Raw genomic sequence first — 55105 nt, 5'->3', positions numbered from 1 at the left:
CCGTCGACGGCCTTGGCGACGATGGCTGGACGGAATTGCGCGACTGGTTCGGCGCGGCCTCGCCGAAGGTGCGCGGCTTCTATCTGGCCACCGCGCCGGACCTGTTTGGCGCGCTCGCGGCCAAACTCGCCGCCCACGGCCTTGTCACACCGGAGGCGCGCATCATCGTCGAGAAGCCGATCGGCACCGACGGCGCGTCCGCCGAGGAAATCAACGACGCGCTCGGCGCGGTGTTCGCCGAACGCCAGATCTTCCGCATCGACCACTACCTCGGCAAGGAGACGGTGCAGAACCTCTTGGCGCTGCGCTTTGCCAACATCCTGCTCGAACCGCTGTGGAACGCGCATTATGTCGACCATGTGCAGATCACCGTCGCCGAGGCGCTTGGCGTCGGCGGCCGCGGCGCCTATTACGACCACTCCGGCGCGCTGCGCGACATGGTGCAGAACCACCTGCTGCAGCTGCTCTGCCTCGTGGCGATGGAGCCACCCGCATCGCTCGATGCCGACGCGGTGCGCGACGAGAAACTCAAGGTGCTGCGCGCGCTGGTGCCGATCGATTCCGGCAATGCCGCCGCGCTCACCGTGCGCGGCCAGTACCGTGCCGGCGCCAGCAATGGCGACACCGTCCCCGGCTACGTCGACGACAGTGGCGTCGCGGAGAGCCGCACCGAAACCTTCGTGGCGCTCAAGGCCCATGTGTCGAGCTGGCGCTGGAGCGGCGTGCCATTCTATCTGCGCACCGGCAAGCGCCTGCACGAACAGCGCTCGGAGATCGTGGTGGTGTTCCGCCCGGTGCCGCATCTGCTGTTCAAGGGCGTCGGCGGCCATGTCGTCGACAACCGCCTGACCATTCGCCTGCAGCCCGACGAAGGCATCAAGCTGTGGCTGACCATCAAGGAGCCCGGCCCCGGCGGCATGCGGCTGAAGCAGGTGCCGCTCGACATGAGTTTTGCGCAGGCCTTCAACGCCCGCGCGCCGGAGGCCTATGAGCGCCTTCTCATGGATGTCATTCGCGGCAACGCCACGCTGTTCATGCGCCGCGACGAGGTGCGCGCGGCCTGGGCTTGGATCGACCCGATCCGCGAGGCGTGGGCGCAGGCCCCCGAACCGCCGCGCCCCTATGTCTCCGGTAGCTGGGGACCGGCAGGCTCGGTCGCGCTGATCGAGCGCGACGGCCGCACCTGGAACGAAGAGTTCGCGTAGGATCGCCAGCGAGTCGCGCCCGCCCAGCGCGGCGCGAAGGAGGCATCATGACGGTCTCGTCGTCATCACCTGCGGCCATCAGCCGGCGCGCGACACTTGCCGCGGCGCTGACGTCGATCGGCGGTCTTGCCATCGCGCGACCTGCGCTGGCGAACAACAACTTCATTCCCAATGTCGTGATCAAGCGCGACCTGTATCTCGCAATCAACGATTTCACCTGCAGCGACATCGCCCTCGCCGCGGTTGCGGCTGAGATCACCCACGGCCTTCGCAGCAGGCTCGCCATTCCGCCGATCAGCCTCCTCGACCTGTCCGACGAAAAGGTCGGGATCGAGGATCTGCCGCGCTTCGCCACGCTGCGCGCACGCCGCGCCGACGTGCTGCTGATCGGACATGTGGGCGATCATCCCAGGGGAATGAAGGTCCAGTTTCGTGTCTGGACGCTCTACAACGAGAGGAAGCTCGCGGGATTGCAGTACCTCGGCGCGCGCGACGCCGGCGGTGCGATCGCCGACGGGATCACGGTCGAGACCTACGATCGTCTTCGGGACGCCGGCGCGCTCAAGGCCAATTAGCCTGCCGCACGCCTGCCCGGCCTTGGCAGCCGTGGCCATGGTCGTGCTAGAATGCCTGACAGCGGTCGACGGGGATTGACGTAGCTGCGATGACCTTTCTGACTTCCTTGCTGGCTGCGGTCCCTGCCCAATTGGCGACCTCGCTGGCGTGGCAGGCGTTCGCGGCGTTGTTCGCGCTGTTCCTGGCGCTGGTCGTTGCCGAGTTGATCAGGCACCGGCGGATCGACCGCTATCTCGACGCATCCTTCGCGACCGACGTGCTCTACACCGTCCTCATCATCGGGGGTGTCTACGCCTGGGTGCAACAACCGCTGGTCAATCTCGTGGACGGCGCCCTGCGCCAGCACGCGCCGTTTCTCTATCTCGACCTGTTGCGGGGCGCGCCGGAGCCGCTGCAGCTCGTTCTGTTCCTGATCGCGGTCGACTTCTGCCGCTACTGGAAGCACCGCTGGCTGCACGCCGTACCCTGGCTGCAGGCCGTACACAGCATCCATCATGGCGCCGAGAATCTCACGTTTCTCACGACCTATCGCATGCATTTCGTCGAATACATCCTCGACGGCCTGATCACGCTCCTGCCCGTGGTGCTGCTCGGCATTCCGCCGGCGATGTGGCTGCCGGTCTATCTCGGCCTGATCGTGCTGAGCGCCCTGCACCACTCCGACACAGACATCAGCTTCGGCTGGCTCAACCGCATCTTCGTCTGTCCGCGCTTCCATGCCACGCACCACTCTGCGGACCGCACGGAATTCGACAGCAACTATGCCGCCATGTTCAGCGTCTGGGATGTGCTGTTCGGAACCGCAAATTTCAGGCCGACACGCCCGCAGCGCTACGGGCTGCCGCAACTGCAGATGCCGCGCTCGTTCCTCGGTCAACTGATCTTTCCGGCGCGGCTGATCGCGCGGCGATGGAAGCGCCGCAGGGAGCCCCAGGCGACCACGGCGACCTGACTCGCACCTCTGGCATTCACCCCGCGTCGCCGATATCGGCGGCATCGATCGCCCCCCCGGGCCGACGATCCAGCGTCCCTGCCACCCAGCGCGCCACCGGCGGGCCGATCACCAGCAGCAGCAGCATGCGGATGGTCTGCAGCGCCATGACGAACGGCGTGTCGACCTTGGTCGACGCCGCAATGATCGCGGCGGCATCGACGCCGCCGGGGCTTGTCGCAAGGTAAGCGGTCAGCGGATCGACATGCAGCAGCACCACCAGCAACCAGGCCAGCCCACCGCAGAACGCCATCAGCAGCACCGTGGCGCCGACGCTCGGCACCAGCATGCGCGCCGCGGCCGCGAGCACGTCGCGGGTGAAGCGCAGGCCCGTCATCCACCCGATCACGGCATAGCTCGCGATCAGCACCACCGGCGGCAACTCGATGCGGATCACGCCGCAAACGCTCGCCACCGCGGCGAACACCAGCGGGCCAAGCAGCACGCCTGCCGGAATGCGCACCAGATGCCCGACGAGGCCCCCCACAAGCGCGATCGCCACGGTCGCGGCAAACTGCGGCCAGTCCACCGGCACGAACACGCCGCCGACAAAACGGCTGCCCCCACCATGAACGAACAGCAGCGCCACCACCGACGCTGCGGCCGCCACCAGCACGACACGCAGATACTGCATGAAGGCGACCAGGCGGAAATCGGCGCCGTGGGCCTCGGCCATCACCATCATCACCGAGGCCGCGCCGGGCAGCATGCCCCACACGGCGGTGCCGCCGGGCGCGACGTGCAGCCGGCTCATGGCCCAGCCGATGGCCGTGCTCGCGGCGACAGACAGCGCCACGACGCCGACGAACACCGGCCAGTGTCCGGCGAGCCCCGTGATCACCGTCGGCGTGATCGAGCGCGCAACGAGACAGCCGATCACGGCCTGCGCCATGACGACCGGCGGACGCGGCAGCTTCACCACCCCACCCGCGACCTGCACCAGGATAGCGGCGACCAGCGGCCCGAGCATGAGCGCCGCGGGAAGGCCCGCCCATGTCAGCACGGCTGCGAGCAGCCCGGACGCCGCAAGCAGCGCGGCCCATCGCGCAGCGGTCGGCAGACGCTGCAGCGGCAGCCGCGCGGTCATGCCTGCAGCACGATGTCGCCCGCCGTGACGACGCGGCCGAGCGAGGGGAAGATGTGCTCGAACGCAAAGGCATGCATCGCCGCCGAGCGGCTGGCGCAGGCATCCTCGGCCAGCACAACGCCATAGCCGTGCTCATGCGCGGCGCGCGCGGTGGACTCGACGCCGATGTTGGTCGCGATACCGCCGATCACCACCGTGGTGATGCCGCGGCGGCGGAGCTGAAGGTCGAGTTCGGTGCCGTAGAACGCACCCCACTGGCGCTTGGTGATGCGGATGTCCGAGGGCGCGGCGAGGCCGTCGGCGAGATCCGCCCAGCCTTTGGGAAAGCCACCGGCGGGCATTTGCGGCGGACGGTCGACCGGTGCCTTCGGTGCGTCACCGAAATCGGGCGAGAATGCCACATTGACCAGCACCACCGGCGCCTTCGCGGCCCGGAAGCGCTGTGCCAGCGCCTGCCCTTTGGCGAGCACGGCAGCGCTGGGGTGCGGCTCTGTCGGCATCGCGAGGATGCCTTTCTGGAGGTCGATGAGGATCAGGGCGGTGGTGGCGGCGGGCAGAGTAAGCATAGGCGCGTCCTTTTGCCGTGGGAGCCAGCCGGCCGCCCGCCATTGCCGGCGCGGCGGAAGACGGCTAGAAAGTTGAGGATACCCTCAAACAATCTATTTGAGCATGTCCTCAACTTTGTCAAGCCCGCCCCGCAAACCGCTGCCGCCGCAGCGCGCCGTCGGCCGTCAGCGTGTCGCCGAGATCCTCGAGGCCGCTGCCGCCGTGTTCCAGGAGCGCGGCTTCGAGGCGGCGACCATGGCCGAGATCGCCGCACGGGCGGACGCCAAGATCGGCTCGCTCTATCGCTTTTTCCCGAGCAAGGACGACGTCGCTGACGCGCTGATGCAACAGTATGCCGAGGTTCTGGCGGGCGAGTACGAGGCGATGCGCGTCCGCGCCACCACCGCCACGCCCGAAGCGCTCGCCGATGAACTGATCGACCTGCTGGTGCGGCTTTATCCGCGCACCCGCGCGATCGCCGCCCTGCTCGACTCCCGCACCGACTGGACCGAGATCCGCCTGCGTTTCCGCAGCATGACACTCGCCGGCATCAAGACCGCGCTGGCCGCCTGCGCGCCCGCGCTCGACGACGCCGCCCTCGACGACATCGCCGCCGTGGTGCTCAACAACATGAAGACCATGGTCGGCATGACCATGAAGGACGCCCCCACCAGCCCCGGCGCGCCGGAGCAACTGCGGCTGATGAACCGCCTCTATCTCGCGGCGCGACTGACGCCGGGGCGGTGGTGATTGCAGAACACGATAGTGACCGACGCATGCGCGCCGTGTCGAGAAACGGCGAATTAATCGGGCACGGCTTGCATTCTCGTTTTAGATCGGTAATTTGATAGAACAAAACAAGAACAAATGGAGAGAGGATCTTAGTCCTAGTAGCCAACTATTGATTATATTAAGGGAATTCGGGCCGCACTCACCAATCATGCTGCTGGCGATATAGGTAAATTCTGTCGCGCCGGAGAGGTCTACTGATGTCTCGCAAAATCATCGATACAGTTATTCTCGACCTCGACAACACGTTGTTCGACTGGTTCGCGGTTTGGTACGCATCATTCAAGCCAATCTACGATGAGATCGTCAAAGTTAGCGGACAATCCTTGGACGAGGTCGACGCATCAATCCGTAAAGTTCACCAAGCACGCCGAACCTCTGAGTACACATTTCTCATTGAGGAAGTTGATGTGCTGGCGAAAGCACGGGCCGCTGGCAATATTCGCGACCAGTTGCGAGACGCGCTCGAACTTGCCCGACGTGACCGCGATCAGAAGCTAAAACTATACCCGAGCGTATTCCCCAGCCTTTGGGAGCTCAAAAAGAAAGGTACGAAAATTGTCGCCTATACAGAGTCGATGGGCTTCTACAGTGCCTATCGTCTGAAGCGATTTGGTCTCGATGGCGTAATCGACGTTCTTTTCAGTCCGATGGACCACGAAATACCCAATGGCGTTTCCATAGAGAAATTGCGGCGACACCCTGATGAATTTTACCAACTTCAGGTAACGGAAGTTAGGCACACGCCACCTGGCGAGTTGAAACCCAACCCACGCGTCCTGCTTGATATAATCAAGGAGATCGGCGCGAAGACCGAACGATGCGTTTATGTCGGCGATAGCCTTTTCAAAGACGTTGCTATGGCCCGCGACGTAGGGCTTCTTGACGTGCATGCACAGTACGGAGAAAGCCAGCGGCGCCCCGAATACGGGCTACTGCAGCGTGTTTCACACTGGACAGAAGCGGATGTGCAGCGTGAAAGCGCTATCACGTCCAAAGGACTCGACTTTACGCCCAGCATTGTCCTGAAGGACGCCTTCGCGGAGATCTTCATTCATTGTGATTTTGTCAAATTCGACAACCCAACACTCCCGATTAGCGCAGAACAAGAAAGCAAGAATGCTATAGAGATCTGGAAAAAGTGCACTGATGTGCACCAGCACTTCAATGACCTCGAAATGCGCACACGCAACTTCGCGATAACTGTTGTTGGCGCGCTGCTTGCCGCTATTAGCTTCACCTACCAGCAAGGCTTACAAGCAAATATTTTTGGAGTGACCTTTCCAGCAGGCGCCGGCTTCGTCGCCGCCGCACTATTTGCATGGTTCGGCTTCTTCTTGATGGATCGGTATTGGTATCACATCCTTCTCAAGGGGGCAGTTGATCATTCCGCGAAAATCGAAGCGCGTTATGCAAACACCATCCCGGAAATTGGCCTCGGAAAAACTATCTCAGAAGCGAGCCAGAACGTTAGAATATTGGGCTTCAAAATGAACTCCACCCGGAGACTTATAGCTTTTTATAGCGGGGGAGCGATACTCTTGGTTGTCCTGTTCTTGCTGCTCTTTCTTACTAAAACTGCATCACCGACGGCCAATAGTACTTCCTCTACGCCACCTGTTTCCGAAAAAAAATATATTCAGGGCTCGCTCTCTGCCCACTCTCGCCCGTGAATGTATCTCCCGCATGCCGCACCGATGGCCGATTTCACGAGCAACAGCACTCAAACGCCGAGCCACTCCAGGCCGCCGGGCAATCCGCCGACGGCGAAGTCGATCTGCAGCACGCGGCGATGGGTCGGCGCGACGGCGGCCTCCGAGGCGTGGAGGATGGGCGTCGCATACAGCCAGATGTCACCGGGTGCAGCGAGGCACGCCACCGTGCCGCAACGCCCGACGACATCGCGAATGTCGTCCTCGGCGATCCGCCCGAGCGTGTGGGAACCGGGCGCGATCAACAGCGGCGCATTGCTCGCGGGCACCGCATCGAGATGCACGCGCAGGGTCACCATGCCGGCCAGCACCGCGAACGGCGGCTCGACATGGGTCATGCCGCCCTTGACGCTCCAGGTGACGAAGCCCTCGACCGCGACGCGCTGCTGCACGGCGATGGTGCGGTCCTGATGCCAGCCCAGCGCCCAGTTGGTCGCCGGCGTCTTGTCGAACAGGATCGCGCGTACCGGATGGCCCCCATGGCCCAACGCCGACGCAGCGCAACGACCGATTGGCCCCGTCGCGGCCAGAAAGGGCGCGAGCCCATCAACGCCGCGCAGCCTGAGGCCGGCGTGATCCGCCGGCAGATGCGACAGTACCGCTTGCAACTGCCGCAGCTCACCCGTAGTCAGCGCGGCATCAAAGAGCTGCGCGCCATCGTCGGCAAAGGTCAGGCTGGCAGGCTGCACGCTTGAATCACAGAGCATCGTCACCTCGATCCACGAATCTGGAACGTGGAGCGTACCAGATCGCAAATCCTCACGAAGGACACCCCCACCGTTCCCGGTGCGCCGGAGCAACTGCGGCTGATGAACCGGCTCCACCTCGCCGCGCGGCTGACGCCGGGGGCGTCGACCTGCTGCACGCGGCCATACCACCACCAGCGGTGACAAAGGCCACGCTCCCCGCGCAGCAGCTGGAATAGTATCAGTTTGCAACTATCCGAGAATGGTACTACTCTGCAACTCTTGAAAGCGCCCCGCATGTTGGCCGGGCTGCGGTTCCTCGGCGGAGGCGTCGATGTATCACTTCTTTCTGAAACGCAGACTGCAGAGCGTGCTGTCGCGCCTCAACGCCGGCGACTATCGCTTCATCACCTGCCAGTTTCATCCCGATGCCGAGCACTGGTTCTCCGGCAGCCATGCGATGTCGGGCCGCCGCATCACCACCGCCAGCCGGGAGGCATGGTACCGCCGGCTGGCCGCGGTGTTTCCGGGGCTCAAATTCGACATCCGCAAGCTGATCGTCAGCGGAACGCCCTGGAAGAGCCTCGCGGCGGTCGAATGGGTGGACGAACTCTATGACAGGAAGGGCAACGCGCTGCCCAACGAAGGCGTGTTCGTCATCACCATCCGCTGGGGCAAGGTCACCGAGTTTCACGTCTACTGCGACACCGCCAGGATCGAGAAGAACCTTGCGATCCTCGCCACGCAGGGCGTCTCCGAAGCTGCCGCGGCGCCGATCGTCGGCTGACCGCGAGGCCCGCGCTCAATCGCTGTCCGCAACGTCCCGCGCCTTGAAGAAGGCCCGCGTCCGCTTGTCGGCGCCGGGCCCCGGCGCGAAGCGCACGCCGGCGCTGTCGAGCGAGGCTCCGGACGGGCTGCGTACGCCGAGCGGCTTGATCGCGCGGCCCGCGGTGTCGGTCACGACGACCGGCGGCTTGCCGTCGCTCTGCCATGCATCGCCCCATTGCATCAGGGCGACCAATGCCGGAAGCAACGCCCTGCCCTTGGCGGTCAGCACGTACAGCGGCCGCGCCTCCGTGCCCTGTCGCGCGAGAATATCCGCCTCGATCAGCCTCGCGAGGCGGGACGACAGGATGTTGCGCGCGATGCCGAGACTGTGCTGAAAGTCGCTGAAGCGCTTCACGCCGAACATGGCGTCACGGACGATCAGCAGGGTCCACCAGTCGCCCACCGCACCGAGGGCGCGGGCGAGCGAGCAGTTCAATCGCGACAGATCGGTCTTTCCGGGCATGCCAGGCGAGGTCCCGCTCGATAAGTTTCAAAATGAAACTTTGCGACCGGCCGGCGGAAACGTCAAGCGGCGGCTTGGCGTCGACCACTCGCGCAAGCCGAGCGGCGCACGCGTCAGCCCGGGATCGCCCGCACCGCGGCGCCGACCGACACCACCGTCATCAGCGCCGGCAGTGCCCAGCGGAATTCGCGCCGCAGCGCGATGCACAGCGCAAAGTAGCGCGAATGCGGCCGCCGGCATCCCGTCGAGATGATGGCGTCGAACAGCAGCACGGCCACGAGATAGAGATAGCCGAGCGAGATGATCTGCGCGACCGGGGTGTTCAGCGAGATCGCCCCCGGAAAGCTCGCCTCGAACGTGAAGCTGAGCGCCGCCAGCGCCAGCAGCGAGGAAAAGATCTGGGTGCCCTTGTCCTTCTCCGTCAGCCCGGGGGCCCACAGCACGAAGATCGACGCCGCCAGCACGGCCATGATCGGAATGAAGATGCGCAGCAGGTAGCGCTCCGACTGGCGGGTCAGCGTGATCGTGGCGTTGAGCCGCGAATAGGAGCGCGCATTCCAGCCCATCGCCTCCTCGTTGGAGAAGCGCAGGCGCAGCGGCTTCCAGTCGACCACCGCCAGCGCCTGCTCGATGCCGGACAGCTGGCGGTCGGTTTCGGTCGCGATCAGGATCGCATCCTGCTTGGCATAGCGCGGCAGCGAGAATTCCAGCGTCAGGTCCTGGGTGTCGAACGGAAACGCGTCCATGTTCATGCGGAAGCGGAAATTGCTCTCGTAGCGTTCGATGAACACGACGTCGCCATTGGCATAGGTCGAGACCGCCGCGGTGCGCGATTCCCGCTCGCCGATCTGGTTGTCGACGCTCAGCGCCGGGATCCAGATCGTCTTGAGATAGCCATCGGCATCCTGGCCGACGCGATCGACCCGCCCGGTACCGCGCGCGACCGCATCGAAACGCAGGCGCGGGTCGTTCCAGCGCTGGGTGACCTCGACATAGAAGCGCCCCTGCCCGGCGACCTCGGCGATGCGCAGCACATTGAGCACGCGGAGCGCGACCCGAACCCGGATCGGCAGCTCGACACCATCGGGCAGCGGCACCATGGCGTCCGGAGTGCCCTTGTCGGCGGCCGACGCCCCGGACAGGGTGGCGAGGAGCAGCGCCAGCAGCAACAGCACGCGCGCCATCAGGCGTCTCCGCGCCGCGCCATGACGTTCTGGAACAGCACTGCAAACACGACGTAGGCGATGATTGCCCCGCACAGGGCCACCACCCACAGCTCGGTCCGTGTCCGCGCACCGCCGCGCATGTCATCCTTGAGCGCGATGGTCATTCCGACGAGGCGGCCGCTGAAATCCACCAGAGGTTCGATCGCCATATTGTAGGCGCGCCCGTCGACGCGGGCCTGGCTGATCTGCAGATCACGGGTCGGCGGCACACGGCTGGTCTTGAGGAGACCGGCGAACAATTCGTCATCGGTCGAGACCGCGAGCGCGAGATCGCCGAACCGCGGCATCTTGTCGTCGATCGCCACGCCGCTGAGCGACGGCACGATCACGACCGCCAGGTTCGCATTGGTCGACGCCTTCACGAGGTCGAGGATCGGCCGGATGTCGAGACCGACCTCCATCGTTCCGGCGAACGTATCGCCCGCATTCACCACGGCGATGCCGCGGACGCCGATGCCGGCGATGCCGATTTCGACGCCGGTCTGCGCCCGCCGCGTCCGGTTCGCTGCCACCACCATGGAGCGGAACGCGGAGATGTCGTCGTTGAACGTCTCCGGCTTGTGCATGCGCAGCAGGTAGCGGATATCCCTGTTGTGATAGCCGAAGATCTGGATGCCGGCCTGACGCTTCAGGTAGTCGTACGCACTCGCCGACAGTTGCTGCAGGCTGGCGCGATCGCCCGCGGCCAGCGCGGCGCCGATGTCGCCACGGCGCGCCGTCGTCTCGGCGAGCGCGAGGGCGAACTTGCCGGCCTGGTCGAAGGCGCTGTCCAGCATGCCGGTGATCAGCTTCATCTGCGCCACGCGGTCGCGGCCGTCGGAAGCGCTCAGGGACGCCTGCAGCAGCCAGATCATGCCGGCCAGGGTGACGGCGATGACCAGCGCCACCGCGAAGGCAATCCGGGCCGGAACGCCGCGAAACACCCGCCGCCGGACCCGACCGGCGTCGGTCGACTGGCCGGGAGCGGGATGATCCGAGACGGCATCGGAGGTCGGCATGACGTGAAAGGACATGGCGTGACAGTTCGTCCCCGCGGACGCAGCAGCCCGCGTCCGGCCTTCAGCTTGGTTGCATTCAGAGCGCGCGTTGCACGTGCCCAACCGCAACGACGGGAGTCAAGCGGCGCGGCCCGATGGCGCAGAAGTCGCCTTGACTATCCGTCTCAGCCCGCCGGGGCGGCCTTCGAACCGCAACGGCTCTCCGCCTCGTCGGAGGCGGAGAGCCGTGGTCGTGGCGGCTAGCTGCGGCTTATTGCGACGCCTTCACGAAGTCCGGATATTTCAGCTTGCCTTCCGCGATCGCCTTCGGCCACACCGCGACCTGCTTGCCGCCCTGCCACTGGAACACCATGCCGGTGACGGCGCCGGGGCCGGATTTGATGGCATGGGTGAACGGGTCGCTGCGGCCGTAGAACTGGATGCGGCCGATGGTGCCGACATAGTCGGTCTTCTCCATCTCGGCGACGATCTTGTCGGCATCGGTCGAGCCGGCCCGCTGGATCGCTTCGGCGATGATGTAGACCTCGTCATAGGCGGTGTAGCCGGTATAGGCCGGCGGCGTGCCGAACCTGGCCTTGTAGGCCTGGGCGAACGGCCTGGTCTTCGGCGTCACCGCGACGTCCGGCGTCGCCACCGCGAGCGACGGCACGCCTTCGGCCGCGCCGTTGGTGTCGCCCCAGAAGGTCGGGCTCAGCGCCTGCGCGCTGATGCCGAACATCGGGATCGGCACCTGCTGGTTCTTCCACTGCACCGTGGGCTGGACGCCGACATGGGAGATGCCGGTGAGGATCACATCAGGCTTCTGCGCTTCCAGCTTGTTGAAGATCGGCGTGAAGTCGGTGGTGTCCGGCGAGAACCGCACATGGTCGACAACCTTGAGCCCGGCCTTCGGCAGGCAGTCCTCGTAGCCGGCATCGAGCGGCTTGGTCCAGGCGGCATCCTCGCTCATGATCGCCGCCGTCTTCAGCTTCATGCCGCCGACCAGCAGATCCCCAGCGGCATCGCACACCAGTTGCGCCTGCGCCGCCGAGGTCAGGTAGCCATGAAAGGTGTACTTGTTCTTGTCGTAGTCGTCGTGCACCGGCCTGGAGATCTCGTTGCTGGCGGCGCCGGGGGTGATCAGCGGCGTCTTCAGGCGCGACGCCCATGGTTCGAGCGCGAGCACGACCTCGCTGATGTAGCTGGCGATGACCGCGCTGACCTTGTCCTGGTTGACCGCACGCTGGAACGCGCGGACGGAATCCGCCGATGAACTCTTGTTGTCGTAGGTGATGATCTCGATCTTGCGGCCGTTGACGCCACCCTTCGCATTGATCTCGTCGGCGGCGATCTGCGCCCCGCCTGGCGTCGAGGCGCCGGCGATCGACTGCACCTCGGCGATGACGCCGATGCGGATCGGCTCGCCCGACTGCGCCCACGCCGGCGCGGCGAGGCCGCCTGCGACCGCGGCGATCGCCGCCATGACAAGTGCGGAGCGGTAGCGTCCTTCGAAGCACACCTTTGGCATTCGCGTTCTCCCGTTGTTGTTCTTGGTCAGGATCGTTGCCTGCGCCACCGCGTCCAGGCAGGTGGCAGCGGAGTGTAGGCCGGACACGTCCAGCCGCACAGCGGATTCCCTTACGTTGCGCTGCGGCACGGGACTCGCTAGATAGATAGGTAGGCTACCCATCAAGGCGAGCGCCATGGTCGCAACGCGCACCACCGATGACCTCGACGACGCGCTGGCGCTGGCGGAAGCGCTGCGGCCGGTACTGCATCGCCTGATCCGGCAACTCCGCCGGGAGAGCGGCGACTTCGGCGTTTCGCCGCTGCAGGGCCAGTTGCTGATCGCCATCATCAAGCATCCGGGCATCGGCACGGCAGAACTCGCCCGCCAGGAACGGGTCCGCGGCCCGACGATCAGCGGCCATATCAACGCCCTGGAAGCCGCCGGCCTTGTGGCGCGGACAGCGCCCGCGACGGGCGACCGCCGGCGGATCGGCCTGCTCGCCACCGACAAGGGCCGCACCGTCATCAAGACGTTGAAACGCCGGCGCACCGATTGGCTGGCCCGTCAGCTTGGCGGCCTGTCGCGCGACGCCCGGCGCGCGATCCGCGATGCCATCGCCCCGCTCAGCGAGATCGGATTATGACCCTGCAGACCCCGCCCCCCACCACCGGCCCGACCGCGGCCGCACCGGGCGAACCGACGCCGCAGGAGATCCGCGCGGTGTTCATCGGCCTGATGATCGTGCTGGGCCTTAGCGCGCTGGACCAGAGCATCGTCGCCACGGCGCTGCCGCGCATCGTCGGCGACCTCGGCGGCATCAACCACCTGTCCTGGGTGGTGACCGCCTATGTCCTGGCGTCGACCAGCACCATGCCGCTCTATGGCAAGCTCAGCGACCAGTATGGCCGCAAGCCGCTGATCTATGCCGCGATCGCGATCTTCCTGATCGGCTCGGCGCTGTGCGGCCTGGCGCAGAGCCTGTTCCAGCTGATCGTGTTCCGCGCCATCCAGGGGCTCGGCGCCGGCGGCCTGCTGCCGCTTGCCCAGATCATCATCGGCGATCTCGTGCCGCCGGCCCAGCGCGGCCGCAGGCAGGGCGCCATCGTCGCCGTGTTCGCGGTGTGCAGCGTGCTCGGCCCGGTGCTCGGCGGCGTCATCACCGACCTGCTGTCCTGGCACTGGATCTTCTACGTCAACCTGCCGGTCGGCGCGGTCGCGTTCGTCGCCATCGCCCGCGCGCTGCGCCGGCCGCACCCGACCCATGCACGGCGGATCGACTATCTCGGCGCCATGCTGCTCACCGGCGGCACCACGGCCTTCCTGCTGATGCTGGCGCTCGGCGGCACCGAATGGCCGTGGCGCTCGCCGCAGATCGCCGCCCTTGGCGCCACCACGGCGCTGCTGACGGTCCTGTTCGTCGTCCACGTCCGCCGCGCGGCGGAGCCGGTGCTGCCACTCGACCTGTTCGACAACCGCGTGTTTCTGGTCGCCTGTACCGTGCTGAGCCTGACCTTCATGGGCCTGCTCGGCGCCAGCCTGTTCTTTCCGCTGTTCTTCCAGGTGGTGATGGGCATCACACCGTCGCACTCGGGCTTTCTCACCGGCCCGCTGATGATCGGCATGGTGGTGTCCTCGCTCGTCAATGGCCGCGTGCTGCTGCGCGCGGGACGCTACAAGCCGGCGCAGGTCGGCGGCCTGTCCGTGGCGGTTCTCGCCTTTGCCGTCCTCGCCTGGGCGATCGCCACGGCGAAGAGCCTCGCCGTCATCGAGCCGGCGATCTTCGCCCTCGGCCTCGGACTTGGCCTCGTCATGCCCAACATGACCATCGCGGTGCAAAACGCCCTGCCCGCCGCCCACCGCGGCGTCGGCACGGCCACGCTGGCGTTCTTCCGCTCGCTCGGCGGTCTCATCGGCGTCACCGGCGCCGGCGCGATCCTGTCGCGGCAACTGCGCGGCGCGCCAGGTGCGGCCTCCGCCGCACCGTCGGTCCATGCCGAAGGCGGCGTGCCCCACATCACCGCACTGTCGCCGGAGGCGCACGGCGCCCTCCTCGACCTCTACCGCCACGCCATCGCGACGACCTTCACCCTCGGCGTCTGCATCGTTCTGGCGGCTCTGATCGCCATCCTGTTCCTGCCGGAGCTGCCGCTGCACAGCCATCACGCGCCGGCGGCAGAAGGCGACGGAACGAAGCACAAGGCTCTCCGTGCATGATGCGCGGCCTGCGGCGCCCCCACCCACAGCGAGCAACACGCAAGGCGATGTGCAACGCCCTGCCGCCTTCGCCGCTATAATGGCGGCTCGTCCGTGATAGCAGCAGAACGTGCTGCTGTATTGGCGCCTCCGGCGACTTGTTGGAGGAAAATACGCGACAAGATCATTCCCGGATTGAGGTCAGATTCGGAAGGTTTTACTCCCCATTGCGACGGACGAAGCACATTCGTCCCAACGCATGGAGCCTTCCGATGAATCCCGCGATGCAGACCATGATGCCGATGATGGGCGGCATGTCCCCGATGATGATGAACGGCATGATGCCGATGATGGGCATGCCGATGATGGGCGGAATGCCCGGCATGGCCATGCCGATGATGATGTGCAAGGTGACTTGCACCATGACCGCCAACGGCATGTCCTGCGAAATGACCGCGATGGATCCTGCCATGAAGGATGCGTTCATGCAGTGCTGCCAGAACATGACCACCATGATGAATGCTGGCATGCCGATGATGATGAACTGCGGCGGCATGATGATGTGCATGGTGCCGATGAAGTAAGCCCCGCACGTCGACAAGCCGAAGGCCGGCGATTCGCCGGCCTTTTGCATTCCGGCTTCAGCCAACAGCCTCGACGTAGGTCATCACCAGATACAGGACCGCCTCGTCCGTCCCGAGGTTCCTGTAGCTGTGCGGGACATCGGCGTCGAAAAGCACTGCATCCCCTTCGTTGAGACTCTACGGGCGGTCGGTGCCCGAGGCGATCTCGACGGTTCCCCTCGCGACGACGACGTTCTCGCGCGTGCCTGCCGCATGCGCCTCGGCATTTTCGCGATGCAACGGCGCGAGCCGCAGCTCATAGAATTCAACCTTGCGCTCGCCGTCGAAGGGAAACAGTGCCCGCGACGTGAAGCGGCCCTGGTTCGAGGACAGCAGCTTGGCATCGGCCCGGCGGAACAACAGCGTTCCGCGAACGTCTTCTGCGGCGATCAGGCTCGCAAACGGCACCCCCAACGCCGTAGCCACCTTCCAGAGCAGGCCGATGGTCGGCGTGCTCTTCCCCGACTCGATCTGCCCTAGCATCGCGCGACTGACGCCCGCGTGCTTGGCAAGACGCTCGAGCGAATACCCCTGCCGAACGCGCAGGCGGCGCAAATTGCGGCCGACAATCAGCGGCAAGTCGATCGCCGGATCGAACGGCTGGGAGCTCTCGCTCCCGGTACCGCGAGGCGCCGGACGACCGGTCGTCGGCGCGAGGTCCGGCTCGCTCACGACGCCGACGGATATTGCGGCACCATGATGCACGCCGGCCAGACCCAGAAATAGCCGACGACGAAGCCGACCGGCGCCATGAACAGCGGCCACTGCGCCTGCACGCCGGGCTGAGTGCGCGTGGTTGCCCGCCGCGCCCGATAGTCCTGAAGATCAGGTATATCCGCCGTTCGACCGGTCACGACCATCCTCTTGTGTTCGATACGCCAGCCCGCATTGCGAATGCTGACCCAACGCTGCCGGCTTATCAATGCGCGCTCCGAGAAAACGACGCGAACGGCATTCGAAGCTGCTTTCGCAGCACGTTATTCCCGATGGCACAGCCCCGGGAGCCGAAAGCTTCGCCCTCGGCAACGCGCGCTGCCGGCATTTCTGTCATGGCCGCCGCATGCGGTTCGCGGCGGCCTGCATCATCACCTCTGCCGCTACTTCAGCGGCACGACATGATTCAGCACAACCAGGACGACCAGAAGAACCAGCCCGATGCCGAGGCTCCAGCCGATCAGCTGTTTCTCGACCAGCAGCAACGGTTCGACTTCGGCCGCGGGCGCATGGTCCGGCACATCTGCATTCGACATTTCGCTACTCCCCTCTCAGCTGGCCAGCGGCGGCTTCACGCCGCTGAAGAACAACCAGGAAATCAAAAGCCCGACCCAGATCACGAACCCGAACAGGCTGAGCACATAGACCGCCGCCAGCTTGCCGAATCCCTGCTGCCAGAGCTTGCGGAAATCCGACAGCACGCCGATGGAAAAGAACGTCAGAATGAAGAAGATCACCCGAAAGACGTTGGCTTCCCCTGCCGCGGCCGGCAATGCCTTGGCGATCTCGGGCGTCGTCCCGACGGCCAGCCACAACGACACCGCGAACACCACGATGAAGCCCAGAATGAACTTCGGAAAACGTTGCCAGATTTCCGATGCCCTGGCCTTGTCCGCTCCGCGGTTGATGTGATTTGTCCAGATGTAGCCGAGAATGAAGGCCCAGATGCCGATGAAGATATCGATGAAGATCTTCACGGTCGTCGTCGTCGCCAGGATCCAGCCCGGCTGATAGCGGATGCCCTCCGCGGCGGCCTTCGCCAGCACCAGCGACTCCGTGATGCCGCCGCCGGCGACCGCGGCACCGTCGGTCTTGACGGCAAGTCCGATCCAGGCTCCGGCCACCAGTGGCTCCTGCCAGAGAAACGTCTGTGCGAGGAACGGAAGAATCAGCACCTCGACCACCGCGAAGATAACGACGAGGGACGACACCAGAACCGGCACCGCGGGGCGCGCACGGATCGCCCCGCCTGTCGCGATCGCTGCCGCGACGCCGCAGATCGAGATGCCGGACGCGAGCGGCACCGACCATTCGCGACTGAAGCCGAACCACTTGCGCGCCACGAAATACACCACCGCCCAGTAGATGAGGTAGGCCTCGACGATCGCCGCGATTCCCCGCAGCAGGAGCGCTGACGCGAGGTTGAGCCGGCCCGCAGCGGTTACGGCGACCGTGGCACCGAGAATGACAATGGCGATCTTGATATAGAGCTCAGGGCGGATGGCTTCCTTCAACCATTCCGCAAAACGCGGAAAGAAATTTGCGATCACGATGCCCGCCAGCAGCGCGACGATGAAACCTCCCTCGTTGGTCAGCCGGAGCGACCAGGCGATTCCGAACTTCTGCTGTTCGGCCGGCGTCACCGCAGCGATGTAGGCATAGCTACCGACAATCCAGCTCGCATATGCGATCGCAAACACCACCGTGAACGCGACGGCGAACTTCCGGACGTCGGCGCCAAGCGCTGCGACGGCGCCGCTGAGCACCACGACAAGCGCGACATAGGTCGCGAGCAACGCGCCGGCACCTCCAATCCCTGCATAAGCCTTCGCGGCCGGTGCCAGGGCCTGAGACAGGCTGGTGTAGACCGATGTCGTCACGGCCCACCCCAGAAGATCCGTCCCGCCGATGCTGGCCAGCGCAAGCACGAAGACCAGTCCGCCGAGCACGACGGCAAGCCAGTCCTCACTCAACCGCGCGTCGTCGACCGCGGCCTGCGATGTCTTCACGGCAATGTCGGACATAACACCCCCTCCGTTTTCCGCGCCGGTACGGTCAGCACCGGATTCGTCGCCCCGAGACGCCCGATGCGACGGGCGCTCTACCCGTCGGGAATTTGACGATTGAATCGCGGCGTCCGCAATCTCACAGAATTCTTTTGTTTTCGAAGGACAGGAAACGTCGTTCTCATGGACCAAACGACCGGAGCACGAACAGGTCCGGAGCGCGAAAGCGGGATGGATGCACCACGAAGAACGCAAGCCGACAGATTCCCGGCTCGTGCTCGCCACGCATCACCACCGGGGCCGCCGCAATATCTGCGGCACCGCACGCCGCCATGCGCCGGACCGATGCATGCGTAAAACGAAATGCTTCCGCTGTGGCCCTCCTGAATCACGTCCTGCATGTGCCGGTGGATTGCGCGACACAGTTCGTCTTATTTCGCGCGGCGCCTTGACGTCACGATCGCGCGATGAGCTGATGAGATTGCGACTGAGAACCCGTCGACGGGCTCGCGGCCCGCGCGAAGCTGAACGGATCCAGCCTTCGCCGCGGCTTGTTCCACGAGTTCGCCAGGCACGCCTGCGGACATGTACCATTGGGGGATGCCACCATGAACGACGACGCATCGTCTTCGTACGGAAACTATATCATCGAGACGTCTTGCGGGGCTGCAGGCATCGTCATCAAGGGACGGCGCGGCTTCCGCTTCTTCTCCGCGACGCAGGATTTCAGCTGCCTCGACGGCATGATCTTCGCGAGCCCGGCGGACGCCGCGGCGGCGGCCAGACGGCAGGCGAGCAAGCTGACACGCCGGTTTGCCTGACCGTTACGGACACGCCGGGCGACCACTGCGCAATCCAGAGGCCGGAGAACGGATTGGCATCCCGACGAGCGACTGCGGTCCTCGATACCGCAACGATGCAGGGCGCGGCGGAGCGCGCATGGACTGCAGTAGAGAAGCACAAGCTGAGGGGGCTTGCTCGGAGCGGCATGCCGGCCGAGCGGATCGCGCGAATCCTGCGGCGGCCGGTGGCCGTCACGATCGCGATGGCATTGCGCATTGGCATCGAGCTGAACCCGACCGTCTGAATCCGCGCCGCCGGTGTGCGCGTCAACCCGAGCGCCAATCGTTCAGGACTCCGACACAAGGCGCGCCGCCTCCTGCATTCACTCATTGGCGCACAATGCCAAGGCGATAGCCGTTTCCTGCAGGACAAAAATCGCATCGGGGTCGCTTCGCCCGATCACAATCGTCCATGCCGGACGCAAACTTTAAAATGGACAGGAACGAGGACACGCCTAACGTTATGCCTCCGCCACGATGCCCCGCATCGATCGGCGACATCCAGCGCTGAAAGCCGCCAGGATATCCTCGCGCGGCGCCAATCAAAGAGAGGCCCATGAGTTTCCGTCCGTTGCACGACCGCGTCGTGATCCGCCGCATCGAAGAGAACGCGAAGACCAAAGGCGGCATCATCATCCCCGATACCGCGAAGGAGAAGCCCCAGGAGGGCGAAGTCGTCGCCGTCGGCTCGGGCGCGCGCGATGACAGCGGCAAGCTTGTTCCGCTCGACGTCAAGAAGGGCGACCGCGTGCTGTTCGGAAAATGGTCGGGAACCGAAGTGAAGATCAACGGCGAAGACCTTCTCATCACCAAGGAAGCGGACATCCTCGGCATCATCGGCTGACGCCGCGCCAAGTCCGCGCTCTCCCCAACCATCTTACGCCATCACGGCGCGCATGCGCCGATACTCGAACAGGAGCCCCTGCATGCCTGCAAAGGATGTCAAGTTTTCCGCCGACGCCCGCGAACGTCTGCTTCGCGGCGTCGACACCCTCGCCAACGCCGTCAAGGTGACGCTCGGCCCCAAGGGCCGCAACGTCGTCATCGAAAAATCGTTCGGCGCACCGCGTATCACCAAGGACGGCGTCACCGTCGCCAAGGAGATCGAACTCGAAGACAGGTACGAAAACCTCGGCGCTCAGCTGCTGCGGGAGGTCGCGGCCAAGACCAATGATCTTGCCGGCGACGGCACCACTACCGCGACCGTGCTCGCGCAGGCGATCGTCCGCGAGGGCGCCAAGGCGGTCGCCGCCAGCCTCAATCCGCTCGATCTCAAGCGGGGCATCGACCTCGCGGTGGCCGAAGCCATCAAGGACATCGAGAAGCGTGCCAGGAAGGTCCAGTCTCCCGAAGAGATCGCCCAGGTCGGCACCATCTCGGCCAACGGCGACGCATCGGTCGGCAAGATCATTTCCTCCGCCGTCCGGCGCGTCGGCAACGACGGCGTCATCACCGTGGAGGAAGCCAAGAGCCTCGACACTGAACTCGACGTGGTCGAGGGGCTGCAGTTCGATCGCGGCTATCTCTCGCCCTATTTCGTGACCAATACCGAGAAACTCACCGTCGAACTCGAGGATCCCTATATCCTGATCCACGAGAAGAAGCTGGCGGGCCTGCAGCCGTTGCTGCCGATCCTCGAAGCGGTCGCCCAGTCCGGCAAGCCGCTCCTGATCATCGCCGAGGATGTCGAGGGCGAGGCACTGGCCACGCTGGTCGTGAACAAGCTGCGCGGCGGCCTGAAGATCGCCGCCGTCAAGGCGCCCGGCTTCGGCGACCGCCGCAAGGCCCTCCTCGAAGACATCGCCATCCTGACCGCCGGCCAGACGATTTCCGAAGATCTCGGCATCAAGCTCGAGAATGTGACGCTCAACCAGCTCGGCCGCGCCAAGCGCATCCGGATCGACAAGGAGAACACCACTGTCGTCGCCGGCGCTGGCAAGAAGAAGGACATCGATGCCCGCGCGGCGCAGATCAAGGCCCAGATCGAGGAGACCACGTCCGACTACGACCGCGAAAAACTGCAGGAACGCCTTGCCAAGATTTCCGGCGGCGTCGCCGTGATCCGCGTTGGCGGGGCTACCGAAGTCGAGGTCAAGGAACGCAAGGACCGGGTCGACGACGCCCTCAACGCGACACGCGCGGCGATCGCCGAAGGTATCGTGCCCGGCGGGGGCGTGGCGCTGCTGCGCGCCAAGGCCGCCGTCGGCAAGCTGTCCCATGCCAATCCCGACGTCCAGGCAGGCATTCACATCGTGCTGAAGGCCCTGGAGGCCCCGATCCGCCAGATCGCCGCCAATGCCGGCGTCGAGGGTTCGATCATCGTCGGCAAGATCCTGGAGAACCGGTCGCAGACCTTCGGCTTCGATGCTCAGGCCGAGGAGTATGTCGACTTGATCGCGGCTGGCATTGTCGATCCCGCCAAGGTGGTGCGCACCGCATTGCAGGATGCAGCGTCGGTCGCGTCGCTGATCGTGACAACCGAAGCACTCGTCGCCGAGCTTCCTAAGGACAAGCCCGCACTGGCGCCTCCCGCACCGGGGCCGGACTTCTGACGACCTCGAAGACGCCGTTGCGGCTGCGGGCGGGATTCCGGCTGGTGTCGGCGTCCCGCCCGGACAGCGCGGTGATCCGAGACGCGAGGAGCTGCGTCCGTTGGACCAGCGTCTTGCGACGGCGCCTGGTCTACCGCTGCGGCTTGTCGCTGGCTGCAGCCTCGCCTGCACGACGGAAGACGGTTTCCATCAGCCATTGTTCGTTCGGGAACAGTCCGTCCCACTCGTCCCAGCCAGAATGCCGGCGATACTGGCCAAGGCGGCCCGCCGCGACGATCTCGTCGGGATCGACGGAAACCCGGCGGTCACAGTCCGGCGCGACGTAGATCGCATCGGCCACGCAATAGAGCTCGCACATGAAACAGGTCTGGCAGTCCTCGACACGGGCGAGGATCGGCGGACCTGACCTGGCCGGCTCGATCACGTTCGTCGGACAGACATCGACGCAGGCGCCACAGTTCGTGCAGCGGTCGGCGACAATGAGTTCGATCATGGCACGCCCTCCAGCGCATGTTGGGAAGCCGGGACCGCTGCTGCATCGTCGGCCGTCACCTGAATCCGATCGAAACCGCTGGACAGCAGCCGGACGGCCAGCGCCGGATCCAGGGCGGGATGATCCTCGCGACGATGCAGCCCGCGGCTCTCCGTGCGACGGATGGCCGTCGCGACGGACCACCGCGCCGTCGCAACCAGCGCGGCCGCCTCGCGCACGGCCATCTGGCCGCTGGCATGACCAGCGAGTTCGCGCCAGAGATTGTCGAGCACGTCGCGCGAGCGGACGAGCCCCGATGCCGAACGGAACAGGTTTTTGTCGAAGGGATGCATCTCGCCGCGGACGGCGTCACGGATCGCGGCAAGATCAATGGTCTTCGCCGCCCCCTGCGGCCGCAGGCCAGCCCGGCCCAGGGGCCGCAGGGGCACGCTGCGGGCGCGGATCCCGCGCGCGAGGCGCGCCGCCGCTTCGCCCGCAAACATGCCTGACGACAGCGCCCAGGCGGAATTGACGTTGCCGCCGCCCGATATGGCGCCTGCGACCTTCTCGCGCGACGCATTGTCGCCAGCCACGAAAAGCCCGGGGACCGATGTCGCACAGTCCTCGCCCGCCACCCGCACGCCGCCGAGGCCGCGAATGGTGCCATCATTGTGCAGCGTGACCTCGAAACGATCGCGATAGGGATCGACCTGCCAGCGATCGAACACCAGCGGCACGTTGGGAGAAATCATGTGAAGGCGCAGCCTGATATCGTCGGGCAAGCGGTGCAGCGAGCAGTAGACCCGCCCGCGCAGCAAGGCGCGGGCGAGACGCAGCGTCTGATCCGGAGCGAAGGGGATGTCGAGCTCGTGCCCATCGGCATCGTAGTAGGTCGCGAACGCATAGGCCATGCTGCGCGTCATGGTCGAGTGCGCCGGCGCAATGGTATAGGCGCCCGTGAATTCCATGCCGGACAGCTCGGCTCCGGCCTCGGCCGCCATCAGGTATCCATCGCCCGTATTGGTCCAGGACCCCAGCAAGTGCGACAGGAAGCTCGTCCCGCCCGCCGCGAGCACGACCGCACCGGCCTCGATCCGATAGGCCCTGCCGCCATCCTGGCGCCGCAGGCCTTGTGCGCCGCCGATCGATCCATCGTCGCGGGCGAGCAGTTCCTGCGCCGGGGAATGGTCGAGAATGGTCACGCCGCATGACAGCACGGATCGACGCAGCGCCCGCATGTACTCCGGCCCACGTACCGCACGATAGTTGGTGCGCCCGCTGTCGTCGACGCCGAAGCGATAGTGCGGGGCCAGTGTCGGCAGCGCGCACCACGTTCGGTCGAGAATACGGTGCATCCAGTCCGCTTCGCCGAGCCCGAGCCCGGCCGCGACACGAGCCCTGACTGCCGCGGCTCTCGCCTCGGGAGGATCCGGGGGCACCCACCAATGCCCCGGCCCGGCCGTCGCGGTCACCCCGCTCGTGCCGCAATAGCCCTTGTCGACCAGCGTCACGGTGGCGCCCGCCTTCGCAGCCGCGGTCGCGGCCCAGGCGCCGGCCATACCACCGCCGATGACGAGGACGTCGGTTTGCAGTGCGAGCGGCTCGGGGGCGGATCTGACCATGAACTGCATGCCTCAGGCCGGGTCGGCCGTCGGTTCGCGCACGTCCACGCCAAGCCAGGCCAGAAGGCGCCGGCGCATCGCGGCAAAGTCCGGCTGGCCGACGTCGCGCGGCCGCGGCAGGTCCACCGTCAGTTGATGTGCGATCACCCCGGCCCGCATCATCAGCACGCGGTCGGCGAGCAGCAACGCTTCCTCGACGTCGTGCGTCACCAGCAGCACGGCGTAGCCATGACGCCGCCACAGCTCGGCCACGAGAGCCTGGGCGTTGATGCGGGTCAAGGCGTCGAGCGACCCGAACGGTTCGTCGAGCAGCAGCAGATCGGGATCGCGGACAAGCGCGCGCGCGAGCGAGGCGCGCTGTGCTTCGCCCCCGGACAGCACCTTCGGCCATACGTCGGCCCTGTGCCCGAGCCCCACTTCATCGAGCGCGAGGTTCGCGCGCGCCCGGTCCGGCTGTCCCGGCAGGCCGAGCACGACGTTCTTCCACACCGGCTTCCATGGCACCAGCCGCGGCTCCTGGAACGCCACGGCGCGCCGGGTCGGTACGACCACCTCACCTTCGATATCGGAATCAAGATCAGCCAGCACCCGCAGCAGGGTCGACTTGCCGCAACCGCTTGCGCCGATCAGTGCGACGAACTCGCCCGCCGCGATCTCGAAGTCGAGATGGTCGATCACCGCGCGGTCGCCGAAGCGGCGGGTCAGGCCGCGCACACTGACGACGGAAGCCGCAGCGCCGGCGCCGTTGCTCACGCCCCGGTGAAGGTCGGTCGCCATGACAACAGCCCCCTCTCAAGAAGCCGGACCACCGCGTCGACGACCAGCCCCAGCAACGCATAGACAACAAGGCACACCACGATGACATCGGTCTGGAACAGCTCGCGAGCCGTGTTCATCAGATAGCCAAGACCTGCGTTGGCATTGATCTGCTCGCCGAAGATCAGCGCCAGCCAGGCGACGCCGAGGGCATGACGGAGGCCGACCAGAGCATTGGGCAGAGCGCCCGGCAGCACGATGTTCCACACCAGCCCGGTACGGCTGAGCCCGAGTGTCTGCCCGACCTCGATCAGCTTCTGATCGACGTTGCGAATCCCGGCGTAAACGTTGAGGTACAACGGAAAACCGGTGGCCAGCGCAATCAGCGCAACCTTTGGCGCCTCACCGATCCCGAACCAGATGATCAGCAGCGGGATCAGGGCGACGATGGGCAGCGTCCGCAGCATCTGAACCGTGGAATCGACGAGGTCTTCACCCAGGCGAAAGAGCCCGGCCACGACAGCCAGCGCGATCGCGACGGAACCGCCGATCGCCAGACCGCAGACTGCCCGGCCCAGCGACGTCAGGACCGCCTGCTGCAGTTCGCCGGTCGCGAGCAACTGGCCAGCGCTGGCGGCCACCGCAGCCGGACCGGCCAGGATCTCGCGTGGCAACAGGCCGGTGATCGAAGCCAATTGCCACAACAGAAAGACCGCGAGAGGACCGATCAGCCGGCGCAGCGGCCGCGGCAACCTTTCTCCGGCAAGACGCCTGCGCGTGATCAGAACATGGGTAGTCACGGCGGTGCCGCGGGTCCGATGTCCGGCATGTCGCACGGGCTCGACCGCGGATGCCCGTCCATCGGCGACAGGATCAAGAACGGTCATCGCAAGCTCCGCTCAACCGACCGGAAAGTCGCGCACGATGCGGCCGCCGAAATCGATATCGCCCTGCAGGACGCCGATCGATGTCCAGGTCTCGAAGGTCCGGCGCAGGCGCGCGACCAGCGCGTCGTCGACCGCGATCCGACGATAGCTCGAATCTTCGACATAGAGCGCCTCGGCGATCGCATCGTCCTGACGGGTGAAGGCCTTCGCCCACGCCACGTGCTTCGCCTTCTCGTTGCGCGACCAGACATAGCCGCGCTCGACGCGCTGGAAGAAGTCGACCATGGCAAGCTTCCTGAGGGGATCGGCGAGTGCCGACGGCGTCGCGGAATAGACGAACAGGCCGCTGTTGATGCCCGCGCCATCCGACAGGATGCGCGCGCCGAGTTGGCCCCGCGCCCGCGCCACATAGATGCTCCAGGTCGCCCAGGCATCGATCGCCCCGCTCTGGAATGCCGCGCCGGCATCGACGGGGTTCATGAACGCAAGCTTGACCTCGTCGAGGCCGACGCCGGCCTGGCGCAAGGCTCCGACGACAAGGTAGTGCGCAACGCTGCCGCGCGTGGTCGGCGAAATCGTCCTGCCGCGCAGATCGGCGACCGTCTGCGCCGGACTGTTCCGCGGAACGAGCAGCGACGTTCCGAGCCCGCCATTGTCCCATGCCGCGACGACCTGCACCTTCGAGCCGTTGGCGATGGCCGTCACCGTGGGAGAATCGTTGGCGGCGCCGATGTCGACGGCATCGGCTTTCAGCGCCTCGTGCAGGTTCACCGCCGCCGGATAAACCGACCACTCGATCTTGTACGGCACATCATCGAGCAGGCCCGCGGCCCGCAGCTTGCTCTGCTGCTGACCGACCTGATCACCGATCCGCAGCGTGACGCCCGAGAGATTTGTCGCCGCGAATGCCGGCAGGGCGCGAGCCGCCATGCCAAGACTGCCGGCCGCAAGAACAAAACGACGAGAAAACAGGTGAGGCATGGTCCGAGTTTCGCAGGTTCGCCGCAGTGAGGCCGTTGAATGGGGGCGCGACGCGCGCAATGCACGCGTTTCGTACGCCACCACCATGGTCGGAGGCCGGTCCAGCCGCGTCAAGGCAGCGACAATGCTCTTTTCCCCGCGCGCCGGAGATCATTGTTTTACATTCGCGCCGGGGCGATCGGCGTTCATTCCATCACAGAACAAACGCACCGCGCCACACCGGCGAAGCAGGATATTTTTCACCCGACCGCAAAGCCCCGGACACTCGACGACAGACGTCATCGGCTGCCGCACCGCCCGGGTGAAACCGCCGGGATCACGACGCGAAGGAACATCGTTCGCGGCCGCCCGATGACCGCAGTGCTTTGTTGCCTGAACGAACGCGACTTTGGAATGGCCCTCGCCATCACTTTGATCTCTTCTGTGCGAACAATTCGCTGCTTCGCTCACCGGAAATCATGTCCCAGACACTCGCGATCATCGACTTTCACAGCCACCATGTTCCGGCCAGCTGGCCACTGGCGACGCTGTCGAACTTTCCTGCCAGCCAGCGCGAGCGCTGGGAACGCATCAATGCCCGCCTCGCCGATGCCGGCGCATTGACGCAGGGCATCGACACCGGTGATATCGCCGGCCGTGTCGTCAACATCCCCACGGCGCTGTTCACGCCCGGCCGGCAGGTTCCCGCCGCCGACACGTTCCGGAAGGTCAATGACCAGGTCGCCGCCATCACCGCGGCCCAGCCCGGCCGCCTGCATGGCATTGCGTCCGTCGACGCCTTCGGCGGCGAAGCGGCCGCGAACGAACTGGTCCGCGCAGTGCGCAGCCTCGGACTGCGCGGCGTCTTCCTGGAAAGCGAACAGGACGGCCGCCTGCTCGATGCGCCGGAAGCACGCCCCGTCCTGACGGCGGCCGCCGAACTCGGCATCGCGGTGTTCGCCCATCCGGTCAACCCGAAGGGGCTCACCGAGCAACTCGCCCGTTATGGCCAGGTCGGCACGCTGTTCGCCCGCGGTACGATCAACGCGGCGGCCCTGATCGCCCTGGTCGAAGGCGGGGTCTTCGACGCCCTGCCCGGCCTGCGGGTGGCCTTCACCAATCTGGCGATCGGGGGATTGCTCCATGTCCGGTCGTTCGGACGGCGCGCCGCCGACGGCCAGACCGATATCGGCGTGTTGCTGCGCCGCCATGTCTATATTGACACGATGGGCTTTGATCCGGTGCTGATCCGCGCGGCCGCCGACATCGTCGGCGTCGACCACGTGCTTGCCGGCAGCGACTGGCCCATCGTCAGCGACGAGCCGATTTCCCGCCGTCTCGCCGCATCGCTCACCGCCGCCGGCTTCGACCCGACCGATCAGCAGAAGATCGCCGGCGGCAACACCCGCACGCTGCTCGGCCTCTAGGCCATTGCAGCTGCGCCCGGCGCCTGGCTTCCTTCCCTCGGCCGGCGCCGGGCCTTCCTTTCCGGGGCCGCGCCCAGCGCGGCGAAGCCGCGCCTCCGTGTGGCAGCGACTAGATGTAGGATCCCGGTGGCGGCTCGATACCGTTGAGATAGAAGTTGCCGAGGTGGAACTCCTTCCAGCGCAGCGGATCGTGGAGGGAATGCGTCCGGGCATTGCGCCAGTGCCGATCGAGTCCGTATCGCGCGCGGGTCGCGCGCGCCCCCGTCAACAGGAAGAACTCATCGGCGACCTTCGTCGCGGCTTCGCTTGCGACGATGCGGGCATCGGCGATCGCCATGCGCGCGTCGAGCAGCGTCTGCTGGCCCGGCTCGGCCCGCGCCCGATCGATCAACCGTGCCGCATTTAGCAACGAGACGTGCGCCGTTCGCACCGCCACGCCGAAACGGCCGAAGTCGCGAATGACGAACGGCTCCTTGGCGTGCTCATCATGGGGATTGTTGATCCAGGGGCGGTTGGCCGTCACGATATAGTCGCGCGCATCGCCGAGAACATCCTCGGCAATGCCGACGTCGATCGCCGCATGGATCAGGCTGGCGTTCAGCGCGTAGGATCGCGCGCTGTCGCTCTCCGCGCGCAGCGCGAACACATGCTCGTCCGCGACGAAGGCGCGGTCGAAGATCGTCGTGCCGCTGGCCGTGGTGCGCTGCCCCATTCCATCCCAGTCGTTGACGATCTCGACGCCGTCCTGGCCCCGCGGCACGAAGAACATGTGGGGCTTGGCACCGTCGCCGAGATTGGCCACGAACGGTATCCACTGCGCGAACACCGCGCCCGTCGAATAGTACTTCCGGCCGGTGACGCGCCAGCCACCGGCGACACGCTCGAGCACGTGTTCATAGTCGCCCGGCCGCCGCCGCGTATCCTCCGAATGAGCGTTGCCGATGCGCTCGCCGGCGAGAAAGCGCCGATAGAAGAACTCCGCCTGCTCCGGCGATCCATTGGAGACGACGGGCAGCCAGCAGAAATGGTTCTGCGGAATCTGCCCGATGCTGGCGTCGGCAGCGGCCAGGATGCGAAACGCCTCCGCGACCGTCACCGCCGAGACATTGGCCCCGCCGAACTGCGCGGGCACCGTGATGCCGTAGAATCCCGCGGTGGTCAGCTGCTCGATTTCATCCGCGGGCAGCCGCCCGGTGCGGTCGCGTTCCGCGGCGCCGGCGCGAAACTCCGCCGCCAGCGCTCGAACCGTGGCAAGGGCCTCCTCGTCGCTTCTGATCACATGGACCGGTGACGTGAGGCGAGAGGAGAGCTCGCCCGGCAACGAGGCATCGACACCCCGGGTTGCAGCAAGACTGCGATCGGCGCTCATCGTTCGCTCTCCGTCAGGCCGCGCGGGCCTGCAGGCGCCGCACGCGCGGAATGACCTGCTCGGCAAAACGACGCATGTTGACGTCGAGCGGCTGGAACTGCAGCATGAACAGCTCGATCCCGGCCGCATGAAATTCTACGATACGCCGCGCCACGGTATCGTAACTGCCGACCAGGCGCGCCGATGTCCCGCCATTGGTCCCGACCCGCGCTTCCTTCGCGGCGGTTCTGAACATTTGCGCCTTGGGATCGGCATTGGCCACGAGACGGGCGCGTGCCGGCTTGTCCTGCTCGGAAATGGCGAAGAGATCGACGAGTTCGGCGTCAGCCTCCGCATCGGTGTCCCGGGCGATCACGAACGCCGACATCCCGAAGCGGATCGGCGCGCCACGACGGGGCCTCCTCGCGAGGTCCTGAATCAGCACCTGAACGTCCGCCAATGGCTGGCCATTGATGAAATAGACGTCGGCCGCATCCGCGGCCAGAGCCCGCGCGGGCTCGGATTCGCCGCCGAGATAGATGGTCGGGCGCCGGCGGAAATGGTCGCCCGGCCGCAGCTGATAGCCATCGATCTGAAAGTGCCGGCCATGGAAATCGACCCGCCGGCCAACCATCAAGCCTTCGACGATCTCGACCCACTCCCGGCCGTAGGCATAGCGATCATCATGCTCTGGAAAGCCGATCCCCGCCCGTTCGAGTTCGGGGCGATACCAGCCGTTGACGAGATTGATCGCGAAGCGGCCGCCGCTGATGTTTTCGATCTGCAGCGCCATCTTGGCCAGGACCACCGGATGGATCAACAGCGGCTTGATCGCGGCGATCAGCTCGATCCGCGTGGTCAGCGCTGCGAGGGCCGCCGCGCCGGTCCATGTCTCCAGGAGATCCTGATCATCCCCGCTCGGATGGGTGATGTGCTGCGCCAGCAGCGTGGCATCGTAGCCGAGCGCTTCCGCTTCGAGGATCTGGCGTCGATTGCGCTCCCACGACGCATCCGGCGGATCGAGCGGATGATGACGCGAAGCCCAGCTTCCGTGGGTCAGCGCCCAAACCCCAAACCGCAGAGATGCTCCTGTCACAGCCACAATCCTTCGCCGCCGATATTGTGCTTCAGCGCTGGCCGGCAGGTTCGACGAGGCGACCGTTCGCGGCCGCACCACGAATGCCGCGCATCCTAGGTTCGATCCCGCGGCAGTGGGTTCCAAAGATCAGCCAGCGCGAAGCACCGCCTTTCAATTTGCCGCCGTTTCGCAAAATGGCAGTCCCCGACAAGAGCCGCAAAGCATGCAGCCATGGCGTCGCGCAGCGCCCGCCGGTGCGCGAAAGGCTGCGCTACCTCGGCGGAATTGCCATTGCGGCGCAGCTGTCAGCACATATCCGGCTGCTCGGCCTCTCCGTCGAAGAGAAGGCTGCGCTGGCGGCCTTCCTGCGGACATTGTGACGGCCGCCCCCGGATCACCGTTCGCGGCGCCCGGCCTCAACGCGTCGCGCTGGCCGCCGCTTCGTTCGCGCCGGCACTCGAGGGCGCGATGCTGGCGTTGAACGTGGTCAGGTACAGGTTCTGCGCCGAAACCGGCTGCTTCAGAACGCCCGCAGCCAGAAGAGCGTCGAGGTTGCGTTGCTGCCGGGCATGGAAGCCCTCGTCGATGATCTGCAGTCCCTTGGCGCCGCGCCTGAAGGTCTCCCGGATCGCCGATTCCGTGAACTGGACCTTGGGCGCGACAAGACGCGCCTGCTCGTCGGGGTGGGCCTGGGCCCAGGCGATCGTATCCGCCAGCGCCTGGACAAAGGCCGCAAGTGCCGCCTTCTTCTCTGCAATCACCTTTTCATGCGAGACATAGGGATAGAGATTCTCGATCCCCATGTCGGTTCCGGTCGCGATCAGGCGGGCGCCGGTCTTTTCCACCACATCGGCCATGTTGGGGTCGATCGTATAGTACCCCTCGATCTGACCGGTCTGGAACGCCTTGACCGCCGACGGTCCGGCCAGCTCGACAATTCTGAAGTCGTCCTCCTTCAGCTTCGCCGCCGCGATCTGGTTCTTCACGCCGAGATAGGTGTTGGTCGACTTGAGGAACAGCAGCTGCTTGCCCTTGAGATCGGCGAACGTCTTGTAAGGACTGTCCTTGGCGACCAGCAGGCCGGTGTTCTCCGGATTGGGCTGGGTCACCGCAATCACCCTGACGCCGCCCTTGCTGGCCGCGAAGGACTGCGCCGCCCCGACATCGCCGATCTCGGTAACGTCGAGCTGCCTGCCATTGAAGGCCGTCAGCATGTCGATGAAGTTGGGAAAATACTTGTACTCGATCCTGACGCCGGGCACCTGCACGTCCTTCGCCCACAGCGTGCTGAGATAGCCGAAATTGCGGGGGACGCCGACCGTGAGAACCACCGGATTAGCCGGATCGAGGCCAGGACGGACACCATGGGCGTCCTCGGCTCGCGCGGACGGCCCCGCCGTCGCCAGCACCACGGCGATGGTTGCCGCCGGCAGTGCACCCAGCACGCGACGGCGAGCCAAGTGCATGGACAACAGAATATTCCTGAGATGGTGCACGATCGACTCCTGACGTCTCATGCCGGTGAAAGTTCGGGCGGCGCATGGGCGCCATCGATATCCTCGATGCCGAGGCCGCGCAGGGCGCGCTGACGTGCAGCCTCGAACGATGCGTCGGTCCGTCGCCGCGGGCGCGCAGCCTCGACGGTGTAGAGATCGGCAATGCGGCCGCGATCGAGCACCGCGATGCGGTCCGCCAGCAAGGCGGCCTCTTCAACGTCGTGCGTCACCAGTACGGCCGCAAAGCCCTTGTCGCGCCACAGGTTGTGCACCAGCGCCTGCATGCGCAGCCGCGTCAGCGCATCGAGCGCTCCGAACGGCTCGTCAAGCAGCAGCAGCGCCGGTGTGCGCACCAGGCTGCGCGCCAGCGCGACGCGCTGCGCCTCGCCGCCGGACAGCGTTCCCGGCCACGCCTCGGCATGCGCGGCCAGGCCGACCGCCGTGAGAGCCTGGGTTGCCAGCCGATAGCGCTCTCCACGCGGTCCGGTGATGCCGAATGTCACGTTCTCCCACACCCGCAGCCACGGCAGCAGACGCGCATCCTGGAAACCGAACGCCACCGGCCCGCGCACATGCAGATGGCCGTCCCAGCCGCGGTCGAGACCGCCGAGGGCCCGCAGCAGCGTGCTCTTGCCGCAGCCGCTCTGGCCGACGATGGCCAGAAATTCGCCGGGCGCGATCTCCAGATTGATGTTCTGCAGGACCACACGGCCCTCGAAGGCTCGGCGCAAGCCGCGTAATTCGGCGACCGGAGGCGCAGCGCCGGGCTGGTGTGCACTCATGCCGAGGTAAACTCCACCCGCCAGCGCAGCGTCCGCCATTCGATCACGCGCACGAGCGCCTCCATCACAAGGCCGAGCAGCGCATAGATCACGAGGCCGAGCACAATGACGTCAGTCTCCAGAAACTGTTGCCCTTGCTGGATGAGATACCCGATGCCGGCCTCCGCATTGACCGCTTCGGTCACCACCAGTGACAGCCAGGCAATGCCGAGTGAAAAGCGCAGACCGACAAGAAAGGCCGGCCATGCGCCGGGCAGGATGATCCAGCGCAGGAGACCGCGCCATCCCACGCCGCAGGTCTGCGCCAGCTCGGCATAGCGGCGATCCACTGCCCTGATCCCCTTGTAGAGGTTGAGGTAGATCGGAAAGATCACGCCGATGGCCACAAGACCGATCTTGATCCCCTCGCCGATCCCGAGCCACACGATGAGCAGCGGCAGTAACCCGAGAAAAGGCAGCGCGCGCAGTATCTGCAGCGGAGCATCGATCACCTCCTCGCCGAGGCGGGAGATCCCCGCGACCAGCCCCAGCAAGCCCCCGATCGACACACCGATGGCCAGCCCGATGGCGACGCGCCGGAGCGAAACGAGGATGCCGGGCAGCAGGTCCCCAGACTGCCAGAGCCGCACTCCCGCGGCCCAGACCTCCGCCGGCGACGCCAGCGTCTGGACGTTCACCCAGCCGAACAGCGATGCGCACTGCCAGAGAACGAGAAGCGCCGCGATCACGAGGCTCCTTCGCACGAATGGCGGAGGAAGGAGATGGATCGGGAGCGACCGCCGCTGCGCCACGCCGCCGCCAACCTGCAGCGGCTGCGATGGTGTGGTCGGGATCACATTGTCCAGCACCACGGACGATGTCCGCTGTCTGCCTGCGGAATTCATGACGGCAAAGAACTCATGGCAGCGCAGGACTCGTAGCGGCAGGAGTGAAAGACAACAATGTTGCAACGCGCAGTCATGGCCGCGCATTTCATGCTGCGAGACTTTCTGCAGGCCGGACGCAAGTCAATGCGTTCAGAAAAATGACAAGTTTGTTCCACGCGCGCCGACGCGCAGAGTCGGATTCGGCTGCATGGCATCCGGCGCAGGAAATCCAATTCCCGATGCTGCGCGACCTACTCGGCGCACCTCCGGGAACAGGCCACAGCGAAGACAACCGGCAGTGCACCGACGGCCGGTTTTTCAGACTTCGGTTTAAAGCGCATCCACGTCGATGAGCGGCCCGCGTCTTCGACGCCCAACACCGCGAGCGCCCAGCTGTCCGCTGACGCGGTCGACAAGAGTGACAGAGCCGCGGAGCAGTTCTTTCAACAGATCGCGAGCAGCCGGGCCAGACTGAAGGCGCCCGATGACCACCCGGTGCTCAACCTTCAGATGGCCACCCGTGCGGAGGCCGTTTACCAGGAATCGCTTCTGCAAAGGGGCGAGGCCTCCCTGGCCCGGCGGAACGCGAAATCGACCCTGGACAGCATCAACGTCGAACTCAGGAACATCGAGGACGAAGCCGATCGTTCACAGAAGGCGAAGGATGCGGCTGCGCGCGCGGAAAGCGAAGTGCCTGAGATCGGCTATGTCGCGGATGTCGTGAGGAAACAGGTCGAAGCGCTGGCGAAAACCATCAAGGGATTCCCGACGACCAGGCTCCATCCTCCGATTGACGCCCTCAGTCAATCGACCCAATTCATCCTCACCTGCGGTGCCAGCATCTCACCGAAGCCGCGGAGGTCAGCGACCTCCGCATCGATTCCAGCCGCGCCCGGCGTCGCCGAAGCCGATGCATCCCGTGTCGGTCACCGCGACGGTGTCCTCCAGCTTGACATAGCCACGCGTCGGATGGGCGATCGCGGTTTCGATCGAGATCACCATGCCGCTCTCGATGCTGCGGTTCTCGTCGTAGCCGGGATACGGCACGAACCCCGTCCCCGTCAGGCGCGGCGCTTCGTGGCTGATCAGCCCCATGCCGTGAGCCGTGAACGCCATCCGCGCCCTGTTCGGCGACCGGCCGACGGCGCTCTCGCCGGCAGCAATGATGCTGCCGCCGGGCACACCGGATCGCACCGCCCGGCGCGTCGCCTGCTGAACATCCTCGACCTCGGCGAGCAGGTCCTCAAGCTCCGCGTCGGGCTGCCCCAGAATTCCCATGCGGCAGAGATCGCCGATGTAGCCGCGATAGTTGCCGCCGGAATCGATCGACAGGATGTCGCCGCTCGCCAGCCGCTGGCCGGACGGCGAGCGGTTGTGATCGGCGCCTGCCGTGATCAGGCAGTATTCGAAGGTCAGGTCGCGCTGGAATTCCTGGCGGCGCAGCTCGGCGACGATGTCGAGCTTCGACATGCCCGGTTCGACGCGGGCGAATGTCGTCAGCATGGCATCGACGACGCGCTCCGATGCTTGGCGCAGCAGCTCCAGCTCTGCCTCGCTCTTGCGCGCGCGCAGCCGTTCCAGCGGCAGATGGGCATCGACGATCGTCGCAGCAGGGAGTTCTTCCATCAGGACGGCATGCGCGTCCGCCGGCAGAAAGCTCATCTCGACACCGATCCGTCCCTTGCCCGCGCCGATGGCACGGATGTGCCGCGCGGCGGCGGTGATCGCGTCACGGCTGCCCCAGCTCGAGGTATCGACGGTCGGCAGCCAGAACTTGTCGAGCTGCTTCTCGTAGATCTCGAGCGCATTGGCAAAATAGGCGGCGTTGCCGGGACGCCCCTTCTGGTAAACCACGGCCGGCAGGTAGCGGCTGATCCCGATCGCGTCCATGTAGTGGAAGAAGAAGAACTGATATCCGCCGAGCAGATACTGCACATTGTGCTTTGACGTCAGCACGACGACGTCGAGCCCCGCGTCGTCCATCAGCCGGTCCAGAAGGCCGGTATCGAAGGGGGCAGCGCGTCCGCGCGCGGCAACGTCGTCCAGGATCGTGGTCATGTCGTCCTCTTTCAACACTGAGCTTGTCTCTGCCGGGATCAGTCGAGGCTCGCGGCATAATCGGCCCGCGCCGTCTTCCGGATAATGTCCCCATGGGTGACGCCCGCCTCGGGCGTGCATGCCGGATGTTCGTCACCGTTCTCCAGAAATGCGCCGAGCCGCTGGGCGAACGACACCGCGCTCTGCCCGAGGGGCAGCCGTTCGTCCTGATAGCGGCCAAGCCCCGCCATGACCCCTTCGTTCGCCGAGACCGCCTGCGCCAGCGCCTGCGCATCCTCCCCGGCCTTCAGCACGCCGATCCCGACATGGGGGCGCGCGACAAAGGCCGCGTCGCCGATCAACGCCACGCGTCCGAACACGAGTTGCTCGGATCGGACATCATAGATCGGCTGGAACAGCAGTTGAGACGTCTGGTGCACGACATCGGCGAACTGCGGCGGCAGCAGCGCGCGCGCGTCGTCGCGGAGCCGGTCGAGATGCGTGCGGCGGATCAGCGGCGGCGGAATCGATCCCTCGTGCAGGCGGCCGCGCTCGTCCGTCAGCAGGTCGCGCAGCTCCTGATGCTCGCTGGCGCGGCGATACCACAGGAAATTATAGCGCCGCGTGCCGACCGCAACCGCTTCGTCGGCCCCGGGGATCGGATAGCCGACCAGTTCGCCGTTCCGCGGAAAGCAGAAGCCGAACCACTGGAACAGCTCCTGGCGGTGACCTTCGGGGATGTCGGCCTCGTCGACGAGGCCGCGCCAGGCGACGTAGCCGCTGTAGCGCGGCACGATATCGGGAGCAAAGATCCGGCGAACGGTCGAGCGGATGCCATCCGCGCCGATCAGCAGGTCGCCCTCGACAGCCGCGCCATCGGCGAAGCGCGCCGTCACCTCATGCGCGCTCTGGGTGACCTCGACCAGTTCGCGCCCGGCATGATAGCGCGCAGCCGGAAAGGCCTGCTTGAGCAGGGAGTAGACACGGCTCCAAGACGTCAGCTGCTGTGGATAGGAAAAGCGCTCGATCGCCTCGCCATCCAGACCATAGGCCGCGCGGCCGATGACCGGGACGCCGATCGAGCGGTCGTCCCGGATGCCGGCCGCCGCCAACAATGGCAAGCTCTGCGGATGGGCCGCGATCCCCGCGCCGCGCGCCGACAGGGAATCGCCGACACGCTCGTACAGATCGACCTGCCATCCCATGCGGTGCAGGATATTGCCGGCGAACAGGCCCGCCATCGATCCGCCGATGATGACAGCCCTGCGGCCGGTGTTGCCCGGTCCAGTCATAAGTCGCTCCCTAGGTCTGGTCGAACGCGCGGCTCAAAAAGCCGCGCGGGGACGGATGCGGCGCGTGTCAGTGCCGCACCGCAAACCGCTCCACGAAGTCCGGGCGGATCGTCAGGCCGAGCCCGGGGCGGTCCGGCACCTCGACCATGCCGTCGGAGACTTCCGGGCTCTCCTCGACGAGTTCGTGCAGCAGCGGATTGGCGCCGAGCGAATATTCCAGGATGTAGCCGCAGGACGAGGCCGCCGCGAGATGGAGCCCGGCCGCGAATGCGGTCGCGCCCGTCCACAGATGCGGCGCGAGGCGCAGGCCATAGGCGCTGGCGATCGCGGCAATCCGCATGCCTTCGGTCAGGCCGCCGCAGATGGCGAGATCCGGCTGCAGGATGTCGACACAGCGCCGCTCGGCGAGATCGAGGAAATCGAAGCGGCTGAACTCGCTTTCGCCGGCGGCGATGGCGATACTGGTGCTGCCCCTCACCTCCGCATAGCCGCGGCGGTCGTCGGCGGTCACCGGCTCCTCGAACCAGGCGACGTCGCAGTCCTCGACCAGGCGGCAGAACGCCTTGGCTTCCGGCACGTCGAATGTGCCATGGGCATCGCACATCAGCATCACGTCGCCGCCGAGCGCCGCACGGGCCGCGCGAACGCGCTCGGCCGAACGGCGCGCCGAGCCGTCGATGACGCCGACCCGCATCTTGACGGCCTTGAAGCCGCCCTTCTCGACATAGCCGGCAAGCTGCTCGCCGATGCGCGCGACGTCCTGCCAGCCGCCCGACGCGTAGGCCGGCATGCGGGGCGCCCGCCGGCCGCCGATCAGCCGCCACACCGGCGCGCCCAGCGACTTGCCGAGAATGTCCCACAGCGCGATGTCGATGCCGCCGATCGCCGACACCGTCACGCCGCGGCGGCCGAGGATCGGAAAGCCCCGTCCGCGCGCCAGCGCGTAGTGATCGCGCGTGCCGTTGTACATCCGGTCCCAGAGCCGCGAGATATCCCGCGGGTCCTCGCCGATCAGGAGCGGCCCGAGCCGCTCGTTGATCGCCGCCTGCAGGGTGCGGTAGTTGCCGGAGCTGCCGACCTCCTCCTTCGCCTCGCCATAGCCTACGATGCCGCATTCCGTCTCGACCCGGACCAGCACGCAGTCGAACGACGTGACGCGGCCGAAATCGCTGACATGCTGCTGCGCCTCGGGAATCGGCACATGAATCCACTCGGCCCGAACTGACTTGATTTTCATTTATTCTCTCCGACAAGCCGCTTGCGCGGGATTTAGTGCCGACGCCGATCCCAGATCTCGGGATTGACGAGATAGCGCGGGCGCTCGCCGCGCAGGATCTGCAGCGCCTGGGACAGCGCGAGCTCGCCCATCTTGCGCATGCTCGCGTCCGTGATGCCCGCCATGTGCGGGGTGACGATGAGCCGTTCGGTCTGCCAGAACGGATGATCGCGTGGCAGGGGCTGCTCGACGAAGACATCGAGCGCCGCTCCCGCGATCGTTCCCGCGCTCAGCGCCGCAAGCAGCGCCGCCTCGGAGACGACAGGCCCGCGCGCGACATTGATGAGACAGGCAGATCGCTTCATCCGCGCGAGCTGCGGCGCGCCGATCAGGCCGCGGGTCTGCGGCGTGAGCGGACAGCACAGCACGACGAAATCGCTGCGCGCGAGCAGCTCGTCGAGGTCGGCGTAGACGACCGTCTCGGGATAGCTCTGCTGCTGCGGCCCCGTGCCCAGCACCTCCATGCCGAGACCATGGCGGCAGATGCCGGCAATCGTCGCCCCGACATTGCCGACACCGACAATGCCGACCGTGCGCTCGAACAGCTCGAGGCCATGCTCGGCAAAGCTGCGCGCGCCCAGCCAGTCACGTTCTGCGACGGCGCGCTGGACGCGTGGATGGCGTCGCGCCAGAGCAACCATCTGCCCGACGCAATGCTCGGCGACGGAACGGGCATTCACGGCGGGCGCGTTGGCCACCGGAACATGCGCGCGGGTGGCCGCCTCGAGCGGGATCATGTCGAGCCCCGCGCCATGCCGGACCGCGGCGCGCAGGCGCCTGGCCGAAGCGAAGATGTCCTCCGGCAGCGGGGCCCTGACAATGATGGCGTCGGCATCACGGCAGCAGCCGCGCAGGGTGTCGGCGTCCGTTGCCGGAGCGACCACGAAATCGGCCTGTGCGGCATAGGCCTGCTGGACGGCAGGATGCAGGGGATGGGTCAATACGATTGTTGGCAGCGTCATGGCGGTCACCAGCATCACTCCTCGACAACACCCAGGCGGCGGCCGCGGACCTGGTCCACGGTTACCGCCAGCAGCAGCAGCAGGCCGTTGGCGCACATCTGATAGAAGGTCGGCACCGCCAGCAGCGCCATGCCGTTGTTCAGCGTGCCGATGATCAGCAGGCCGATCGCCGTGCGCGACAGCGCGCCGTCACCGCCCGCAAGGCTCGTTCCGCCGAGCAGCACCGCAGTGACCACGAGAATCTCGTAGGTCGTCGCGGCGCTTGGAATCGCGGTGCCGGACTGACAGGCGAGCAGCACGCCCGAGATCGCCGCGGCCATGCCGCTGGCCACGAACAGCCAGAAGCGGATGGCGATCACCGGCAGCCCCGCAAGCCGCGCCGCGCGGGGATTGGCGCCGGCGGCGAAGATCGCGCGGCCGGCGACGGTATGAACGGCGGTGACATGACAGCACAGGAAGGCGACCGCGAGGATCAGCACCGACACCGGAACGCCGAGCACGCGCCCGTCGCCGAGGAAGAGCATGCCCTCGTCCTGGATGAGCGTCGTCTGTCCGTCGGTCAGGATGAACGCCAGGCCGCGAAACAGCGACAGCGTGCCGATCGTGACAATGATCGGGTTGATGCCGATGAAGGCCGCGAGAGCGCCGTTGACGGCGCCGCAGATGCCGCCGACCACCAGCCCCAGGGCCATCGCGGCCGGCGCCGAGACGCCATGCTTCTCGATCAGCAGCGCCACCACGACACCGACGAGCGCGGCGATCGAGCCGACGGAGAGATCGATGCTGCGCCCGATGATCGACAGCGTCGACATCGCCGCCATGATGCCCAGCACCGAGATGGACAGAAACAGGTTCGACAGGTTCGCCGCCGTGAAGAAGAACGGCGTCAGGACGTGGAATGCAGCGCCCAGCAGGATCAGCACCGCGGCGAGACTGATCGTCCGCGGCTCGACCGCCTGCCCGGGAAGGCGCAAGATCGATGACATCATTGCTATTCTCCTGTCTCAGCTCGCTGCCGCGATCAGCGCGGCTTCACCGAGACTGTTCTTGGAAAGGTTGGCGGCCATCGCGCCGGACCGCACGACGACAGCGCGATCGCAGACGCGGGCGATCTCTTCGGCATCGGTGGAGTTGACGATGCAGGCGCCTCCTCCAGCCGCGAATTGCCGCAGCAGGCGATAGATCTCGGTGCGCGCGCCGATGTCGACGCCGCGGCTCGGCTCGTCCAGATAAAGAAGCGAGATCGATCGCGTCGCCCATTTGGCGATCGACACTTTTTGTTGGTTGCCGCCGGACAGCTCGCCGACCGCCTGATCGACCGAAGCGCAGCGCACGCCGTAGCGCCGGCTGAGCTCGGCAGCCCGCCGGTGATGCTCCCGCCGGCGCACGAACCCCCATCGCGACAGCGACGACCATGCCGTCATGAACAGATTGTCCTTGACGCTGAGGCGCAGGGCGAGGCCCGCGCCTTTGCGGTCGGCGGGCACGAAGCCGATCCCCCAGGACAGCGCCTCGCCGGGGTGGCGCGGCGCGCGCGCCCGGCCGAGAATCTCGAACCGCCCCGCCTGCACCGGCCGCAGGCCGAACAAGGCATCGCCGACGAGCTGCTGTCCGGCGCCGAGCAGGCCGAACAGTCCGACGATTTCGCCGGCCCGCACCTGAAGGTCGAAGCCACTCAGGCCTTCGTCGAGGCAGAGCTTCTCGATATCGACAATGCGTGCGCCTGCTGGAGCCGGTTGCGAATCCGCGGCATCGGCCGCAAGCGAACGCCCCAGCATGTGGCCGATGATCGTCTCCTTGGGCGCCTGCGCGATCGGCGCGGTGAATACCCGCCGGCCTTCACGCATCACCGTCACACGGTCCGCGATCGCCTGGATTTCGTCGAGGCGATGGGACACGTAGACGACGGCGATGCCCTGCTGGGTCAGCTCGCGGATGATGGCGAACAGGCGGGCGACCTCGCGCGGCGGCAGCGCCGCCGTCGGCTCGTCCATGATGACGACCCGGCTCCTGCGCGTCAGCGTCCTGGCGATCTCGACGACCTGCCGATCGCTGACCGACAGTGAAGACACCGCGGCGCGTGGATCGATGGCGACGCCGAGGCGCTTCAGCGCCTGCTCCGCCGCGGCGATCATCGCCGCGCGGCGCGCGATGCCATGGCGCGCCAGAGGCTGGCCCAGGAAGATGTTCTCATAGACCGGCAGCGCTTCGGCGAGCTCAAGCTCCTGATGGATGGTCTGGATGCCGAGCGACTGCGCCGTGGCGACCGAGCCGATGACGGCATCGGCGCCATCGAACCTGACAATGCCGCCGTCGGGCCGGATGAAGCCGGACAGCACCTTGATCAGGGTCGACTTGCCGGCGCCGTTGGCGCCGAGCAGCGCATGGACTTCTCCGGGGTAAAGGCTGAAGTCGGCGCCGCCGAGGGCGACGATGCCGCCAAAGCGCTTCTCCAGCCCGATGACCTCGACGATCGGTGTCATCGCGTCACGCCGGATAGTACTGGGCGACATTGGCCGGCGTCAGCATCAGTTGCTGCGGCGGATGGATGAGATCGGGCAGCTCGGTCCTGGCGGCGATCTTCGCCGCGAGATCCAGCAGCGTCTCCCCCCATGTCTCGGGAAACGACGTGAACGTGCCGATGAAGGCGCCATCCTTGCGCAGTTCCGGCAGCACGGCGGCGTCGCCGCCGAACGAGGAGATGACGATGTCGCCTTCGCGCCCGGCGGCACGCGCCGCCGCCAGCGCGCCGATCGCCATCGCATCGACATGGGTATAGATCGCGATCTTGCCGGGATTGCGCGTGAGATAGTCGGCCGTGATCTGCCGGGCCGCGCCCGGATCGTTCTTGGTCGAATGAATCTCGGTGGCGATATCCGCCTTGATTTTCTTCAAGCCGACCTCGACCGCCCCCTGGCGCTCGAGGAACAGCGGTCCGCCTTCGGGATAGGACAGGATCAGCGCCCTCGTCGTCCCGCCCCAGCGCTTGCCCGCCTGTTCGGCGGCAGCCACACCCGCATCGAAGCCGGCCTTGTAGTTGTCGACCGCATAGAGCGGATAGCCCGGCAACCGCACCTGAATGCCGAGGCAGGGAATGCCGGCCTCGCGCACGATCCGGGCCACCTGCTGGTTGGCCGCCGGCACGATCTGGTACTCGAGAAAGACATCCGGCCGCAGCGTCGCGACATTGCGCGCGATATCGACGGCGCGGGCCGCATCCTGCTTGTTGTCGAAATAGAGCATCTCGACATCCGGACGACCCTTCGCGGTTGCCTGAAAACCCTTGAGCACGGCCGCGCCAAAACTGCTCTCATCGTTGAAGTTGGCAAAGGCGATGCGCAGCTTCTTCGCCTGCGCCAGAGACGCCCCACCACCCAGGACGGCCATGCCAGCCGCCATGCCCAGGAAACCACGCCTGTTCATCACTTCCTCCCGCGATTTTTGTTGTGTGTTACGGCTGACTGTCGGTCAGCGTATTCGTCCAGTAGTCCTCGACGCGCTGCAGATGCCGCACCACGAGCTGCTCGGTTGCGGCCTCGTCCTGCGCGATCACCGCCTTGACGATCGCGCCATGCTCGGCATGGGATCGCTTCGCCTGCGCCGCATCTTGAAAGAAGGTGCGCCGGCGCGTGGCCGAGATCAGGTAGAACGGCGTGACGATGCGCAGGAACGCGCTGTTGTGCGCGGCGCGGATGAGAGCGAGATGAAAATTCACGTCCTCGTCGGCGATGCTGTCCCCGGCATCGAGCTTCTGCTGCGTCGCTGCCAGCACCGCGTCGAGATTGGCGATGTCGTCATCGGTCCGCCGGCGGCATGCCAGAATCGCGGTCTGGACTTCGAGGATACGCCGCGCCTCGACGAGGTCGGTCACCTCCTCCTGGGACAGCGGCAACCCGAGATCCGACTGCATGACCAACGCATCGATGCTGCTGTCGGACAGATTCTCGCGAAGATAGATGCCGGAGTTGGGCTTGCGCACGGTGATGCGCAGCACATCGAGGATCGCGACGGCTTCGCGAACCGCATTGCGGGCAACCCCGAAACGCTCGGCCAGCTCGCGTTCGGACGGCAGGCGATCACCCTTGCCCAGCCGATGATAGCGGGCGTGCTCGATCAACTTGCGGACGGTGGAAACGGAGTCGTTCTCTCGCTCTCGGATCATCTTGGCAGGTCCAAATTGGTATAACCACAATGGTAAATCCAATCTGACGAGTCAAGCGGCATTTTCCCGGCCACCGCCAGGATCTAACGAACACCTTGTTACTGACATGAATTCTCGTGCGGCCGGCCGCGAGCCTCCTCGCCCGTCCGTCAGCCTGCCCGGCAATGCCCTCGGGGTCAGTTCCGCGCCGCGGCGGACGAGCAGCTCACCACGCGACGCGCAAAGCCCCCTTGCCCGCATAGGCTTGCGCGCGATCTGCGAACTCGCCCTCGAAGGTGGCGACGAGAGAGACGCCGTTGCGCCATGCGATCTCGGCGGAGGCAGTGGTCAGCGCTGCGTTGCGCGCCTGCGCGGCGCCGTTCACCACAAAGCTCGCGCCCGGCAGCGTCTGAAAAGTGGCGCTGACGCTGGCCTGCGGATTGAAGTTGTGAGCCCAGGCCGCACGACCGCGCAAGCTCAGAATGGCGTCCGCCACCAGCCATGACCGGTCGGCACGAAGGCCGAGCTCGCTGCGGGCCGCAGTGGCATCCTTCGCCGCATATCCCAGCGAGAAGGCGTTGCTGCCGGCCAGCGCCTGCTCCGCATAGGCCGGCAGTGCGATCGTGGTGAACTGGCCCGCGATATAGGGGGAAAGGCCGCCGCCGAACCAGGGCGGGGCGAAGCGGTAGCCACTCTCGATGCGGCCGGACACCGCGTTGGCGTTGAAGCGCGCCTGCAGGCGGTCGAGCCCGCCGACAGCCAGCATGCGATCGGTGGTGACATCCTGCCAGCCATAGGCCAGCGCGCCGGTCACATAAGCTGCGCCGCGCGTATGGCGCACGAAAGCGCCGGCCTGGAAAAGATCCGAACGTCCGGTGCCGCCCCTCGCCACGCTGAAGCCGGCCGCCCCGCCGGCCATGGCGAACCCGATCAAGGTGTCCGGCGATATCCTGTAGTCCGCTCCAACGGCCGCCCCCCAGACGCGGCTGGTCGCCGTGTTGGAGCCAACTTCAGTGTTCCCGTCCGTCGTTTGTGAGCCGCCGAAGCCCGCCGCCCAGACAGTCCAGCGCTGTGCCGGCTCGATGGCTGGCGCCTTGCTGGCGAGCCCGGCGAAGGCGTCGCGCGCGGTGCTGCCGCGCGGGCCGCCTGTCGCAGCGTACGCGTTGGCCAGGCCGGCGTCGCCGCCGACCGACGGCGTCCCGTCTGGAAACGCGCCGCTGCGCCCGGGCCCGAAGGGATCGACAAGCAGGCCGAGAAACTGGTCCATGGCGTTGAAGGTCGCCTGCTGCGCGCCCGTCGCGACTTCGCCGGACGCCTGGGTCAGGCCTTGCGGCGTCAGCGATCCGAACACCAGCGGAATGCCGCCTGCCCTGTTGAACGACGTCACCAGCGCACCGGCGACATTGCGCTGGTTGACGTTCAGCCCTCCGCCGAAATCCGGCGCCTGCGGTGGCTCGTAGTTCAGCGTCAGGTTCAGGTAGGCTTTGTCAGCGTCGTAGCTCAGCGACGACGTGAAGTTCGCCGGCAGGTTGGTGTTGACGAGCGTGTTGAAGGTGCCTCTCACACCACCGGTCACGTTCAGGATCGCGTACTGCCGTGTCACGTACGACCCCGGCGCATAGATCGCAGCCACCGTGGCACCACCGAGCGTCGCCGTGCCCATGACGTTGGTGCGGTCGGCATGGAGCGGATCGACCTCGACGCGATAGGTCGAATCCGCGCTGAAGCCGAGATTACCCTGCACGGTAAGCACGCCGATCGAATTGCCGGGGGCCAGCGTACCGCCGGCGATCGTCGTGGGGCCGACGATGCCATTCCCCCCGAGCGTGCCGCCCGCATTGACCGTCGTCAGGACCGCCGTCGAGATGTCGCCGTTCACAGTCAGCGTGCCGCCGTCGATCTTCACCGGCCCCGTGAAGGTGGCGGTGCCGGTCAGCGTCCAGGTGCCGGCTCCTGTCTTCTCAAGGCTCTGGAAGCCGCGGTATTGCGCGGTCGCGCCGATCAGCGAGACATCGAATTGGCCGCTGGCCGGGCCGCCGAGCGCGAGCGTGCTGCTCGTTCCCTGCGTCGCATCGACGGTGCCGCTGATGGTCGAGCCCGACCACAACTCCAGGCGATTGGTGCCGCCGGTGAAGGTGATCGCATCAGCCTGGGTGATGGCGGTGCCCCCGATGATGCTGCCGTTGTTGACGATGGAGAGTTCGCCGCCGACGATCCCGGCGCCGCCACCCGAGGTTATCGCGCCGCCCGTGCTGCCCAGCGCCCCGCCGCTTCCGGTCCCGCCAGCCTGGCCGAGCGAACCGCTCGTGTTCCTGTTCCCGCCATTGCCGCCCTGAATGATGCCATTGTTGACGACCGTTCCTCCGGACAGCAGCACCAGTCCGGCGCCCCCGTGTCCCATCCCTCTGTCAAAGCGGTCGGCGCGGCCGTTGTCCCCTCCGCTGATCGTGCCGTTGTTGAGCACCACGCCCCTGTCCGTCAGGATGACGCCGGCGCCGCCGTTGCTGGTGAAGATCTGGCTTGTGCTGTTGGGAAGCGACAGAACACTGCCGCCGTCTCCACCGATGATCGTCGCGTTGACGGTCAGGTTGCCGCCGCCCTGAAGGATGATGCCGGCGCCACCGCCGCCGTCGCCATAGTCTCCGCCAACGCCGATGCCGCCGGTCCCGCCGCCCACCGCAGCACCGATGATCAGGCTGCCGCCGCCCTGCATCACGACACCGGCGCCGCCGCCGCCACCCGCCGCACCGACCGGGCTCGTGCCCACGAGACTGTTGCCGCCATGGCCACCGGTGACGCTCGCCGAGACCGTCACCGTTGCGGCGGTCGAAATCCGCGCGCCATCGCCACCGCCGCCGCCGCCACCGCGATTGCCGCCATTCCGGCTGCCGGCACCACCGTCGCCTCCCTGCAGGGACGTCGTGATATCGCCGCCGACGACATTGCTGAAGCCGCCGCCACCGCCGCCGCCATTGGCGCCATCGCCGCCCGTCGGCGACGCGTTGGTGCCCGCGACGCCTCCCGTGCCGCTGCCGTCGCTGCCGGCCTGGTCGGCGGCACCACCGCGTCCCCCCGCCGCGGAGCCTTCACCGCCCGTCGCGCCGATCACCACCTGTGCGTGGCTGTGAGACGCCGGCAGGACCAGCAGCAGCGCGAGCGCCGTGCCTGCGAGGCAGGAGGAGCACCGGCCGCGACGCGATGCGCGCGCGGCGGCCGGTTCGGAATGTGATGAAGTCATGAGACGATGTGCCCGGCCTGGCAGAACCTGTCGTCACATCCCCTTGACCACCTGTCCTGCAGGGGCGAGGCGGAGCCGTCAGCGTTCAATGGATCGATGGCAACCATAGGAAGCGGGGCCAGCCGGCGACATACGACAGTTGCCGTATTTCGCCCGCCTTCCCCGCTGCGGGCGCAAAGGTCGCACCTGTGGATCACACGGGCGGATTCAGGCCGTCGGCACCCCCAGCCGAACGGCATAGGCGGTCAGTTCGGCGACACCGTGAACACCGAGCTTCTGCATCAGGTTCTCGCGATGCTTGCGGGCGGTGGCAAAACTGACATTGAGCCGCCCCGCGACTTCGCGCGTCGTCAATCCCCTCGCGATGAGCGCCAGCACCTGCCGCTCGCGGCTCGTCAAGGCGATCGGCGACACGATCTCCGCGGCGTTCGGCAGTCGCCGGCCCGCCCCGCCACTCGCTGCGACAAAATCGACGCTGCGCGACAGATAGCGGCCGCCATCGCGAATGGCGGAGATCGCCGCAGCGATCTCCGCGGGATCACCGCCCTTGGTCACATAGCCATCGGCGCCCGCGTCCATCACCGCCTGCGCAGTTCGCGGCTCGGTGTTGGCGGTCAGGACGAGAATCTTCAGACGTGGCGCGCGCGATTTCAGATCGGCGATGGTCTGCGTTCCGGCGACGCCGGGCATGCCCAGATCGAGGACGAGAAGATCCGCCTCGCCCTGCGCCAGACGCTCGCCGAGCGCGCCTCCGTTCGCCACCTCAGCGACCACCGACACCTCGTCCATCGCCGACAGCAGGGACTTCAGCCCCTCCCGCACGATTGCATGGTCGTCTGCCACGATAACGCTGAACATACCGCTCGCATGTGTCGTTGCCCTGCGCGGCCGCGACCGAATCACGACGTGCGCAAGATGCTGTTGACGGAACCCGCTGCGAGAGAGATGGGACTGTCCAATCCGCCAGCGCTGGACTGCCGATGCACGAAGACAAGATACGCCAGGCCCTCGTCGAACTTCTCTACCGCAACGCCTTCGGCGTCGTGATCTCCAACATCACGACCTCGGCCGCCGCCGCGTTCGTGCTGCGGCATACCGTCGACCGCGGCTGGCTCGGCACATGGCTGGGACTGGTCTGCCTGCTGTCTCTCGTGCGCGCCGCCGTCGCCCGCCGGTTCGCGTATCACGCCGCCACCACCATGACGACCGCGCGATGGGCATGGCTCGGGGCCACGTTTTCATGGCTGTCCGGCGCGCTCTGGGGCGCGCTCGGATGGGTCGGATTCATTCCGCAGGAACCGCTGGTTTTTTCCTTCACCATGGTCGCGATGACCGGCATTGTCTGCGGCTCGGTCCCGTCGCTGTCGGCGTTTCCGCCGGCGCTGATCGGCTCGATCCTGACGACGACCATTCCCGTCGCGGTGCGCTGTCTGCAGACCGGCGGCGACATCGCCGAGCCGTTTCTGTTTCTCGTGGTGACGCTGGTCGCGATCAACCTGTTCTACTGTCGCAGCACCTATCGCATGCTGCGACAGACTATCGCACTGCGGCTCGAGAACGAGCGACTGGCTGTGGATATCGCCGGCGAGCGCGACCGCGCACAGGGCGCCAACCAGGCCAAAACGAGATTTCTCGCCGCGGCCAGCCACGACCTGCGCCAGCCGATCCACGCGCTCGGCCTGCTGGTGACGACGCTGGCGATGCTGGGACAGCGCGGCGACGTGCCGGCGCCGAAGGCCATCGATCTCGCCGGGCGCGCCAGATCCCTCGTCGGCAATCTGAGCGGCCTGCTCAACGCGCTGCTCGACATCTCCAAGCTCGACGCCGGCATCATCACCGCCGACCGGCAACCGATCGCGCTGAACGCGCTGTTCGATCACCTCAAAAGCGAATTCGCAGCGGAGGCTCGCCAGCGCGGACTTGCCTTTCGCGTGGTCGGCCGGGAGATCGACGTCGACAGCGACCCGTCGCTGCTGAAGACCATCCTCAACAACCTGCTGTCCAACGCCTTTCGCTACACCCGGAGCGGCGGCGTGCTGCTCGGCTGCCGAACGCGCGGCGACGCCGTGGAGATCCAGGTCTGGGACACCGGCGACGGCATAGCGCAACACCAGCAGGAGCTGATCTTCGAGGAGTTCCTGCAACTGCACAATCCCGCGCGAGACCGCTCGCAGGGGCTTGGCCTCGGCCTTGCGATCGTGAAGCGCACCGCGGCGCTGCTCGGCCACCCGCTCAGGCTGCGTTCGCGGGAAGGACGCGGCTCGCTGTTCGCCATCACCGTGCCGGTCGCCGCGCCGCTGCGCCCGATCCGCACCGACGACCGGCCCGATGTCCAAAGACGTTCGTTCGGCATTGTGGTGGTCGACGACCAGCGCGAGGCGCTGGATGCGATCGCGACGCTGCTGCGGCTCGACGGACATCGCGTCCATGCCGGAGACAGCGCGCAGGCCGTGACGACACAGCTGGCGTCCGCAGCCAGCGACGAGGCCGCGATCGACCTGATCATCGCCGACTATCGCCTTCGCGACGACACCACCGGCCTCGCGGCGATCGCCGACCTCCGCCGCCATCTCCGGCGCGACGTCCCCGCGATCATCATGACCGGCGACACCTCACCCCAGCGCCTGAAGGAGGTCGCCGCCAGCGGCGTCCGGCTCCTCCACAAGCCGCTCGACGGCGAGGAACTGCTGCATCTCGTCCAGCGGTGCGCGGGCGACAACAGATGACCGCGTGACGCGGACAATGCGCTGCAATGGGAGCGCGTTCGCAGCGCGCGACCGAACACCCGCATCGCAGGATGCGCGCAACAGCTGATGCACAGGCGCCCCCGTGTCAGTGGCGACGAGCGCGAAAGGCATGCTTGAAGGGAATGGAGCGGGTGAAGGGAATCGAACCCTCGTATTCAGCTTGGAAGGCTGCTGCTCTACCATTGAGCTACACCCGCGTCGGCGGCAGATATGCAATGGATCGGAGCGCTTGGCAACGGCCGACTGACGCCGATGGGGATTGATGCCGCAGGGGTTTTCCGGACGGCGCGCTGCCTGCGACGGAAAGCCCGCCCCGCCCGTGCCCCGACAGGCGGAACAGGGCCTGCTATGATGGTGTTCATCGTCGTGGCGGACGGCCGTCGCCGGGCCGCCGCCGCACATCCGGGAGCCTTCCATGCGCCAACTGATCGCCCTCGTCACGCTGGCCGCCACGGCGGCCGGCTTTGCCGCCCTCGCGGCGCCGACATCCGCACAGGCCCGCGACATCGCCTGGTGCGCCCGCACCTGGAACCGCGGCTTTGGCGGCGACGACTGCATGTACTACACCTACGCCCAGTGCCGCGCCGCGATCAGCGGGCTGCGCGGCGAGTGCGTGCCCAACCCGTTTTCGCCGAACTGGGCCCGTAATGCCGCGGGCTTCGGCCGCGACGAGCCACCGCCGCCTCCGCCGCGCAAGCATCGCCAGCGCCGCCATCACGCCCGGTGACGGCGATTCGCCGCTTCATGCTTCGTTAACCCCGGGGACGGGTGGCGACCGGGCCGCCAAACGCACGTGTTATGATCAGCCCATCGCATCGGTGGGCATGGCCATGATCATTGCCAGCAACGGCGCGCCCGTGGTCGCGCCGGTCAACGACGTGGTGAGACCCGACGTCCGTATCGATACGGCGGACGCGGGCGCGACCCGCTACTGGGCCTATCGCCTCAGCATTTCCCAGCACGACCTCAACGCCGCCGTCGACAAGGTCGGCCCCTCGGTCGCCGCCGTGCGGCGGTATCTGGGGAAATAGGCCCGCGGATACCGCGGTTTCGGGCCGCTGCCCGCGGCAGTGAATTAAATGCTTCTGTTGGTTGACTTTACCCCCCACCTTCGCCCATAAACGCGCCCGTTCGGGTGCCCGCCACGATCCACTGGCGGGCTCGCTTTTTTGCCGTCATCCCTGACCGCAAGCGCCACCAACACGGTGCGTGCGCGGCTGACGGTTCCGAAGCGGGGGAGTGTCCCGAGTGGCAAAGGGAGCTGACTGTAAATCAGCCGCCTCATGGCTTCGCAGGTTCGAGTCCTGCCTCCCCCACCATCCTGATTTCCTTCAGTAAAATGCCGTTTCGTGGTGCGCGCCCGCCCCTTGAGGCCGTGCGACAGTTTGTCAGATGTAGCGCCGCTTGCCAGCCCCGCTCACGCCAAGGCAGTATCAGTTTGAAAATACAACCCCTTGAATTTGAGCGGAAATCAGTTGCTGGCCAGCATCGGGCGATTGCTCCTCCTCTTGCTGAAAGGCCTCGTCGTGCTGGTCGCGTTGCTGTGGCTAATCACGGTCGGCGTCGCGGAATCCAACTGCTCCCTTCTGCCCGGAGGGGCGCAGCGTTGCGGAGGAGGCATGGGGGATATCTGGGTCATCCCGATCTTTTCCGCGCCGATCGGGATTCCAGCCGTGATCGGGGCAGCGGTGATCATCATTTCTGCCGCTCGACGGAGGCGACCATTACAAGGCGATCGTTCGGCTTCGTGAATGCGGCATCGTTGCCCAGCCGAAAATTGCCAGAATCCGCCCCGCGTGAGACAAGCCGGCCATGAACGATCGTGACGCGAAGGCCCGTTTCCGCCCCAAGGACCACCGCAGCAAAGGCGGCCCCCAGGGTCGGGGCGGCGGCCACAAGCCTGCGTGGCGGGAGCGGGAGCGCCCGGACGGGCCGGCCATCCTCTATGGCTGGCACACCGTCACCGCAGCCCTGGCCAATCCCAAACGCAAGATCCGCAAGCTGTTCCTGACCGAGAACGCCGCGCGGCGCCTTGCGGAAGAGAACATCGACACCCGCGTGCCGCCGGAGATGGTGCGCCCGAGCCAGATCGACCAGCGCCTCGGGCCGGACGCCGTCCACCAGGGCCTGCTCGCCGAGGCCGATCCCCTGCCCTCGCCATCGATCGAGACGCTGGAGCGCGAGGGCATCGTGCTGGTGCTCGACCAGATCACCGACCCGCACAATGTCGGCGCGATCCTGCGCTCGGCGTCGGCGTTCGACGTCAAGGCGATCGTCACCACCGCGCGCCACAGCCCGGAGGCGACCGGCGTGCTGGCGAAGTCGGCGTCCGGCGCGCTCGAGCTGGTGCCGTTCGTTACCGTGCAAAATCTTGCCCGCGCGCTGACCGCGCTCAACGAGCGCGGCTTCATGACGGTCGGCCTCGACAGCGAGGGAAGCGAGAACCTCGCCGACGTCACGCTGGAGGCGCCGCTGGCCCTCGTGCTCGGCGCCGAGGGCAAGGGCCTGCGCCAGCTGACGCGCGAGACCTGCAGCGTCGTCGCCCGCCTCGACATGCCCGGCGCGATCAAGAGCCTCAACGTCTCCAACGCCGCCGTGCTCGCGCTCTACATCGGCGCGACGCGGCTCGGGCTGATGCGCTGAGACCATCTGTCAAACACAAGCGCCCGCCGTCTCGCGACGGCGGGCGTTTGTGTGTGATGGGTCAGATGCGCGCCGCGGCGCGCAGCCGCTCAGTAGTTCGGCACGCGGATGACGCGCGGGCCGCGGGCGTACTGGCGATGGGTGTGATAGCCGTAGCGCATGGTGTGGCGATAGCCATGGCGGTAGGCGTTGCGGTGATAGCGATAGACCACCGGGCCGCGCACCGCCGGCATGCCGTCATAGTAGTGCGAGGTGGCGTCGCCATAGGGACCGCCATTGTAGCCGTAGTAGTACGGGCGGTCGTAGCTGCGCCAGCCGGTGACCGCGCGCTCCTGATAGGTCGGCACCGGGCCGTAGTTGCCGGGGCCGCTGTAGACCGGGCCCTGGTTCACATAGTAGTAGCGCGGCCCGTAGGAATAATGCGGCTCGGGCAAACGCTCGGTCTGATAGCCGCCGTAGCCGGCCTGATAGCCGAAGCCGGAGGTGAACAGTCCGCCGCTGCACGGGCTGACATAGTAGTCGCCGCCGCAGGCCATCGCCGGCGCCGCGCCGGCCACGCTCACCGCGACCGCCGCGGCCAGTCCCATGATCGTCTTACGCATGTTACGCTCTCTCCTGTCGGTTTGGTTTTTTGTATATTTGCTGGCTTGCGCGGCGCCGTGCGGTCACCGCGGACTCGGTCGGGGCGGCATCGGCCCCGGAGGATAGCCGCCACCTCCGCCGATCTGCGGTGCGACGATGATCGGCGGCGGAGTGGCCGGGATTTGCATCTGCGGTGGCGCCGACTGCGCCGACCACGAGTTCTGATAGCTCTCGGCGGGGCGCGGCAGTGGCCGGTTGGCCGGCGGCTCGATCTCGAGGCGGCCATACCCGGGCAGCCGTCCGGCGCTCGGATAGTAGGCGCCGACGGGGCGCTCGACATAGGGCCCGCGGAAGCCGCCGTAGACGACTGGCTGGGTGGCCCGACCGCGGCCAAGACCCCACTCCCCCTCGATGACCGCATAGGACGCGTCGCGACCGTCGATCACCACCGGCACGCCGGGGCGGCCGGGAACCACGATGTTGAACGCGTCCGCCATGGCCGGCAGAGCGGTTCCCATCATCAGGGCGGCAGCGAGCAGGGTCCGCATGGACTGATCCTTCAATATCGCCCCCGAGCTTAAGCCAAAGCCGCCGCCGACGGGTTAAGAGCGCGTCCCAATCTGTTGGTAAGGCTAATGCGCCGCAGGGCGACCGCCCGACATCCGCTCCGCGGAGGTAACACTTGAAGTGGGAATTGGCGCAGGGCCCGGGCTGGCGCCGCGGGCACCGATGCGGGGATCGCCCGCCCGTGCGGACCGGCGGCGCCTGTCCGGCACCGCCGCCCCCTCCCATCGCCGGGCCGCCATGCGCCCGCAAGGCGATTGACCCCCGCGCCGTCCGCGCCTAGATAGGCGCCATGGCATTTGTCAGGACCATCCGCCGACGCCGTCCGACCCGCACCGCGCGGGAGTGACGTTGGCTGCCTGATCGCATCCATGTTCGCTCGAAGCCGCGCAACACCCTGCGCGGCTTTTTTCATTTTGTCTTCGCATCGGCCTGTCAGTCTAAATCGCCCCTGCTGCTTTCGGGAACATGCCCATGACCACCAGCGACACCACCAAGACCCCCGCGATCTTCATCGACGGCGAAGCCGGCACCACCGGCATCGAGATTCGCGAGCGGCTGGCCCGCGTCGCCGGCATCGCGGTGCTGAGCATCGATCCGGACAAGCGCAAGGACCCGGCGGCCCGCAAGGCGCTGATGGAGCAGGCCGACCTCGTGGTGCTGTGCCTGCCCGACGATGCCGCCAAGGAAGCGGTGGCGCTGGCGGACAGCCTCGGCGCGCAGGCGCCCCGCATCCTCGATGCGTCGTCGGCCCATCGCGTCGCCGACGGCTGGACGTTCGGCTTTCCCGAACTCGCGCCCGGCCAGGACGAGGCGATCAGGACGGCGAAGCGCGTCTCCAATCCCGGCTGCTATCCCACCGGCGGCATCGCACTGCTGCGGCCGCTGGTCGACGCCGGCTTCATTCCCGCCGACTATCCCGTCACCGTCAATGCGGTGTCCGGCTATTCCGGCGGCGGCCGCACCATGATCGAGGCGTACGAGGCAGGCAACGCGCCGCTGTTCGAGCTCTATGGCCTGAATCTCACCCACAAGCATCTGCCGGAGCTGCAGCAGTACAGCCGCCTGACGCGGCGGCCGATCTTCGTGCCGTCGGTCGGCAACTTCCGCAAGGGCATGCTGGTGTCGGTGCCGCTGCATCTCGACACCCTGCCCGGCAAACCGAAGGCTGACGATCTCGAGGACGCGCTGACCGCGTACTACGCCGGCAGCCGCTGGGTGAAGGTGATCGACGCCGACGACGCCTCGACCAAGGGCGGCCGGATCGATGCGCTCGCGCTCAACGACACCAACCTGCTGGAGCTGCGGGTGTTCGGCAACGCCGCCCACGGCCAGGCCGTGCTGGTGGCGCGGCTCGACAATCTCGGCAAGGGCGCGTCCGGCGCCGCGGTGCAGAACATCGGCCTGATGCTCGGCGTGTCGACCGACGCCGGCACCTGACGGCCTCTCGCCTTACGGGTGCGCTAGCCCGGCGCGCAGCACCCGCAGGACGTTGCCGCCCATGACCTTGCGGATGTCGGCCTCCGAAAAGCCGGCGTCCATCAGCGCCTGGGTGACGGCGACGACCTGAGCGGCATCGAACGCCGTCGTGGTCGCGCCGTCGAAGTCCGAGCCGAGCCCGACATGGTCGATGCCGACGAGGTCGCGGACATGGACGATCGCCCGCGCGATGTCGCGCGGCCGCGTCGAGCAGACCGCGCCATTCCAGTAGCCGATGCCGACGACGCCACCGGTCGCGGCGATGCCCCTGACCTCGTCATCGGTGAGATTGCGGTTGACCTTGCAGGTCGCCTGAACGCCGCCATGGCTCGACACCACCGGACGGCTCGCCATTGCCAGCACGTCGGCAATCGCCGCGTGGCTGGCATGGGCGACGTCGACGATCATGCCGAGCGCCTCCATCCGCCGCACCACCTGGCGGCCGAGCGGCGTCAGACCGCCCTTGGCGACGCCATGCATCGAGCCGGCGACGTCATTGTCGAAGAAATGCGCGAGGCCCGCCATGCGGAAGCCCGCGGCATAGAGGATGTCGAGATTGGCGATCTGCCCCTCGAGATCCTGCAAGCCCTCGATCGACAGCATGGCGCCGACCACGGTCGCACCGCCCTGCCGGTCGGCGAGCAGACGATCGATATCGGACGCCATGGCGATCAGCCGCAACCGGCCGCCGGATGCATCGGCGAAGCCGCGCAGCTTCTCGGCATGCCACAGCGAGCGTTCGAGCAGCGAGCCCCAGGTGCGCGGCGGCTGCAGCTGAACCATCGCGAGCGAGGTGATGGTATCGCTGTCCGCACCATTGGCATCATAGTTCTGTCCCTGCGGCGACTTGGTCACCGACGAGAACACCTGCAGCGCATAGTGCCCCTCGATCAGCCGCGGCAGATCGACATGACCGCGGTTCGA

At 66.5% G+C, this 55105-nt stretch carries 54 protein-coding genes, 2 tRNA genes and 1 pseudogene (2 of these 57 only partly in view); 21 read left to right on the top strand and 36 right to left on the bottom strand.

Annotated features, from left to right (window positions below):
- The 3 genes from zwf to JQ639_RS33475 form a co-directional block, all read left to right on the top strand.
- Window positions 1-1205: the 3' portion of a glucose-6-phosphate dehydrogenase gene (zwf, locus tag JQ639_RS33485; RefSeq protein ID WP_211964534.1), read on the top strand. Its footprint begins 274 nt before the window's first position; the window shows 1205 of its 1479 coding nt (coding positions 275-1479); the start codon falls outside the window, past its left edge; the stop codon is at window positions 1203-1205.
- Between the two features lie 47 nt (window positions 1206-1252).
- Complete coding sequence (locus JQ639_RS33480) at window positions 1253-1780, top strand: hypothetical protein (protein ID WP_211964532.1); 528 nt, start codon at window positions 1253-1255, stop codon at window positions 1778-1780.
- Between the two features lie 89 nt (window positions 1781-1869).
- A complete protein-coding gene (locus tag JQ639_RS33475; protein ID WP_211964530.1) occupies window positions 1870-2733 on the top strand; it encodes a sterol desaturase family protein in 864 nt (287 codons plus the stop codon).
- Between the two features lie 16 nt (window positions 2734-2749).
- On the opposite strand, the gene JQ639_RS33470 is transcribed toward JQ639_RS33475, so the two are convergent.
- Together JQ639_RS33470 and JQ639_RS33465 are read right to left on the bottom strand one after the other, a co-directional pair.
- The gene (locus JQ639_RS33470; RefSeq protein WP_211964529.1) at window positions 2750-3859 is read right to left on the bottom strand and encodes an AbrB family transcriptional regulator; all 1110 of its coding nucleotides are present in this window, start codon (window positions 3857-3859) and stop codon (window positions 2750-2752) included.
- Window positions 3856-4425: a hydrolase gene (locus tag JQ639_RS33465; protein WP_211964528.1), complete on the bottom strand. Its 570-nt coding sequence runs from the start codon at window positions 4423-4425 to the stop codon at window positions 3856-3858. Before JQ639_RS33465 ends, JQ639_RS33470 begins: the two co-directional genes overlap by 4 nt.
- A gap of 103 nt (window positions 4426-4528) precedes the next feature.
- Between JQ639_RS33465 and JQ639_RS33460 the strand changes: the two genes are divergently transcribed.
- Window positions 4529-5155 carry a TetR/AcrR family transcriptional regulator gene (locus tag JQ639_RS33460; protein ID WP_211964527.1) on the top strand — a complete coding sequence of 209 codons (627 nt, stop codon included), beginning with the start codon at window positions 4529-4531 and terminating at the stop codon, window positions 5153-5155.
- Window positions 5156-5394: 239 nt separating this feature from the next.
- Entirely contained in the window at window positions 5395-6867 is a 1473-nt protein-coding gene (locus JQ639_RS33455) for an HAD family hydrolase (RefSeq protein WP_211964526.1), read from the top strand.
- 50 nt (window positions 6868-6917) lie between these two features.
- Here JQ639_RS33455 and JQ639_RS33450 read toward each other — a convergent pair whose 3' ends face one another.
- On the bottom strand, window positions 6918-7799 hold the full coding sequence (locus JQ639_RS33450; RefSeq protein WP_249122889.1) for a phytanoyl-CoA dioxygenase family protein: 882 nt from the start codon (window positions 7797-7799) through the stop codon (window positions 6918-6920).
- Between the two features lie 127 nt (window positions 7800-7926).
- On the opposite strand from JQ639_RS33450, the gene JQ639_RS33445 reads away from it, so the two are divergent.
- Window positions 7927-8379 carry a nuclear transport factor 2 family protein gene (locus tag JQ639_RS33445; protein WP_211964525.1) on the top strand — a complete coding sequence of 151 codons (453 nt, stop codon included), beginning with the start codon at window positions 7927-7929 and terminating at the stop codon, window positions 8377-8379.
- Between the two features lie 15 nt (window positions 8380-8394).
- Here the strand turns inward: JQ639_RS33445 and JQ639_RS33440 are convergent, their stop codons facing one another.
- The 4 genes from JQ639_RS33440 to JQ639_RS33425 all read right to left on the bottom strand — a co-directional run bounded on the left by JQ639_RS33440 (window position 8395) and on the right by JQ639_RS33425 (window position 12569).
- Window positions 8395-8883 carry a winged helix-turn-helix transcriptional regulator gene (locus JQ639_RS33440; protein WP_211964524.1) on the bottom strand — a complete coding sequence of 163 codons (489 nt, stop codon included), beginning with the start codon at window positions 8881-8883 and terminating at the stop codon, window positions 8395-8397.
- 113 nt (window positions 8884-8996) lie between these two features.
- Window positions 8997-10067 (bottom strand): ligand-gated ion channel, encoded by a 1071-nt coding sequence (locus JQ639_RS33435; protein ID WP_211964523.1) that lies wholly within the window; start codon window positions 10065-10067, stop codon window positions 8997-8999.
- Window positions 10067-11122, bottom strand: a complete 1056-nt coding sequence (locus JQ639_RS33430; RefSeq protein WP_211964521.1) for a cache domain-containing protein — start codon at window positions 11120-11122, stop codon at window positions 10067-10069. The genes JQ639_RS33435 and JQ639_RS33430 overlap by 1 nt, the downstream gene beginning before the upstream one ends.
- A 235-nt stretch (window positions 11123-11357) precedes the next feature.
- The gene (locus tag JQ639_RS33425; RefSeq protein WP_371745026.1) at window positions 11358-12569 is read right to left on the bottom strand and encodes an ABC transporter substrate-binding protein; all 1212 of its coding nucleotides are present in this window, start codon (window positions 12567-12569) and stop codon (window positions 11358-11360) included.
- A 220-nt stretch (window positions 12570-12789) separates the two neighbouring features.
- On the opposite strand from JQ639_RS33425, the gene JQ639_RS33420 reads away from it, so the two are divergent.
- Window positions 12790-13239: a MarR family winged helix-turn-helix transcriptional regulator gene (locus JQ639_RS33420; protein WP_211964519.1), complete on the top strand. Its 450-nt coding sequence runs from the start codon at window positions 12790-12792 to the stop codon at window positions 13237-13239.
- Entirely contained in the window at window positions 13236-14810 is a 1575-nt protein-coding gene (locus JQ639_RS33415) for an MDR family MFS transporter (RefSeq protein WP_211964515.1), read from the top strand. Before JQ639_RS33420 ends, JQ639_RS33415 begins: the two co-directional genes overlap by 4 nt.
- Window positions 14811-15006: 196 nt before the next feature.
- Here JQ639_RS33415 and JQ639_RS33410 read toward each other — a convergent pair whose 3' ends face one another.
- The 5 genes and pseudogenes from JQ639_RS33410 to JQ639_RS33390 all read right to left on the bottom strand — a co-directional run bounded on the left by JQ639_RS33410 (window position 15007) and on the right by JQ639_RS33390 (window position 18150).
- A complete protein-coding gene (locus JQ639_RS33410; RefSeq protein ID WP_249122888.1) occupies window positions 15007-15423 on the bottom strand; it encodes a hypothetical protein in 417 nt (138 codons plus the stop codon).
- Window positions 15424-15430: 7 nt separating this feature from the next.
- Window positions 15431-15997: pseudogene (locus JQ639_RS33405) on the bottom strand (helix-turn-helix domain-containing protein).
- 83 nt (window positions 15998-16080) lie between these two features.
- Complete coding sequence (locus JQ639_RS33400) at window positions 16081-16266, bottom strand: hypothetical protein (RefSeq protein WP_211964513.1); 186 nt, start codon at window positions 16264-16266, stop codon at window positions 16081-16083.
- Between the two features lie 243 nt (window positions 16267-16509).
- On the bottom strand, window positions 16510-16662 hold the full coding sequence (locus tag JQ639_RS33395) for a hypothetical protein (RefSeq protein WP_211964511.1): 153 nt from the start codon (window positions 16660-16662) through the stop codon (window positions 16510-16512).
- A 15-nt stretch (window positions 16663-16677) separates the two neighbouring features.
- Window positions 16678-18150 (bottom strand): putative sulfate exporter family transporter, encoded by a 1473-nt coding sequence (locus tag JQ639_RS33390; protein WP_249122887.1) that lies wholly within the window; start codon window positions 18148-18150, stop codon window positions 16678-16680.
- Window positions 18151-18740: 590 nt separating this feature from the next.
- Between JQ639_RS33390 and JQ639_RS33385 the strand changes: the two genes are divergently transcribed.
- The 4 genes from JQ639_RS33385 to groL all read left to right on the top strand — a co-directional run bounded on the left by JQ639_RS33385 (window position 18741) and on the right by groL (window position 21526).
- The gene (locus JQ639_RS33385) at window positions 18741-18953 is read left to right on the top strand and encodes a hypothetical protein (RefSeq protein WP_211964509.1); all 213 of its coding nucleotides are present in this window, start codon (window positions 18741-18743) and stop codon (window positions 18951-18953) included.
- A gap of 95 nt (window positions 18954-19048) precedes the next feature.
- The gene (locus JQ639_RS33380) at window positions 19049-19219 is read left to right on the top strand and encodes a hypothetical protein (RefSeq protein WP_211964507.1); all 171 of its coding nucleotides are present in this window, start codon (window positions 19049-19051) and stop codon (window positions 19217-19219) included.
- Between the two features lie 311 nt (window positions 19220-19530).
- Window positions 19531-19818 carry a co-chaperone GroES gene (gene groES, locus JQ639_RS33375; protein WP_211964505.1) on the top strand — a complete coding sequence of 96 codons (288 nt, stop codon included), beginning with the start codon at window positions 19531-19533 and terminating at the stop codon, window positions 19816-19818.
- A gap of 82 nt (window positions 19819-19900) precedes the next feature.
- Window positions 19901-21526 carry a chaperonin GroEL gene (gene groL / locus JQ639_RS33370; protein WP_211964503.1) on the top strand — a complete coding sequence of 542 codons (1626 nt, stop codon included), beginning with the start codon at window positions 19901-19903 and terminating at the stop codon, window positions 21524-21526.
- Window positions 21527-21656: 130 nt separating this feature from the next.
- On the opposite strand, the gene JQ639_RS33365 is transcribed toward groL, so the two are convergent.
- Genes JQ639_RS33365 through JQ639_RS33345 form a run of 5 tightly spaced genes read right to left on the bottom strand, consistent with a single transcriptional unit; the run spans window position 21657 to window position 26193 of the window.
- Window positions 21657-22019 carry a 4Fe-4S dicluster domain-containing protein gene (locus tag JQ639_RS33365; RefSeq protein ID WP_211964501.1) on the bottom strand — a complete coding sequence of 121 codons (363 nt, stop codon included), beginning with the start codon at window positions 22017-22019 and terminating at the stop codon, window positions 21657-21659.
- Window positions 22016-23620, bottom strand: coding sequence for an FAD-dependent oxidoreductase (locus tag JQ639_RS33360; RefSeq protein WP_211964499.1), 1605 nt, complete (start codon window positions 23618-23620; stop codon window positions 22016-22018). Before JQ639_RS33360 ends, JQ639_RS33365 begins: the two co-directional genes overlap by 4 nt.
- A gap of 12 nt (window positions 23621-23632) precedes the next feature.
- A complete protein-coding gene (locus JQ639_RS33355; protein WP_211964497.1) occupies window positions 23633-24397 on the bottom strand; it encodes an ABC transporter ATP-binding protein in 765 nt (254 codons plus the stop codon).
- A complete protein-coding gene (locus tag JQ639_RS33350) occupies window positions 24370-25263 on the bottom strand; it encodes an ABC transporter permease (protein ID WP_211964495.1) in 894 nt (297 codons plus the stop codon). Before JQ639_RS33350 ends, JQ639_RS33355 begins: the two co-directional genes overlap by 28 nt.
- A gap of 12 nt (window positions 25264-25275) precedes the next feature.
- On the bottom strand, window positions 25276-26193 hold the full coding sequence (locus tag JQ639_RS33345) for an ABC transporter substrate-binding protein (protein ID WP_211964493.1): 918 nt from the start codon (window positions 26191-26193) through the stop codon (window positions 25276-25278).
- A gap of 509 nt (window positions 26194-26702) precedes the next feature.
- Here JQ639_RS33345 and JQ639_RS33340 point away from each other — a divergent pair.
- The gene (locus tag JQ639_RS33340; protein ID WP_211964491.1) at window positions 26703-27650 is read left to right on the top strand and encodes an amidohydrolase family protein; all 948 of its coding nucleotides are present in this window, start codon (window positions 26703-26705) and stop codon (window positions 27648-27650) included.
- Window positions 27651-27759: 109 nt separating this feature from the next.
- On the opposite strand, the gene JQ639_RS33335 is transcribed toward JQ639_RS33340, so the two are convergent.
- Both JQ639_RS33335 and JQ639_RS33330 read right to left on the bottom strand, forming a co-directional pair.
- Window positions 27760-29019 (bottom strand): SfnB family sulfur acquisition oxidoreductase, encoded by a 1260-nt coding sequence (locus JQ639_RS33335; protein WP_211964489.1) that lies wholly within the window; start codon window positions 29017-29019, stop codon window positions 27760-27762.
- A 13-nt stretch (window positions 29020-29032) separates the two neighbouring features.
- A complete protein-coding gene (locus JQ639_RS33330) occupies window positions 29033-30094 on the bottom strand; it encodes an LLM class flavin-dependent oxidoreductase (RefSeq protein ID WP_349644669.1) in 1062 nt (353 codons plus the stop codon).
- On the opposite strand from JQ639_RS33330, the gene JQ639_RS33325 reads away from it, so the two are divergent.
- Entirely contained in the window at window positions 30082-30456 is a 375-nt protein-coding gene (locus tag JQ639_RS33325; RefSeq protein WP_211964485.1) for a hypothetical protein, read from the top strand. The two genes, JQ639_RS33330 and JQ639_RS33325, sit on opposite strands and share 13 nt — an antisense overlap.
- Before the next feature lie 36 nt (window positions 30457-30492).
- On the opposite strand, the gene JQ639_RS33320 is transcribed toward JQ639_RS33325, so the two are convergent.
- The 13 genes from JQ639_RS33320 to JQ639_RS33260 all read right to left on the bottom strand — a co-directional run bounded on the left by JQ639_RS33320 (window position 30493) and on the right by JQ639_RS33260 (window position 47024).
- The gene (locus tag JQ639_RS33320) at window positions 30493-31542 is read right to left on the bottom strand and encodes an ABC transporter substrate-binding protein (protein WP_249122985.1); all 1050 of its coding nucleotides are present in this window, start codon (window positions 31540-31542) and stop codon (window positions 30493-30495) included.
- Between the two features lie 47 nt (window positions 31543-31589).
- Window positions 31590-32354 carry an ABC transporter ATP-binding protein gene (locus tag JQ639_RS33315; protein WP_211964481.1) on the bottom strand — a complete coding sequence of 255 codons (765 nt, stop codon included), beginning with the start codon at window positions 32352-32354 and terminating at the stop codon, window positions 31590-31592.
- Window positions 32351-33205 carry an ABC transporter permease gene (locus tag JQ639_RS33310; RefSeq protein ID WP_211964479.1) on the bottom strand — a complete coding sequence of 285 codons (855 nt, stop codon included), beginning with the start codon at window positions 33203-33205 and terminating at the stop codon, window positions 32351-32353. The genes JQ639_RS33315 and JQ639_RS33310 overlap by 4 nt, the downstream gene beginning before the upstream one ends.
- Window positions 33206-34081: 876 nt before the next feature.
- Complete coding sequence (locus tag JQ639_RS33305) at window positions 34082-35266, bottom strand: M24 family metallopeptidase (protein ID WP_371745025.1); 1185 nt, start codon at window positions 35264-35266, stop codon at window positions 34082-34084.
- Window positions 35267-35316: 50 nt separating this feature from the next.
- Window positions 35317-36549 carry an FAD binding domain-containing protein gene (locus JQ639_RS33300; protein ID WP_211964477.1) on the bottom strand — a complete coding sequence of 411 codons (1233 nt, stop codon included), beginning with the start codon at window positions 36547-36549 and terminating at the stop codon, window positions 35317-35319.
- Between the two features lie 67 nt (window positions 36550-36616).
- The gene (locus tag JQ639_RS33295; RefSeq protein WP_211964475.1) at window positions 36617-37786 is read right to left on the bottom strand and encodes a mandelate racemase/muconate lactonizing enzyme family protein; all 1170 of its coding nucleotides are present in this window, start codon (window positions 37784-37786) and stop codon (window positions 36617-36619) included.
- A 32-nt stretch (window positions 37787-37818) separates the two neighbouring features.
- Window positions 37819-38787, bottom strand: coding sequence for an NAD(P)-dependent oxidoreductase (locus tag JQ639_RS33290; protein ID WP_211964473.1), 969 nt, complete (start codon window positions 38785-38787; stop codon window positions 37819-37821).
- Window positions 38788-38801: 14 nt separating this feature from the next.
- The gene (locus tag JQ639_RS33285; RefSeq protein WP_211964471.1) at window positions 38802-39776 is read right to left on the bottom strand and encodes an ABC transporter permease; all 975 of its coding nucleotides are present in this window, start codon (window positions 39774-39776) and stop codon (window positions 38802-38804) included.
- Between the two features lie 15 nt (window positions 39777-39791).
- The gene (locus tag JQ639_RS33280) at window positions 39792-41270 is read right to left on the bottom strand and encodes a sugar ABC transporter ATP-binding protein (RefSeq protein WP_211964469.1); all 1479 of its coding nucleotides are present in this window, start codon (window positions 41268-41270) and stop codon (window positions 39792-39794) included.
- Window positions 41271-41274: 4 nt separating this feature from the next.
- Window positions 41275-42210: a sugar ABC transporter substrate-binding protein gene (locus JQ639_RS33275; RefSeq protein ID WP_211964467.1), complete on the bottom strand. Its 936-nt coding sequence runs from the start codon at window positions 42208-42210 to the stop codon at window positions 41275-41277.
- 28 nt (window positions 42211-42238) lie between these two features.
- On the bottom strand, window positions 42239-42949 hold the full coding sequence (locus tag JQ639_RS33270; RefSeq protein ID WP_211964465.1) for a FadR/GntR family transcriptional regulator: 711 nt from the start codon (window positions 42947-42949) through the stop codon (window positions 42239-42241).
- A gap of 205 nt (window positions 42950-43154) precedes the next feature.
- Window positions 43155-46166 carry an autotransporter domain-containing protein gene (locus JQ639_RS33265; RefSeq protein WP_211964463.1) on the bottom strand — a complete coding sequence of 1004 codons (3012 nt, stop codon included), beginning with the start codon at window positions 46164-46166 and terminating at the stop codon, window positions 43155-43157.
- 207 nt (window positions 46167-46373) lie between these two features.
- On the bottom strand, window positions 46374-47024 hold the full coding sequence (locus JQ639_RS33260) for a response regulator (RefSeq protein ID WP_211964461.1): 651 nt from the start codon (window positions 47022-47024) through the stop codon (window positions 46374-46376).
- A gap of 122 nt (window positions 47025-47146) precedes the next feature.
- On the opposite strand from JQ639_RS33260, the gene JQ639_RS33255 reads away from it, so the two are divergent.
- On the top strand, window positions 47147-48892 hold the full coding sequence (locus JQ639_RS33255) for a hybrid sensor histidine kinase/response regulator (protein WP_211964459.1): 1746 nt from the start codon (window positions 47147-47149) through the stop codon (window positions 48890-48892).
- A 144-nt stretch (window positions 48893-49036) separates the two neighbouring features.
- Here the strand turns inward: JQ639_RS33255 and JQ639_RS33250 are convergent.
- Window positions 49037-49110 (bottom strand) — tRNA-Gly (locus tag JQ639_RS33250).
- A gap of 218 nt (window positions 49111-49328) precedes the next feature.
- Between JQ639_RS33250 and JQ639_RS33245 the strand changes: the two genes are divergently transcribed.
- The 5 genes from JQ639_RS33245 (at window position 49329) to rlmB (ending at window position 51556) form a co-directional block, all read left to right on the top strand.
- Window positions 49329-49640, top strand: a complete 312-nt coding sequence (locus tag JQ639_RS33245; protein WP_211964452.1) for a DUF3551 domain-containing protein — start codon at window positions 49329-49331, stop codon at window positions 49638-49640.
- A 97-nt stretch (window positions 49641-49737) separates the two neighbouring features.
- Window positions 49738-49944, top strand: coding sequence for a DUF3606 domain-containing protein (locus tag JQ639_RS33240; protein ID WP_249122886.1), 207 nt, complete (start codon window positions 49738-49740; stop codon window positions 49942-49944).
- Between the two features lie 202 nt (window positions 49945-50146).
- A tRNA-Tyr gene (locus JQ639_RS33235) sits at window positions 50147-50232 on the top strand.
- A gap of 156 nt (window positions 50233-50388) precedes the next feature.
- A complete protein-coding gene (locus JQ639_RS33230) occupies window positions 50389-50664 on the top strand; it encodes a hypothetical protein (protein ID WP_211964450.1) in 276 nt (91 codons plus the stop codon).
- Window positions 50665-50725: 61 nt separating this feature from the next.
- The gene (gene rlmB, locus JQ639_RS33225) at window positions 50726-51556 is read left to right on the top strand and encodes a 23S rRNA (guanosine(2251)-2'-O)-methyltransferase RlmB (protein ID WP_211964448.1); all 831 of its coding nucleotides are present in this window, start codon (window positions 50726-50728) and stop codon (window positions 51554-51556) included.
- A gap of 89 nt (window positions 51557-51645) precedes the next feature.
- On the opposite strand, the gene JQ639_RS33220 is transcribed toward rlmB, so the two are convergent.
- Window positions 51646-52158 carry a hypothetical protein gene (locus tag JQ639_RS33220; RefSeq protein WP_211964446.1) on the bottom strand — a complete coding sequence of 171 codons (513 nt, stop codon included), beginning with the start codon at window positions 52156-52158 and terminating at the stop codon, window positions 51646-51648.
- 63 nt (window positions 52159-52221) lie between these two features.
- Window positions 52222-52686 (bottom strand): hypothetical protein, encoded by a 465-nt coding sequence (locus JQ639_RS33215; protein ID WP_211964444.1) that lies wholly within the window; start codon window positions 52684-52686, stop codon window positions 52222-52224.
- A 490-nt stretch (window positions 52687-53176) separates the two neighbouring features.
- On the opposite strand from JQ639_RS33215, the gene argC reads away from it, so the two are divergent.
- Complete coding sequence (argC, locus tag JQ639_RS33210; RefSeq protein ID WP_211964442.1) at window positions 53177-54142, top strand: N-acetyl-gamma-glutamyl-phosphate reductase; 966 nt, start codon at window positions 53177-53179, stop codon at window positions 54140-54142.
- Between the two features lie 12 nt (window positions 54143-54154).
- Here the strand turns inward: argC and JQ639_RS33205 are convergent, their stop codons facing one another.
- On the bottom strand, window positions 54155-55105 hold the 3' portion of the coding sequence (locus tag JQ639_RS33205) for a dipeptidase (RefSeq protein WP_249122885.1). The gene runs 234 nt beyond the window's last position; the window shows 951 of its 1185 coding nt (coding positions 235-1185); its start codon lies off the right edge, out of view; it ends in the stop codon at window positions 54155-54157.

It is taken from the genome of Bradyrhizobium sp. U87765 SZCCT0048 (assembly GCF_018131225.1).
Taxonomy (GTDB): domain Bacteria; phylum Pseudomonadota; class Alphaproteobacteria; order Rhizobiales; family Xanthobacteraceae; genus Bradyrhizobium_A.
Note: the sequence above shows the minus strand (reverse complement) of the source record. Positions and strands in the feature narration are given on the sequence as shown.

What these genes read in the sequence shown, in the direction of transcription:
- JQ639_RS33300 (WP_211964477.1), bottom strand. Translation starts at nt 36,549, where the DNA reads ATGACTGGACCGGGCAACACCGGCCGCAGGGCTGTCATCATCGGCGGA.
- JQ639_RS33480 (WP_211964532.1), top strand. Translation starts at nt 1,253, where the DNA reads ATGACGGTCTCGTCGTCATCACCTGCGGCCATCAGCCGGCGCGCGACA.
- JQ639_RS33270 (WP_211964465.1), bottom strand. Translation starts at nt 42,949, where the DNA reads ATGATCCGAGAGCGAGAGAACGACTCCGTTTCCACCGTCCGCAAGTTG.
- JQ639_RS33265 (WP_211964463.1), bottom strand. Translation starts at nt 46,166, where the DNA reads ATGACTTCATCACATTCCGAACCGGCCGCCGCGCGCGCATCGCGTCGC.
- JQ639_RS33440 (WP_211964524.1), bottom strand. Translation starts at nt 8,883, where the DNA reads ATGCCCGGAAAGACCGATCTGTCGCGATTGAACTGCTCGCTCGCCCGC.
- JQ639_RS33340 (WP_211964491.1), top strand. Translation starts at nt 26,703, where the DNA reads ATGTCCCAGACACTCGCGATCATCGACTTTCACAGCCACCATGTTCCG.
- JQ639_RS33285 (WP_211964471.1), bottom strand. Translation starts at nt 39,776, where the DNA reads ATGATGTCATCGATCTTGCGCCTTCCCGGGCAGGCGGTCGAGCCGCGG.
- JQ639_RS33420 (WP_211964519.1), top strand. Translation starts at nt 12,790, where the DNA reads ATGGTCGCAACGCGCACCACCGATGACCTCGACGACGCGCTGGCGCTG.
- JQ639_RS33350 (WP_211964495.1), bottom strand. Translation starts at nt 25,263, where the DNA reads ATGACCGTTCTTGATCCTGTCGCCGATGGACGGGCATCCGCGGTCGAG.
- JQ639_RS33415 (WP_211964515.1), top strand. Translation starts at nt 13,236, where the DNA reads ATGACCCTGCAGACCCCGCCCCCCACCACCGGCCCGACCGCGGCCGCA.
- JQ639_RS33410 (WP_249122888.1), bottom strand. Translation starts at nt 15,423, where the DNA reads ATGCAAAAGGCCGGCGAATCGCCGGCCTTCGGCTTGTCGACGTGCGGG.
- JQ639_RS33315 (WP_211964481.1), bottom strand. Translation starts at nt 32,354, where the DNA reads ATGAGTGCACACCAGCCCGGCGCTGCGCCTCCGGTCGCCGAATTACGC.
- JQ639_RS33255 (WP_211964459.1), top strand. Translation starts at nt 47,147, where the DNA reads ATGCACGAAGACAAGATACGCCAGGCCCTCGTCGAACTTCTCTACCGC.
- JQ639_RS33260 (WP_211964461.1), bottom strand. Translation starts at nt 47,024, where the DNA reads ATGTTCAGCGTTATCGTGGCAGACGACCATGCAATCGTGCGGGAGGGG.
- JQ639_RS33220 (WP_211964446.1), bottom strand. Translation starts at nt 52,158, where the DNA reads ATGCGTAAGACGATCATGGGACTGGCCGCGGCGGTCGCGGTGAGCGTG.
- JQ639_RS33455 (WP_211964526.1), top strand. Translation starts at nt 5,395, where the DNA reads ATGTCTCGCAAAATCATCGATACAGTTATTCTCGACCTCGACAACACG.
- groES (WP_211964505.1), top strand. Translation starts at nt 19,531, where the DNA reads ATGAGTTTCCGTCCGTTGCACGACCGCGTCGTGATCCGCCGCATCGAA.
- JQ639_RS33290 (WP_211964473.1), bottom strand. Translation starts at nt 38,787, where the DNA reads ATGACGCTGCCAACAATCGTATTGACCCATCCCCTGCATCCTGCCGTC.
- JQ639_RS33240 (WP_249122886.1), top strand. Translation starts at nt 49,738, where the DNA reads ATGGCCATGATCATTGCCAGCAACGGCGCGCCCGTGGTCGCGCCGGTC.
- groL (WP_211964503.1), top strand. Translation starts at nt 19,901, where the DNA reads ATGCCTGCAAAGGATGTCAAGTTTTCCGCCGACGCCCGCGAACGTCTG.
- JQ639_RS33355 (WP_211964497.1), bottom strand. Translation starts at nt 24,397, where the DNA reads ATGGCGACCGACCTTCACCGGGGCGTGAGCAACGGCGCCGGCGCTGCG.
- JQ639_RS33435 (WP_211964523.1), bottom strand. Translation starts at nt 10,067, where the DNA reads ATGGCGCGCGTGCTGTTGCTGCTGGCGCTGCTCCTCGCCACCCTGTCC.
- JQ639_RS33445 (WP_211964525.1), top strand. Translation starts at nt 7,927, where the DNA reads ATGTATCACTTCTTTCTGAAACGCAGACTGCAGAGCGTGCTGTCGCGC.
- JQ639_RS33345 (WP_211964493.1), bottom strand. Translation starts at nt 26,193, where the DNA reads ATGGCGGCTCGCGCCCTGCCGGCATTCGCGGCGACAAATCTCTCGGGC.
- JQ639_RS33390 (WP_249122887.1), bottom strand. Translation starts at nt 18,150, where the DNA reads ATGTCCGACATTGCCGTGAAGACATCGCAGGCCGCGGTCGACGACGCG.
- JQ639_RS33395 (WP_211964511.1), bottom strand. Translation starts at nt 16,662, where the DNA reads ATGTCGAATGCAGATGTGCCGGACCATGCGCCCGCGGCCGAAGTCGAA.
- JQ639_RS33275 (WP_211964467.1), bottom strand. Translation starts at nt 42,210, where the DNA reads ATGAACAGGCGTGGTTTCCTGGGCATGGCGGCTGGCATGGCCGTCCTG.
- JQ639_RS33475 (WP_211964530.1), top strand. Translation starts at nt 1,870, where the DNA reads ATGACCTTTCTGACTTCCTTGCTGGCTGCGGTCCCTGCCCAATTGGCG.
- JQ639_RS33335 (WP_211964489.1), bottom strand. Translation starts at nt 29,019, where the DNA reads ATGAGCGCCGATCGCAGTCTTGCTGCAACCCGGGGTGTCGATGCCTCG.
- JQ639_RS33365 (WP_211964501.1), bottom strand. Translation starts at nt 22,019, where the DNA reads ATGATCGAACTCATTGTCGCCGACCGCTGCACGAACTGTGGCGCCTGC.
- JQ639_RS33465 (WP_211964528.1), bottom strand. Translation starts at nt 4,425, where the DNA reads ATGCTTACTCTGCCCGCCGCCACCACCGCCCTGATCCTCATCGACCTC.
- argC (WP_211964442.1), top strand. Translation starts at nt 53,177, where the DNA reads ATGACCACCAGCGACACCACCAAGACCCCCGCGATCTTCATCGACGGC.
- JQ639_RS33385 (WP_211964509.1), top strand. Translation starts at nt 18,741, where the DNA reads ATGAACGACGACGCATCGTCTTCGTACGGAAACTATATCATCGAGACG.
- rlmB (WP_211964448.1), top strand. Translation starts at nt 50,726, where the DNA reads ATGAACGATCGTGACGCGAAGGCCCGTTTCCGCCCCAAGGACCACCGC.
- JQ639_RS33325 (WP_211964485.1), top strand. Translation starts at nt 30,082, where the DNA reads ATGCTCCTGTCACAGCCACAATCCTTCGCCGCCGATATTGTGCTTCAG.
- JQ639_RS33320 (WP_249122985.1), bottom strand. Translation starts at nt 31,542, where the DNA reads ATGCACTTGGCTCGCCGTCGCGTGCTGGGTGCACTGCCGGCGGCAACC.
- JQ639_RS33460 (WP_211964527.1), top strand. Translation starts at nt 4,529, where the DNA reads ATGTCCTCAACTTTGTCAAGCCCGCCCCGCAAACCGCTGCCGCCGCAG.
- JQ639_RS33295 (WP_211964475.1), bottom strand. Translation starts at nt 37,786, where the DNA reads ATGAAAATCAAGTCAGTTCGGGCCGAGTGGATTCATGTGCCGATTCCC.
- JQ639_RS33280 (WP_211964469.1), bottom strand. Translation starts at nt 41,270, where the DNA reads ATGACACCGATCGTCGAGGTCATCGGGCTGGAGAAGCGCTTTGGCGGC.
- JQ639_RS33380 (WP_211964507.1), top strand. Translation starts at nt 19,049, where the DNA reads ATGCAGGGCGCGGCGGAGCGCGCATGGACTGCAGTAGAGAAGCACAAG.
- JQ639_RS33360 (WP_211964499.1), bottom strand. Translation starts at nt 23,620, where the DNA reads ATGGTCAGATCCGCCCCCGAGCCGCTCGCACTGCAAACCGACGTCCTC.
- JQ639_RS33470 (WP_211964529.1), bottom strand. Translation starts at nt 3,859, where the DNA reads ATGACCGCGCGGCTGCCGCTGCAGCGTCTGCCGACCGCTGCGCGATGG.
- JQ639_RS33215 (WP_211964444.1), bottom strand. Translation starts at nt 52,686, where the DNA reads ATGCGGACCCTGCTCGCTGCCGCCCTGATGATGGGAACCGCTCTGCCG.
- JQ639_RS33430 (WP_211964521.1), bottom strand. Translation starts at nt 11,122, where the DNA reads ATGTCCTTTCACGTCATGCCGACCTCCGATGCCGTCTCGGATCATCCC.
- JQ639_RS33245 (WP_211964452.1), top strand. Translation starts at nt 49,329, where the DNA reads ATGCGCCAACTGATCGCCCTCGTCACGCTGGCCGCCACGGCGGCCGGC.
- JQ639_RS33425 (WP_371745026.1), bottom strand. Translation starts at nt 12,569, where the DNA reads ATGGCGGCGATCGCCGCGGTCGCAGGCGGCCTCGCCGCGCCGGCGTGG.